A 57,671-nucleotide genomic window follows, 5' to 3' on the forward strand; every position below is an offset into this window, starting at 1 on the left:
ACCTTTTTGGGTAATGCTGTACCACAGGATCAGAATGAAAACACAAGATGCCATACCCAGCGTGATGTTAGGATCAGTTGAGGGAACGACTTTAAAGAACACCGCGTGAGGATCAGCGCCAAGTGAAACACCAACTAATTTAGCAATTTCTGGCAGAAGATCGATGGCAATCAAATCCATCGCATTCATGAAAAATACCCATACAAAAATCGTTAGTGCCATAGGCCCAATCATTTTGTTTTTGTAAGGGAACATACTCTTTACATTGCTATCAACAAACTCGATAGCGAATTCAACTGCGTTTTGTGCACCGGTGGGTACATCGGAGGTTACTTTCTTAGCAACGCTGCGGAAAATAAAGAAAAACAGCGCACCTAAAAATAACGACCAACCCATGGTATCTACGTTAACAGCCCAAAAGCCCATTTGTGCAGCTTCGTCGCTATTATGCGCAAATCCCCAAGTACCATCAGGCAACTTGCCATAGGTGAGGTTGGTAAGGTGGTGTTTGATATATTCTGAAGATGTTAGAACTTCTGCGTGTTCAGCGGATGACATCGTTAAATCCCAAATGACCAAAGTTGAAATCGGTTCACACTAGCGGCGCCCACCGGGGCTGCGGACTAGCGGATATAGCCAGGCAATTACCTGGACCATCACATAAGCCAAAATCATGGTTGCGGCGTAAGCGGTTTCTTTTAAAAACCCAATCTGCTTAAAGGCCAGCAAAAACATCAAGGCTGTGATTACAAATTTTCCAAGCTCACCCGTGTAAAAAGCGGCGAGTATCTTTTGGGGTGGCGCGCCCAATCGGGGACGAAACGCCACTAGTGCCAGCCACAAGTTGGCCGTCACACAAATAATTCCACCGACAAACAATGAAATTGCGATCTGCTTATTGACCGCAAGACCCAAGGCACTTAACGCCAAGGTTACCAATAGCTGGACCGCCACTGTCTGAAGAGCAAAGTCACGCCCTTTGAGATAACGCGACATTCTGGATTCCGCCCTCATTTTTTGCGGCGGCATTCTGTCACAAAGAGCTGCTTATTACCATTAGTAACATGCTTATGTTCCAGACGCCCAAACGTGGCGCATTATAGAGATTAAGCCCCCCAGCAGCAACCGTCCCGCTAACACCAAACATAAAAACTGCCTAGTAAATTTGCTGTAAATTTAGCAACCAATTTATCGATTACTGCAATTTGTGTTTAGAGTCGGGATCGGTAACTAGATGTAGGGAAATGGCACCCTTTGCACAGGTGCCAGCAAAGCGGGAAAAGGAATAAATTTATTTGATATGGCCAAGGATACCATCCAGTTCATCGAGCGAATTATAGCTAATCACCAATTTTCCCTTACCCTTGGAACCATGCTGGATTTCAACTCCTGCACCCAACGTATCGGAAAGCTGATCTTGTAAACGGCGAATATCGGCAGAGACGGTAACTTCGGGTTTTACTTTGTCGGTATGTTGTCCTTCCTGGTGCAAACGCACCAAGGCTTCCGTCTGGCGTACCGACAGCCCCTTGGCGACGATTTGCCGTGCAATCGCGCGCTGGGTTTCATCGTCGAGGGTCAACAACGCCCGCGCATGACCCATTTCCAAATCGCCGTGTTCGAGCAGGGTTTTGACTTCGTCGCTCAAGGCAATCAGACGCAGCAAGTTGGTGATAGTTGTACGCGATTTACCGACTGCTTGCGCCACTTCCGCGTGGGTCAATTCAAATTCGTCTTGCAAGCGTTTGAGCGCAACTGCTTCTTCAATCGGATTTAAATTTTCACGCTGGATATTTTCGATCAGCGCCATCGCAATTGCGGCTTCATCGGGGACATCGCGAATCACTGCAGGGATTTTATCCAAGCCGGCAATTTGGGTAGCGCGCCAGCGGCGTTCACCGGCGATAATTTCGTAGCGGCCTTCACCAATCGGGCGCACCACAATCGGCTGCATCACGCCTTGGGCTTTGATCGATTCCGCCAACTCTTCCAGAGCTTCAGTGTGCATATCGCGGCGCGGCTGGTATTTGCCGCGCTGGATTAATTCCACCGGTAAATGTGCGAGCTTGCCATCGCGATAATCGAGTTTGCTATCTACTTCCGCAGGATTGATCGGCATTTCGGGCGCAGGTGCAGTTACACCCAAACCAGCACTCAAAAGTGCATCCAAGCCTTTTCCTAATCCTTTGCGTTTTGTCGACATCTCAACCAGCCTTATTTCAATTTTTTGTTAGAGGGTTTCTGCCGCAGCGGCGGATTGTTTTGGCGTTTCGTTGCGGCGCAAAATTTCACCGGCCAGCGCGAGGTAGGCAATTGCGCCTTTGGATTGGCGATCAAACGCCAACACCGGCATGCCGAAACTTGGCGCTTCCGCAAGACGCACATTGCGCGGGATGCAAGTGCGGTATAAGCGATCGCCAAAATGCTGCTGCAATTGCGCCGATACATCGTTGGTCAAACTATTGCGCGGATCATACATAGTGCGCAGTAAGCCTTCGATTTTTAAATTGGGATTCAATACTTTCTGAATTTGATTAATAGTACCAACCAATGCCGATAAACCTTCCAATGCATAATACTCACACTGCATCGCAATAATGACGCCGTCACAGGCGGCAAGTGCATTCAAGGTGAGCATGTTAAGCGAAGGTGGGCAGTCGATAAGAATATAATCGTATTGGTCGCGCACCTGATTGAGTGCATTTTGTAGACGGCGCTCTTTGTTATCCAGCGCGAGCATTTCAACTTCGGCCGCGGTTAAATCGCCATTGGCGGGCAGCACATGGTATTTGCCGCTTTCCGAAACCACTATGCAATCTTTGATCGCAGCGCGCTCGGTCAACACATCGTAAATATTTTCTTCAATTTCATTTTTGTTGACACCACTGCCCATAGTGGCGTTGCCCTGTGGGTCGAGGTCCACCAGCAAGACACGCTTTTTTGTCGCTACCAGTGATGCAGCTAAATTCACGCAGGTGGTTGTTTTACCGACTCCACCTTTTTGATTGGCAATGGCGTATATCTTGGTCAAGTGAAAATCCTATAACCACCCAGTGGTTGAAAAATTTTTATTGTTTCGGCTGCAAGACTAACAGGTGGCGCTCGCCATCTGTTTCGGCAACCAACAGCTTTACACTTTCTAGTAATTCAATTTTGCCAGCGATAGGTGCAAGTTCATCTTGCGGAAATATCCCTTTCATCGCCAGAAAAATTCCGCCCGGCACCAACATATGTGCACAACCGTCGGTCATATCTTGCAAACTGGCGAAGGCACGGCTTATCACTGCATCAAATTTTTGCTCGGGTTGAAATTCTTCGACCCGCCGATTCTCAACCGTTACATTGGTTAACCCCAGCAGGGTTTTAACATGAAATAAAAAGCGGGTTTTTTTACCGTTGCTATCGAGAAGGGTAAATTGTTTTTCCGGGAACATAATAGCCAATGGAATTCCCGGCAGGCCACCGCCGGTGCCGACATCAATTATCCGCGTAGCGGAAAAATTTTTATTGGCAGTAAACCAAGGCACCACACTTAAGCTATCCAGCAGATGACGCGCTACCATTTGGCGAATATCGCGCACCGCCGATAGATTATAGGCTTTGTTCCATTTTTCGAACTCGCGCACATAGGCCAACAACTTTTCAATTTGGCCTTCACTCAGCGCAACCGACATCTCAATGGCGCCGCGCAACAATTGCGCGCGTAATTCAGTGTTTAAATCCGTCACTCGTCTCTCTTTAATAAATTCGCTATAGGCTTTTTGTAGGATGGGTGGAGCCTAAGCGATACCCATCGATTTTTCACAATTACGATGCTTGTTGTTCCGGAGCATCTTCCTGCAAGCGTTTTAACACACCGCGTTTTTTCAGATAAATCAACACCAGCGAAATCGCCGCTGGCGTAATGCCGGAAATTCGCGCTGCACGCGCTAGCGTTTGTGGCCGCGCAGCGGTCAATTTTTGTTTGACCTCATTGGACAGTCCATCAACCACCGAATAATCAAAGTCATCCGGAATAATCGTATTTTCATATGCACGCAAACGATCCACATCTTCCTGTTGACGTTCGATATAGCCAGAATATTTTGCTTCAATTTCTACTTGTTCAGCCGCTGCTTCATTGGCGATAGCTTTACCTTTAAGCGAGGCGATATCGGTGTAGCTCAATTCCGGGCGGCGCAACAAATCCATCAAACTGTATTCGCGCGTTAATTTAGTTTGGATTTTTTGCTCAACCAATTCTGCTTCCGATGAACCAGCTTGAATCCAGGTAGAGCGAAGACGCTCTTGCTCAAGCGCAATCTGCTCGCGCTTGTCGCAGAAAATTTTCCACTGCGCATCACCAATCAAACCAAACTCGCGCGCTTTTTCAGTTAAGCGCAAATCTGCGTTGTCTTCGCGCAACAACAACCGGTATTCGGCGCGGCTGGTAAACATGCGGTAAGGTTCCTTGGTGCCGAGGGTAATCAAGTCGTCCACCAATACCCCGACGTAAGCTTGGTCGCGTGTTGGGCACCAGGCCGCTTTTTCTTGCGCGCGCAGCGCCGCGTTTATTCCCGCAAGCAAACCTTGTGCACCGGCTTCTTCGTAACCGGTGGTGCCGTTGATCTGGCCGGCAAAAAATAAACCGCCGATCACTTTGGTTTCCAGGCTGTGTTGCAAATCTTGCGGATTGAAATAATCGTATTCAATGGCGTAACCAGGGCGCAGGATGTGAGCGTTTTCAAACCCTTTCATCGAGCGCACGATTTCCAGCTGCACATCAAACGGCAAGCTAGTGGAAATTCCGTTCGGGTAAAGTTCGTGGGTAGTCAAACCTTCCGGCTCGATAAATACCTGGTGAGAATCCTTATCCGCGAAGCGGTGGATTTTATCTTCAATCGACGGGCAGTAGCGCGGGCCGATTCCTTCAATCACGCCCGAGTACATGGGCGAGCGATCGAGGTTGCGACGAATTACATCGTGGGTTTTTTCATTGGTGTGGGTAATGTAACAACAAATTTGTTGCGGTTGCATGGCGCGGTTGCCCATCACCGACATCACCGGGCGCGGCTCATCGCCGTATTGTTTTTCCAGTACAGCCAAGTTGACCGTGCGTGCATCCACGCGCGGCGGCGTACCGGTTTTTAGACGGTCAACGCGCAGCGGTAATTCACGCAGGCGTTTTGACAGTGCAATCGACGGCGGATCACCCGCGCGACCACCGGAATAATTTTGCATGCCGATGTGGATCAAACCACCAAGGAAAGTACCGGCAGTCAAGACGACTTGATTGGCCATAAATTTCAGGCCCATCTGTGTAACCACACCGCGTACTTGATCGTTTTCCACAATCAGATCGTCAGCGGCTTGTTGGAAAATCCATAGGTTTTCCTGGTTTTCCAAGGTTTCGCGGATCGCCGCTTTGTAGAGGATGCGGTCAGCTTGCGCACGGGTCGCCCGCACTGCAGGACCTTTGCGCGCATTGAGGACGCGAAACTGGATGCCGCCTTTGTCGGTAGCCAGTGCCATAGCACCGCCCATGGCATCGATTTCTTTTACCAGATGGCTTTTGCCAATCCCGCCAATGGCCGGGTTACAAGACATTTGGCCGAGGGTTTCGATGTTGTGCGACAGCAGCAAAGTCTTACAGCCCATACGCGCGGAAGCTAAGCATGCCTCAGTACCAGCATGGCCGCCGCCGATCACAATCACATCAAAACGATCCGGGAAAATCATCGCTTACTACCTTGCAGCCGGGCTGCGTACAAATACCTTGGACAGGCGAGGGACAAAAGGGGCGACATTATAGGGCTTGTCAGCGGTTTGCACAAAACTTGTACAGGGATTAATCAATATAAATTTTAACCCTCCATATGGGCTCAACTGAGAACTCCCGCCGCTAAGCGTTTCAACTCAAATACCTAAGTCCTGTTTGTAGATCGCATGCGTTTTTAGTTATTCAAAAAAACAGCTCGCTGTTACAACAAAGGAAAATATTTTATGAAATGAATATATGTATTGTTATTTAGGTATTTAAAAGATGTTGTTATATATATAGCGCGATATTTCTGTGGATAAACCAAGAAAGTAATTATTTTTCAATAGGTTAATTGCAGGATAAGGAACTGGAAAAGCATCGCGCAAGCTGGTCTTAAGCTGCTCGGAAGCTGGTTGTAAAAGCCTTTGTTATACAGAAGTGGAGAAAAAAGCGACTTATCCCCAAAAGTCTGCCCAGCTTTTGTCATCCACACCCACAGGTTTGTACACATGAGTGTTGGATCACAATCAAAATAGTATTAAAAACAACTATTTACACCATAAAACTCGATTTAACTGTGGATAACCTGTGTAACTGTGTGGAAAAACATGGTTATAAGCCGGTATTAAGGTGTCTTTTACTGGAAGGTTTGGGGATTAATTTGTGCGATAGAAAGAAATGAATACCAGGGATATTTTGGTAGTCAGGATGCATTTACCACATCGGTATCTGGGTCATCGGAGAGTGATTCATCCAACCATTGGATAGGTGAAGCCTGGGCATCAAGCCAACATAAAAGTAATTCCCAATCGTTGCGATCGCGCGCATGGCTCTGCTGTGGGTAATCGGCAATACCGCGCCCTTCACTATAGGCGCGTACATAATGCTGGGTGTCCCTCAGGGTCGCGGGATAGGGAATATTCAAACTTAGCAGGAATTTTTGTAATCGCTCCCAGGCATTTGCCTGTTGTTTAACGCGGTTTGCAATTACTGCGATAGGGCGACGCTGGCGGCGCATGCTGCGGGTTAACAGGAGTTCGCCAATAAAACGGGCGCTGGCGCGGATATCAATATCCGAGGGTAGCACCGGCACTATAATGAGATCGTGGTTCTGGATGATATCGTCCAGTGCCATATCAGTAAGGCCGGGTGCGGCATCGGTTATCAACCAGCGTGTCGATTTGGGCGCTCGCCATTGGAAGCTGCGCGTGATGCGGCTATTGAGTTCTATTTTTACGCCGAAAATTTTTGGGAGTTCGGGTCCGCGTGAACTTAGCCAATGGCTGGCTGAACCCTGGGGATCTGCATCGACCAGTACGGTGGTATCCCCACGTTTTGCTAACCAGGAGGCAAGGTTGGTACTGACGGTGGTTTTACCCGATCCGCCTTTGCCATTAATTACCAAAATCCGGCAAGCAGAAAGTAACTGGATGGCAACCAGAGGTTCTGCATGGGTTTTGGCAATGCTGGTTTGCGGTGGGGTATTCATCGCGTAGGTCTATATTGTTTAATTAATAAACAGTATAGACATAGCGCTAAGGCATTGTTGGCAGGGGTTCACACAAGGCGGATTTGAGTGGAAACAGGCGACTGGATAATAGGTTATTTGCCGATACAAAAACTGCTGAAGATGCGCCCAAGTAAATCATCCGGGGTAAATTCGCCGGTTATCTCACTGAGCGAGTTTTGCGCCTGGCGTAAATCTTCAGCCAGCAATTCGCCGGCGGCATAACCTTGCAGCTGGGTTTTGCCAGAAGCGAGGAACAATTGTGCGCGTTCAAGTGCATCGAGGTGGCGGCGGCGGGCGGTAAATCCTCCTTCACCACCGCCGCTAAAACCCATAATGGTTTTCAGATGGTTTTTTAGATCATCAATCCCGGCGCCGGTTGCAGCACTAATACCTATATATAGGTCGTTCGATGTTGAGTGAAACAATCCAGCTGCTTCAGCGCTAAGATCAATTTTGTTGCGAACCAGAGTGATTTTGCTGGGATCTTGCAGTTTTTCGACAAACTCAGGCCATATTTCGTTAGGCTTAGCCAGCTGACTTTGGCGGCTATCGACTAATAACAGCACCCGGTCGGCTTGTTGGATCTCCTGCCAGGCTCGTTGGATGCCGATCTGTTCGACTTCATCCGGGCTGTCGCGTAAGCCGGCGGTATCAATAATATGCAATGGCATGCCATCAATATGGATATGTTCGCGCAGTACATCGCGGGTAGTGCCTTCAATACTGGTCACAATGGCAGACTCGCGTCCACTCAGCGCGTTGAGCAAACTGGATTTTCCGGCATTGGGACGACCGGCAATCACCACGCGCATACCGTCGCGCACTAACACACCTTGACGTGCTTCTTTAAATACCTGCTCCAGTTTTCCGATGATGTTATCCAGATCGCGCGCAACTTTGCCGTCACTTAAAAAGTCGATCTCTTCTTCGGGGAAGTCAATTGATGCTTCAACGTAAATTCGCAAGTGAATCAAGGCTTCAACCAGTTCATGGATACGTTTGGAAAACGCACCTTGCAGTGAGTGCAAAGCATTGCGTGCCGCTTGTTCGCTGGTGGCATCGATCAGGTCAGCAATAGCTTCGGCCTGGGCGAGGTCGAGTTTGTCATTTAAAAATGCGCGCTCGGAAAACTCACCCGGACGGGCGAGGCGGATACCGAGCTGGGTGATTTCGCGCAGGAGTAAGTCAAGAATAACTGGCCCGCCGTGGCCCTGGAGTTCAAGGACATCCTCACCGGTAAAAGAGTTGGGGCCTGGGAAAAATAGGGCTATGCCTTGGTCGAGCACATCGCCAGCGCGGTTTTTGAAATCGCAATAATGGGCGTGGCGCGGTTGGAGTTGGATGTTAAGCAGTTGTTCGGCAACCAGACGGGCTTTGGCGCCGGAGATGCGGACTATACCGACACCACCGCGGCCAGTGGCGGTGGCGATGGCGGCGATGGTGTCGGTAATGATCATAGCGATGACTTATTTAGCAGCAGGTTCAGCGTCGATTTGTTTGGTAATGATGTACTGCTGGATAATCGACAAGGTGTTGTTAGTCACCCAGTAAAGTACCAGACCAGCCGGGAACCAGAGGAACATAAAGGTAAAGATCAACGGCAGCATTTGCATGATGCGCGCTTGCATAGGATCAGTCGGCTGTGGGTTGAGCTTCTGCATAAAATACATGGTGATACCGTAAATAACTGGCAGCACAAAGTAGGGGTCTTTTACCGAGAGATCGAAGATCCAGCCGAAGAACGGCGAGTGGCGCAGTTCTACCGATTCCATCAACACGTAATAAAGAGCGAGGAATACCGGCATCTGGATCAGCAGCGGCAAGCAACCACCAAAAGGGTTTACCTTTTCGGTTTTATACATTTTCATCATTTCTTGCGAGAACTTCTGGCGGTCATCGCCAAGACGTTCTTTCAATTCAGCCATTTTCGGCGCTAACTTGCGCATTTTCGCCATGGATTTATAGCTGGTTGCCGAAAGTTTGAAGAACAAGGCTTTTACAATCAAGGTTAAACCAATAATGGCCAAGCCCCAGTTGCCTACTAAACCGTGAATCCACTTAAGAACAAAGAACAATGGTTTGGCTACCCACCAGAGCCAGCCGTAGTCTACTGTCAGGTCGAGGTAGGGAGAGATTTGTTCCAAACGCTCGGTATCTTTGGGGCCAGCGTAAAAACCGGCTGAGATACTAGCTTGGGTTCCGGGAGCAACTTCATTAACCTTGCCGGTAAAACCCATCAAATAAAGGTCATTGTCGCCCAACTTGCGCAAATGATAGGTGTTTTGACTATCGGCATCGGGAATCCAGGCGCTGATAAAGTAGTGCTGTACCATCGCCACCCAACCACCTTGAACGCCCACTTTTTCTTCTTTTTCAGCCATATCGGCAAAGGTGATTTTTTTGTACTTTTCTTCCGCGGTGGTAATTGCGGCACCCAGGAAAGGGTTCATTTCCAAAGCGCTGACTTTTACAAAGTTTTGGCTATCGCGTTTGATTTGGCCGTAAAGCTGTGCTGACCAGGTATTGGCGCTTTTATTATCGATCAGGTATTCAACGTTGATCAGGTAATCGCCGCGGGTAAAGGTGTAGCGCTTGGTGATATTGACTTCGCCCTGTTGCAATACCAGGTCAACGACCAACTGCTTTTCACCATCGGCCAGGGTGTATTCATTTTTCTCACTGCTAAACAGTGGGCGACCTTGAGCAGTATCGGTGCCGTTAGTGCCAATCAAGCCACTTTGTGCCAGATAAGTGTGGTTGTCGCGGTTATCGAGCAACACAAAAGGTTGGTCGGGAGTGTCCAGTTTGAGAAAGTGACGTGGAAGTGCAAGCTGCACAATGTCGCCACCCAGAGGATTGATGACGAGATCAAAACTGTCTGTTTTCACTTTAATCAGTTGGTTGGCAGCCAAAGTAGTTTTTTCTGCTTCAGACAGACTATTGGCAGCAACTGGAATATCACTGTTGATTGCCGCCGCTGCGGGGATTGAACCCGTGTTAGTGGTGGTTTGGGTGGCTACCGGTGTTTGTGTGGGTAGCTGTTCCTGATATTCATGCCAGCGAATAACCAACATCAATAAGGTAGCGAGAATTGCTGCAATTAATAGGTTTTTTTGCCAATCCATCTTAATGACTGCCATCAATAGTGTGTGAGTGAATAGAAGAACAACAGGTCTTGTTCAATTCCGGTACCGGATCGAGGCCGCCTTCATGCCAGGGATGGCATTTTAGTAGGCGTCGCAGGGTTAGATAAGACCCTGTAAAAAATCCATGCCGCACAATTGCTTCTTCCGAGTAATGTGAGCAGCTGGGATAAAAGCGGCATTGGTTGCCAATCCAGGGGCTTAAAAAATAGCGATAGCCGTGCAGCAGTTTGACTGCCAGCCAGATCAGGCCGGAATGGCCGTTATTGATCAGTCGCTTTAGCATCTGCATTGACCTTTTGCTCTGCCCCTTGATTTTGCGCCTGCGATGTTAACCGATGATGGCGCACTTTTTTGAAAATTCGCTGCCATTGTTGATTTAATTGCTGGCTAAATTCGCTATTGGACAGGCTATCCATCCCCTTGCGTGACAGCACCACAATATCCAACCCGGCTAACTCCTGCTGCTGCAGGCGAAAACTTTCGCGGATCAAGCGTTTCATGCGGTTGCGTTCCACTGCCAACTTCATGTGTTTTTTGGCCATCACCAAACCCAAACGCGGCTGGGTCTGTTGGTTGAGGCGGGCGAGGATCAAAAAATACTGATGTGAAGCGCGAAAAGGAGCGTCATCAAACACGGGTTTGAAATCAGCGGCGCAGAGTAAACGCAGGGATTTGGTAAAACAAAAAGAAGCGGAGTTGGAACCTGGACCAAAGCGGACATCGCTTTGGGGTTGATTCGAACTAGCAGACTGTTGAAATTCTATTTTGGCTGGCATAAGTGCGCTAAAAATAGTCTGGGAATGACCGTTATCGACTACTTTGTCTCACGTTTGCCAATAACAAATTTCAACAAACTGCTAGTGAACCAAGAAGCGCGAACGATTAAACGCGAGTCAGCTCGGCACGGCCTTTGGCGCGACGACGAGCCAATACCAAACGGCCACCTTTGGTAGCCATACGAGCACGAAAACCGTGGTTACGAACGCGTTTCAGATTGCTGGGTTGGAATGTTCTTTTCATGATAAACCTGTTAAAAATCCTGAGTTAATTCACACGGCGTGCGAAAAGAGGCGGGATTCTAATGAATGCCACTGTCTAAAGCAAATTATTTTGAGCAAATAATCTACAAAAAGTGGCAAATTGAGCTGTGCACATTTTCTACCACTTTCCCCCCAGTCAATTCATATGTTATTCACAGGTTTATCCACAGGTTTGTCGTTTTATTCATTCTTTTTGCCGCCTCGCGGTGCTCTGTTATAAGCTGGTCGTTATGGTGTAACTAATTGAATTTTAATGGCTAAATTTTAGCCCGTTCAAATTAATTTTAACTTTTGTTGTGGATAACTCTGGGGGGCGGGAGTAGACTTAGATCCCCCGTATAAATCTGGGTTTAATCCTATCCAGAATTCATCAAATAGTAGCGGGTCTCAGTCTTTATCTCTGTTTATCAACACATCAATGAACAATAACCGCAATTGGCGTTTCGGGAGTTTTGGTTTTGCTGCAATCGATTTGGAAATTATGTGCCGCCAGCCTACAGGATGAATTGCCTTCACAGCAGTTCAATACCTGGATTCGGCCATTGCAAATTGATGAATCAGCCTCTCCCCAAGAATTGCGCTTGCTAGCACCCAATCGCTTTATTTGCGACTGGGTCACAGAAAAATTTCTTAATCGTATCCGCGAACTGGCCAGTCACTACCATCAGGACAATAACCTGCTGGTGGCGGTGGGTGTTGCGCCGCGACCGGCAGCAGGTTTTCAAGCGAACCCGGTAAACCAGCGCTCAGTGCCCAGCTATGAATCCGCTACTTTAGCTCCAGTTTCAGCTGATATGCGGGAGGACAATCTCGCGTTTGGTAGCCAAAGTGTGGTGCAGGAAGTTAACAGTGATAGTTATTCAAACTCGTCGAATAGGGCAAAATCTCCTGCTAAAATCATTGAATATGACACAAAGTCACGCGATATTCTTCTAGAAACCGGTTTTGATAGCACTCGTGTAACGCCCGAGTTGGAAGTTGAAGGCGGCCTTAAGCACAGCAACTATTTAAATGTGTCATCTACCTTCGCTACCTTTGTCGAAGGCAAGTCCAACCAGCTAGGTTTGGCCGCAGCGCGCCAAGTGGCGGAAAATCCGGGCGGTGCCTACAACCCTCTCTTTATATATGGTGGAGTTGGCTTGGGGAAAACCCATTTGATGCAAGCTGTCGGTAATGCCATGGTGGCGCGCAACCCTAATGCAAAAGTGGTTTACTTGCATTCCGAGCGGTTTGTTGCCGATATGGTAAAGGCGCTGCAGTTGAATGCAATAAATGATTTCAAACGATACTACCGTTCGATGGATGCGCTGCTGATCGACGATATCCAATTTTTTGCTGGTAAGGAGCGTTCGCAGGAAGAGTTTTTCCACACCTTCAACTCCCTGTTGGAAGGGGGCCGCCAGATCATTCTGACATGTGATCGTTTCCCGAAAGAAATCAATGGGTTGGAAGAGCGATTAAAATCCCGCTTTGGCTGGGGTCTGACCGTGGCGGTAGAACCGCCAGAGTTGGAAACGCGGGTGGCAATTTTGATGAAAAAGGCCGAGCAGGTGAATATTGATTTACCGCACGAAGCTGCCTTTTTTATTGCTCAGCGGATTCGCGCCAATGTGCGCGACCTGGAAGGTGCGTTAAAACGCGTTATCGCCAGTGCCAACTTTACCGGTCGGCCGATTGATGTTGAGCTCGTGCGAGAAGCCTTGAAAGATTTATTGGCGCTACAGGATAAACAAGTCGGTATCGACAATATCCAGCGCGTGGTATGTGAATACTACAAAATCAAAATGAACGATATGATTTCCAAACGTCGCAGCCGTTCAGTGGCGCGCCCGCGCCAAGTGGCGATGGCCTTGGCGAAAGAATTGACCAATCACAGCTTGCCGGAAATTGGCGAAGCTTTCGGCGGCCGCGATCATACCACGGTATTGCACGCCTGCCGCAAGATTAAGGAATTACAAGAAGAGACCGCAGATATCCGCGAAGATATGAAAAACTTGCTGCGTTCCCTGACAACTTGATTTATAAACGTTGTTGTTTTATGCATCATCCCGTAGCGATAAAAACACCATAAGTCCCGGAAGATTACTTAAGAGACCATCACATGAAATTTGCCGTATCCCGCGAAGCCCTGCTCAAACCCTTACAACTGGTAGCTGGTGTGGTGGAGCGTCGTCAAACGCTGCCGGTGTTGTCCAATGTGTTGATCCAGCTCAACGGCGATCAACTCTCGCTCACTGGTACTGATCTGGAAGTTGAGATTGTCGGGCGTATTACGCTGGAGCAAGCGGGTGTGTCGGGTGATATCACAGTTCCTGCACGTAAGCTGCTAGATATCTGCAAATCCCTACCTGATGGCAGCAATATTGAATTTTTTCTGGAAGAAAGCCGAATTATGGTCAAGTCTGGCCGCAGCCGGTTTACCCTCTCTACTTTACCGGCGGCAGATTTCCCCAATGTGGAAGACACACCCGGCAACTTGCGTTTCAGCTGTGCCCAACAAGAAGTTAAGCGTCTTATTGAGCGCACTGCCTTTGCTATGGCACAGCAGGATGTTCGCTATTACCTGAACGGTATGTTGTGGGAAGTTCGCCAGGATCAATTGCGTGTAGTGGCTACCGACGGCCATCGTATGGCGATGTGTACCCGCGCAGTAGCGGTTAATACCAGCGATGTTATCCAGGCGATCTTGCCGCGCAAAGGCGTGTTGGAATTATCGCGCTTGCTGGATGATTCTACTGCGCAAGTGGAAGTGGTACTCAGCTCCAATCATATCCGCGTCACGTCTATGGATTACACCTTCACCTCAAAATTGGTCGATGGCAAGTTCCCAGAGTACGAGCGAGTATTACCGCGCGGGGGCAACAAGGTAGTTATAGGATCACGTCTGGAATTGAAACAAGCATTTGGCCGCACAGCGATTTTGTCGAATGAAAAATATCGGGGTGTGCGCCTGCTATTGTCGGAAGGCACCCTGACTATAGTGGCCAACAACCCTGAGCAGGAAGAAGCAGAAGAGCAGGTCACAGTCGATTACACGGGTGAATCGCTTGAAGTAGGCTTTAATGTGAGTTACCTGCAGGATGTTACCAACGTCATCAGCAATGAAAATGTGAAGATCACCCTCTCGGATGCCAACTCCAGCGCCCTGTTGGAAGAACCCGAAAATAGCGATTCCCTCTATGTAGTTATGCCGATGCGCCTGTAATGGCGCATTGGCAGTTCCTGTCTTGCTGGTCGTATGACCTTAAAACGCCTGCTTATCCAAAATCTGCGCAATCTGGAAGGAGTTGATATAGCTCCTTCGCTGCAGGTTAATCTTATCTATGGTGAAAATGGCTCTGGTAAAACCAGTATTCTAGAAGCCATAAATCTGCTCGCTCTCGGTCGGTCCTTCCGTAGCCATAAACACAAACCCCTGATCAATCACCAGCATCAGTCATTTACCGTGTTTGGCCGCGTCCATGCAGACGATGGTTCTGAAGTTCCAATTGGAATAAGCCGAGGTCTGGATGGTGACGCTAGCTTTAAGGCCAACGGTGTACTTGTACCATCGGCCGCAGATCTTGCGGCTTACTTACCAGTGCAAGTGATTAACTCCGATACTTTTTTATTATTGGAAGGCAGCCCAAAAGTCAGGCGACAATTTATTGATTGGTTAGTGTTTCACGTGGAACCTAATTTTTTCCCGGCGTGGAAAGCTATCCAGCGCTGCCTGAAACACCGCAATAGCCTCTTGCGCCGTGATAGAATAGATCCCTTTGAATTGGCCACTTGGGACAAAGAATTAGTCGGTTTAACCGATATAATCCATGAGTTTCGCACCCAATGTATGGCGCAGTTTCAGGAAACCTTTGCCGAATTGTTAAAGGAATTTATCAATATTGATGGTATTGCCCTTGGCTACTATCGCGGTTGGGATAAAGATAAAACCTATGCCGATGTGCTCAATGCGAGTTTTGAACGGGATAAGCGCCAGGGTTTTACCCACTTGGGTAGCCATAGGGCTGATTTAAAAATAACGGTGAATGGTTTGGATGCCGCAGAAGTCCTCTCGCGTGGCCAACAAAAGCTGCTAGTCTGTGCGCTCAAAATTGCCCAGGGCTATGTATTTACGCGGATAACAGGGCGTAAATCGATTTATTTAGTGGATGATTTACCTGCAGAGTTAGATGAAAAACACCGTGCTCTATTGGTTCGTTGGCTGGATACCATGGGCACCCAGGTATTTATTACCGGGGTAGAGCCAGAAACCCTGGCATCCAGCTGGCGCGACAAGACGAAAATAACCCCAAAAATGTTCCACGTGGAACAGGGTAGGGTGACCGAGGTGAGTTAATTACCTGGTTATTATCGAAAGAGATATTACCTAAAGAGATTATGCACAGCTTGTTTATCCAAGCTGCTACTGAACAAAAAAGCGGAGAAATGCTATGTCAGAAGAGAATGTTTACGACTCGTCCAGTATTAAAGTCCTTAAGGGCTTGGATGCGGTGCGTAAGCGCCCAGGGATGTACATTGGTGACACAGATGATGGCTCAGGCTTGCATCATATGGTGTTTGAAGTGGTCGATAACTCTATCGATGAAGCGCTCGCCGGTCACTGTGATGAGGTGCGCGTGGTTATCCACCCCGATGAAACAGTCTCTGTCTCTGACAACGGCCGCGGTATTCCTACCGAGATGCACGAAGAAGGAGTATCAGCCGCTGAAGTAATCATGACCGTACTCCATGCGGGCGGTAAGTTTGATGACAATACCTACAAGGTATCCGGCGGCCTGCACGGCGTGGGTGTATCGGTAGTAAATGCCCTGTCTGAATACCTGAAGCTGACGATCCGTCGCGGTGGAAAGATTCACGAGCAGATCTACCGTCACGGTGTACCCGATGAACCACTCAAAGTTGTGGGTGATTCCACTACTACGGGTACCGAAGTTCACTTCAAACCCTCTGCTGAAACCTTCACCAATATCGAATTCCACTTCGAATTACTGGCCAAACGCCTGCGCGAGCTCTCGTTCCTGAACTCAGGTGTACGTATTGTCTTGAAAGACGAGCGCAGTGGTAAGGAAGAGGTTTACCAATACGAAGGTGGTTTGCGCGCTTTCGTAGACCATTTGAACAAGAACAAAACCACCATTAATAAGATGGTGCACTTCGTTTCGCTTAAACGTGACGACGGTATAGGCGTGGAAGTGGCGCTCCAGTGGAATGATTCCTTCCAGGAAAACCTGTTCTGCTATACCAACAATATCCCGCAGCGCGATGGTGGTACCCATTTGGCCGGTTTCCGCGCCGCGCTAACCCGTGGTTTGAATACCTATATCGAGAAAGAAGGTATCGCCAAGAACGCTAAAGTGGCCACTACCGGTGACGATGCCCGTGAAGGCCTGACTGCAATTATTTCAGTAAAGGTGCCTGACCCTAAATTCTCCAGCCAGACTAAAGACAAACTCGTCTCCTCCGAGGTGAAAACCGCCGTAGAGCAGGAGATGAACGAGCACTTCGGCGCTTACCTGCTGGAAAATCCCCAAGAAGCTAAAGCGATTGTGGGCAAGATGATTGATGCCGCCCGCGCCCGCGAAGCCGCGCGTAAAGCGCGTGAGATGACTCGCCGCAAAGGTGCGCTGGATATCGCCGGTCTGCCCGGCAAGCTGGCCGATTGTCAGGAAAAAGATCCCGCGCTTTCCGAACTCTACCTGGTAGAGGGTGACTCTGCAGGCGGTTCAGCTAAACAAGGCCGCGCGCGTAAGACTCAAGCGATCCTGCCGCTCAAGGGTAAGATCCTCAACGTGGAAAAAGCCCGTTTCGATAAGATGTTATCCAGTGCGGAAGTGGGCACCCTAATTACCGCACTCGGTTGCGGTATCGGTAAAGAGGATTACAACCCGGAAAAACTGCGCTACCACAGCATCATTATCATGACCGACGCCGACGTGGACGGTTCACACATCCGCACCCTGTTGCTGACCTTCTTCTTCCGTCAAATGCGCGAGCTGATTGAGCGCGGCCACATATACATTGCCCAACCACCACTGTACAAAATTGCCAAAGGCAAGCAAGAACAGTATCTGAAAGACGAAGCAGCGATGACCGAGTTCCTGACTCAGGCAGCGCTTGAAGATGCGAGTCTCTACGTCAATCCAAGTGCGCCACCTATCGCCGGTGAAGCCTTGGAAAAGCTGGTGTATGAATACCGCAAAGTGATGGCCACTATCGATCGCTTGTCGCGTCTCTACCCGGCTGATGTATTGGAAAAGATGATCTACTTACCGGCAGTCCGCCCTGAGCATTTGGCTGACCAAGGCCATATGCAGCAGTGGTGCGACCAGATGGCCGCGCATTTCAGTATCGATGCGCGCGCCGGCAGCCAGCGCTACATCATTACTGTGCGTGAGGATACCGAGCGCCACTTGTTTATGCCGCAGGTTGAAATCACTGCCCACGGTATAGCTACTCCTTATCCGTTTAACCACGACTTCTTTGCCTCGGGTGAATACGCGTCCATTGTTTCACTGGGTGAGAAGCTGGAGAGTCTGATCGAAGAGGGTGCCTATATCCAGCGCGGCGAGCGGAAACAACCGCTGTTCAAGTTTGCTGAAGGCCTGGAATGGCTGATGAAAGAGTCGCGCAAAGGCTACAACATCCAGCGCTATAAAGGTCTTGGCGAGATGAACCCGGAGCAATTGTGGGATACCACTATGAATCCGGAAACCCGCCGTATGCTGCGAGTGACTATTCAGGACGCGATTGCCGCCGACCAGATCTTCACCTGTCTGATGGGTGATAACGTGGAACCACGCCGTGAATTTATCGAGACCAATGCACTCGCGGTGGCAAACCTTGATATTTAAAAACTATTAAAATTTATTAATTAATAGTTAATAAAATATATGAAAAAGAAGGCCGAATTTTTGCGAATTCGGCTTTTTATATTCAGAAATGAAATAAAAATTGTCGTCAAATTCACAAATTTTCGATTTTTGCTGGTCTATACTCAGGCCGTAGTGAGTGGTTTTGATGAGATTAACTGCGTAGCGAGATGACTTTGATGACGACCGATAAAAAAACTCCCAAGGTATTATTAACCCAGATTGAAGATGCACTTGAAGAGCGTCAGCGCCAAGACCGGCGCCAATACCGTGAAGGTATTCCACAGGATGTACCTCACGAACGTCGTCGGGGCGACCGCCGTGAACGTAAAGCGGCAAAATAATCGATCAACAATAAAGGGGCTAACAAGCCCCTTTATTTTGCCTGCGAGAAACTACTATTTAGCGCAAGAGGTGTTTATCTCAAGAAAGTCCCGTTAGTACCTATCTTACCGATACCATTCAACACATAAATCCCCGCCGAATAGCTGGCCACACTAAAGCTGATAGTGCCGTTGGTGACGTTGATGCTAGTACCGGTCACCGCATCGCGATAGGTGCCATTCTTAACACCATTGACAGTAATTGACTGGCTACTGCTGGATGCCAACCCCACCACCGCATAACTTCCCTCCGACGATAAATCGCGTACAAAACTCATGCCGGCGCCCCATTCACTCACCTGCGTACTCGGCGCTTTTTGTAGCGCGGGAATGGCGCTGCGGATCTGGTTAAGGCGTTTTATGTGCTGATAGAGCGGATGGCTTTGGGTGGTTGTTAGATTGTCCAGATGGGGACCGAAATAAGCGCGGCCAGTCTGGTCGATAGTATCGCTGTTGCCGGCGATATCCTGTGGCAGGCCGCCCTGGAACATAATCTCTTCGCCGTAATAAAGAGTGGGGATGCCGCGGTTGGTCCAAAGCAGGTTGTAGACCATAGCCGCGTTGCCCATCTCGCCGCCGTAGCGATATTTAAAATCGTTGTCCGGGCCGACATCGTGGTTCTGGAAGAAGGTCACTAACTGGGTGGCGTCGCCGTAGACCCAGTCCATCGCTATCACCCCACCAATACCGCCGAAGTGGCCGCGGGTAACGTTATCGCGGAAGGTGGAGAAGACCGAGAAATCCAGTACCGAGAAACCTGAATCGCCGCCCGCGCGTGGGTCGGCCGGGTTACTGGTGGTGCGCGTATACCACCAGGGGCGGATCACTGCGCTGGCGTTATCGTTGGCGATTTCCGAGCCAAAGCCGGTACCTTTCACCAGATTCTCACCGAATACAAACAGACCGGGTTTATGCGCTTTCCAGGTATTGACGTAACTGAGCAACTCATTGCGCTCGATGTGTTTCACGGTGTCCAGGCGAATAGCATCCACGCCCATATCCAAATACATTTTCATAGCGCCGTTGAGGTAGTCTTTTACATTTTGGCGCCCGGTGGCCAGGTCGATAGTGTCGCCCGCCATATGTTTGCGCTGCAGCGCGAGTGGGCTCTCCCAATCGCCGCCCGACATAAATCCATCCAGGTGATACCAGTTGGGGTCGAGGCTAGCGGCATCTATACCGAAGAAGCGATTGGCGTCATAACCCGCTTTAGGCACAGTCACACCGGTTTTGGGGTCAACTAGTGGGGTTATCCCCGCTGAATCGCTAGTGTGGCGCTCCTTGAACCACTGGGGAGCGACCGGATTATCGTTATCGTCGCGGAAAGTGCTTTTATAATCGCCTAAATTGCCGAGATAAGGTCCGTTAACGATGTTCCCTTGCACCCCGCCAGCTGGTACGTAGTATTTGATTGGCAGATGATCGATCCAGACCGCATTGCGCAAACCATATTGGCTCGAGTGGTTGATCACCACATCCTGGATCACTTTCAAACCTTTGGAATGGGCTGCATCGATAAAATTTTTGTAGCTGGCGTTGGGAGATTCCAAACGCGGGTCAACTTTGTAAAAGTCGTAGGCGTGATAGCCGTGATAATCCAGGCCAGAGCGGTTCTCTACCGGCGGCGTAACCCAGATGGCGGTAAAGCCTAGATCCTTGATGTAATCCAACTTTTGAATCAGGCCTTTAAAGTCGCCGCGCCAATGTGGATCGCCCGCTTTGTAACGGTCGCGGTTGTAATAATTGTTGCTCGCATCGCCATCGTAAAAACGCGCAGTGAGTAAAAAGTAAATTGTCTCCTTGCGGAAATCGCCATTCACAATCCCGGCGATAGAACTCGTTGCGCTGCTACTAGCGCCGCTGGAATTTATTGAAGAAACCGAAGATGAAGTTGACGATAAAACCAAAGACGAACTTACAGAAGATTTTATGCTGCTTGTACTGCTGGAAACATTACTGGAAGAGACAGAGGTAGTGACGGGTGTCAGCGTATACGCAAGCGTTACGTCATTCACCTGTACGCGATAAGTACCCACCAAATTAGTGAAAATATCGCTGCCGTTTTGATTTAAAATCCCATCATTATTGCTGTCGCCGTAATTCACTGCCCAGTTAGTGGTGGTATCAAATTTAAAGCGCTGGCTGGCTTGTCCGTCCAATACAATTTGCGTTGACCAGATGTTATTGGCCACCAAATTCATGGGTGTTGTTGACCATCCATTCGCCGTCCCGCGAAAATTCAGTGCAGAAAAATTCTTGGTAAACCCAATCGAATCGCAACTGCTTACGGCTTGGAGTGCTATATTTTTGCTGCTCGAATTAAACGTAATTTTGTAAGACTGATTAGCAGCAACTGTGTAATCGTTAACGGGATAACTTTCACTCCAGTTGCCAGTGCGATCAATTTTAAAACGCGGATTGGTGCTTGCAGCACCAAAGCTTTGGCAAGTTGAAAATTCCGTTGTGCTAACCGCCGTCAGTGCGGTGATTGCCCAATTATTGGGTGTGCCGCGAAAATACCAATCGGCATGGCAAAGATTGCTGGCCAGCAGTGCACCTGCTGCAACCAGCTTGAGCGGGATATTCATAAAAACCTCGGGTGTTTGAGTCTAAAAATTATTGTTATGGTTAATGGCTCAACGCATAAAAACCACATCCCTGAGCCACACCGTCAGGAATTAACTGCATAGAAAAATAAAAATAAAAACAGGGAAACTAAAAATTCGGGCGCCTAGATAGGAAAGAATCTATAAAGCATTATTGTTGTTATGGCCTGCGGTAATGACAGGAGTATGTGCAAGGAAAAACACCAAGCAAGACTAGTCGGTGGGATTGTGACAAGACAATAAACTGCATACGTATGCAGTTGATGAATACGTATGCAAATAGAAAATAATAAAAATGAAAAAACTAATAGAAGTAAAAACTACCCCACTGGCAATGAGGTTTTATCAATCGGCGATTTCAACACGAACGATGAATGCACCCCGCTAACACCTTCAATCCGCGTTAGCTTCTGCAGCAAAAATTGTTGGTAGGCATCCATATCTTTCACGATGACTTTTAATAGATAGTCTGCAGACTGCCCGGTAATCAAATGGCATTCCAATACTTCGGGATAAGCACCCACTGTTTTTTCAAACAAATCAAACCGGTCGGGGGTGTGTTTATCCATGCTGATCTGGATAAACGACACCAGCGTCAGTCCCAACTTACGTGCATTGAGGAGTGCGACATAGCCGTCAATCAGGCCCGATTCTTCCAGCGCACGCACGCGGCGCAAACACGGGGAGGGTGAAAGGCTGATGCTGTCGGCCAATTCCTGGTTGGAGATGCGACCATTCTGTTGCAGCGCCTCCAGTATCAAACGGTCATAGCGGTCGAGTTCCATAGCGGTAAATCTCAATTGATCGATATTAAATTTCAACAAATAGTGTTTTTTAGAAATAATATTGCTCTATTGTCGATATTAACACAAGCTCCGCAATCATCTGCCAATCTCTTCTGCCTATACTGAGCACATGTTGATATAAGCCGTGCGCTATCCGCGCCGGTGCGGGGTTCCTGTCAGTGCAACCGCACATCAGGGAACCGGTAGCCGATAACCCTCAGCTGCCAATCCAGTCCAGGCTTAATCAACCATAACCACAAGAACTACTACAGCTCATGGGAACCTCTGGATAATTGCTTACCCGGTGGATTATTCAGAGGTTCTCCATACATCTCTTTATACAGTTCTTAATTTTTAGCCCAAGCACAAAATTCCGGAGTCGATCATGCTTGCCAACCCATCCAGCAAATACCAGCGTTTTGTCGGCGTCTCCTTGCCCGACCGCCAATGGCCGAATAAGCACATTGAAAAACCGCCGATCTGGATGAGCACCGACCTGCGCGATGGCAATCAGGCGCTGATCGACCCTATGTCCGTTGCCACCAAATTGCGTATGTTTAAAGAATTGGTGGCGATTGGCTTTAAGGAAATCGAAATTGGGTTTCCCTCCGCCAGTGAAATCGATTACAACTTCACTCGCCAATTGATCGAAGAAAATTTAATTCCCGACGATGTCACCATCGAAGTATTGGTGCAGGCGCGTTACGACTTGATTGAAAAAACTGTTGAAAGTTTGCGCGGCGCCAAGCGTGCGATTTTGCATATGTACAATCCACTCGCACCCGCGTTCCGCAAAATTGTGTACAACACGGATGAAGCAGGCGTAAAAAATATCGCGATACAAGGCACCAAATGGTGCAAAGAATTAACTGCAAAAGCACCGGAAGTGGATTGGACTTTCCAATACTCGCCGGAAGTTTTTTCATCGACTGAAATCGAGTTGGTAAAAGACGTATGCGATGCAGTAGTGGAAATCTGGAATCCATCGCCGCAAAAGAAATTGATTATGAATTTGCCTGCAACGGTAGAGATGAATACGCCGAATACTTACGCCGATCAAATCGAATGGATTCATCGCAATATCAATCGCCGCGATTCTATTGTTATCAGCGTGCATCCGCACAATGACCGCGGTACTGCAGTGGCAGCTGCAGAGTTAGCAGTGATGGCCGGTGCCGATCGGATTGAAGGTTGTTTGTTCGGCAATGGCGAGCGCACAGGCAATGTGTGTTTGGTAACCTTGGCGATGAATTTGTACTCGCAAGGCGTTAACCCCGGTTTGGATTTTTCTGATATCGACCGCATTCGTAAATTGCATGAAGAGTGCACGCAATTGCCGGTGCATCCACGTCATCCTTATGCGGGTGAATTAGTATTTACAGCTTTCTCTGGTTCGCATCAAGACGCGATCAAAAAAGGTTTCGCGGTACAGAAAAAAGATGCTTTATGGGAAGTCCCTTATTTGCCAATTGATCCGGCCGATTTGAATCGCAGTTACGATGCGGTTGTGCGTGTCAATGCGCAATCGGGCAAAGGTGGTGTGAGTTTCTTGTTGCAACAAGAAGCCGGGTTGCAATTGCCACGGCGCTTGCAAATTGAATTCAGCGGCGCCGTGCAAAAGGTGAGTGATAGCACTGGCAAAGAAGTGAAAGCTTCAGACATTGTGAAAATTTTTAACGATGAATATTTATCCGTAACTACACCCATAACTTATCAATCGAGCAAATTCAGCGAGCAGGACGATACGCATCAGGTTGATATTGTTATTCACGCGCAACACCAGGATAAAACCGTGCAAATCAGCGGCAGCGGTAACGGCCCCATCGATGCAGCCGCTCACGCAATCAGCCAATTTATCGACGGCGAAGTGAGCGTGATTGACTACCACGAACACTCAGTGGGCGAAGGCTCGGATGTTGCTGCGGTCACTTATGTAGAAATCAAAGTGAAAAATGGCAAACCGGTTTACGGTGTAGGGCAGGATCGCAACATTATTACTTCAGCAGTAAAAGCGCTGATTAATGGTGTGAATCGCAGTGGGGCGGTTAGTTAATAATCTCTGCCATAAAATTCGAAAAGCGCTGCCGGTGAAAATTGGCTGCGTTTTTTTTGAATCCAAAAACAACAATGCTGCATCCAATCAATCGAGAAAATCATATTCCCATACCCCCCCAACCTGGGAATCTGGTTTTCTTCTTAACCCCGGTAGCGGTAGCTGCCGGGGGTTTTTACCTTTGGTAAGCCATAGCCTCCGTTGATAATCGTCTGGCACCGCTGATAGTCAAAAATACCCAGATAGCGAACTCTGTGTTAATTTGCCGTTCTTACTCGCGCGGCATATAAGTCTGCCGCAAATAATATTTGGGGAAGTGAATCCAACAGGATGAAGGGCGCGTCAAACCTGACAAGCTCCTGCGCACTCACCGCCACTCGATTGGGAAATCATATGGATAGCCTGCAAGAAATCCTTTACACGTTGCGCCAGAACAAACTGCGCACCGGGCTGACGGCCTTTGGTGTCTTCTGGGGCATCCTTATGTTGATCCTGCTGCTCGGTGCCGGGCGGGGGATGGAAAAAGCCTTTGCCGATGGTTGGAGTAACGATGTTGCCGATTCCATCTGGATATTTCCCAGTACCACCTCTGTTCCTTACCTGGGGTTGCCGGTTGGCCGCCAGATCGAACTCAACGAACGCGATATGGCTGCGATCCGTCAGCAAATTCCCGGGGTCCGTTTTCTCTCCAGCGAAAATCCGCTCGGCTCCTTTATCAACTCCGATGTCTCGGTCACCTATGGCCCCAAGTCCGGCAGCTTTGGTGTGTTGGGTGTGGCCGACCAGTATTTCAATATCAAAGAAAAAGTGCGCTTTGATGATGGCCGCCGGTTAAATCGTCTGGATGAAGATAACAACCGCAAAGTGGTGGTGATAGGCACACGGGTGAGCGAACGGTTATTTACGACCCATGCAGAGGCCATCGGCAAAGAAATTCAAATCAATGGTATTTCATTCAAAGTGACGGGATTGTTTTTTGATAAGGGCAACCAAGGGCGGATGTCCGAACGTGTTTATATTCCCGTGACCGCATTTAAAAAAGCGTTTGGCGGTGGGCAGCGGGTAGATTTGATCACCGTGCGACCAAAGCCCGGGGTCGATGCGATAAAACTCGAAGAAGAAATCATGGTCCTGCTGAAACAGCGCCACAAAATTGCGCCAGATGATGTGCGCGCGATTGAAGTCAGCAACAAAGCGCGCGATGCCGCTGAACTCAATGCCATGTTCGCTGGCTTGAATATGTTTATCTGGTTAGTGGGCATTGGCACTTTGCTCGCGGGGATTGTCGGCGTCAGCAACATCATGATTATCACCGTCAAAGAGCGCACCCGTGAAATTGGTATTCGCAAAGCGCTGGGTGCAAATCCCGCATCGATTGTCGGCAGTTTATTATTTGAATCTGTTCTGGTGACCGGTATTGCTGGTTACAGTGGCTTGGTACTGGGCGTGGCCATTCTTGAAGGTGTTTCGGCGTTGCTGACCAAAATGAATGTTGAGTTACCCTTTTTTCGCCAGCCAGAAATTGATATGGGTGTTGCAGTCAGTTCACTGCTGCTGTTGATCAGTGCCGGTGTTATTGCCGGGTTAATGCCCGCCTTGCGTGCAGCGCGCATCACACCCACTGAAGCCATGAAGGCCGAATAAAGGAATTCGTTATGTTTGATTGGGATAAGTGGCAAGAAATTATTATCAGCTTACGTAAACAGAAATTACGCACCGGCTTAACTGCCTTTGGTGTTTTCTGGGGCATTTTTATGCTTGTCATTCTCTTAGGGTTTGGCACTGGTTTTGGAACCAAAATTGAAAATATTTTTGGCGATGCAAAAAGTGTTGTTATTTTTTGGCCATCCAATACGACCCAACTGGCATTTGAAGGTTTGGGCAAAGGCCGCGCGATCAAGTTTACTCCGGAAGATGTAGAGGCGATTCGCCAATCTATTCCGGCAGTTAATCTGGTCGATGGTAAAAACAATCTCGGCAATTTTGGCGCAGCGCAATATATTGTCTATGGCAAAGAGAGCGGTTCATTTTCGGTGGCGGGAACCCATGCCGGTTGGGAGCCATTTGAATTTATTAAATTGCTTGAAGGCCGGTATATCAATCCATTGGATGAAAAAGAAAAACGAAAAATCGCGGTGATAGGAACACGGGTAAAAGAAGTGTTATTTAAAAGCGGCATTAATCCGATTGGCGAGTCGATTGATATCGGCGGTGTTAAATTCAAAGTAGTTGGGATTTACAAATCCAACGAACCTGATGGCTCCCAACAGGCTAATAGCCGCATCTTTCTGCCTAATGAAACCCTGCGTCAAGCATTTAACCAAACGGATGCTTTCCAGGTGTTGTTCTTTTCGCCCAAGCCGGGATTTAGCGCGTTTGATCTGGAGCGCGACGTTAAAAAATTATTGTATGAACGCAAAAAAATTCACCCGGATGATAGCGGTGTAATTGGTGGTTTTAATATGGAACAGAACTATCAACAAAACCGCGGCTTGGTAATGGGAATTTTGGGCTTTAGCTGGATGGTGGCCATAGGCACAATCATCGCGGGTGTTATCGGTGTGGGCAATATCATGTTGGTGGTAGTGAAAGAGCGCACCCGCGAAATCGGCCTGCGCAAAGCCATGGGTGCGACACCGACAAATATCAGTTTAATGATTATTCACGAGTCACTCATTATTACCATGATCGCGGGTTACGCTGGTTTGGCCGCAGGTGTGTTCCTGTTGGAAGGCATTCGCGCTTTACTGGCAAAAATGGGGCAGGCAGATGGCATGTTTTCAGCGCCCTATATCGATATAAAAATTGCGCTGATGGCACTGGCGGTGCTGGTGGTTACCGGTGTATTGGCAGCGCTCCTACCTGCAATCAAGGCTGCGTCGGTTAATCCCATCACTGCACTGCAAGACGAATAAATATTTTTAACCGGTTGAATCCAAGCCGCAAATTAGTGCATCAAAGTTAGCAAGAGTTATCGATAGTCACCAACGGTGACAGTTACGGATAGTGAATACTGACACTTGTCATCAGAGTGTTAAGCCCGGGTAAAAAAGCCGGTAAGCGCTTGAAAAATCATTAAGCTGGCCTGTGCAATCACCGCGCACAGCAAAGGAAACGAGCATGATCAAATTAACGAATATCCATAAATACTATCATTCTGGCGAACAGCCACTGCATGTATTAAAAGGCATCGACCTGCATATCCGCGAAGGCGAGTTGGTATCGATTATGGGTTCCTCGGGTTCGGGTAAATCAACCCTGCTCAATATACTCGGTATTCTGGATACGCACGATAACGGAGATTATTTTCTCGCCGGGCGCGAAGTCAAAAACCTCAAAGAAAAAACTGCTGCAAAAATGCGCAATGAATTATTGGGTTTTGTTTTCCAGTCGTTCAATTTATTGCCGTTTAAAAACGCTACGGAAAATGTGGCGCTGCCACTTTATTACCAGGGCGTTGGTCGCAAAGAGCGCAATTACCGCGCCGATCAATATCTGGAAATGGTTGGCTTGAGTAGCCGCGCTAAACATATGCCGAATGAATTATCCGGTGGACAAAAACAGCGTGTGGCGATTGCACGTGCATTGGTTACCAAACCGAAAGTCATTCTCGCCGACGAACCTACCGGTGCGTTAGACAGCCAAACTACACAGGAAGTGATGGCGTTGATGAAAGAAGTCCATCAGCTGGGTAATACGATTGTGATAGTCACGCACGAACAGGATATTGCTGACCAAACCCAGCGGCAAATTATTTTAAAAGACGGCCTCATTATTTCCGGCAAGCATCACCATTCACATATTGCCGACGAAATTGCCGATCAGGATGAAGAAGAGATTCTTGGCTAAGAAAATAAGATTGGGTAAACAACATGCTCGATGGTTTGCAAGAAATTCTTTATACCCTGCGCATGAACAAATTGCGCACTGCACTGACGGCCTTCGGCGTCTTCTGGGGTATTTTTATGCTGATTCTGCTGCTCGGTGCCGGGCGCGGAATGCAAAATGGTGTCTATGAGGATTTTGGTTCTGATGTGCTCGATTTTATCGTCGCCTATACCGGCACTACATCTGTTGCCTACAAAGGCATGGGCTTGGGTCGGCAAATACAATTGACGCTTGAGGATGTGGAAGCCATCAAACAACAAATTCCCGGCGTGCGTTTTATTGCCGCCGAAAGCCAGCGCGAAGGTGTGTCTATTGTTTATGGGCGTAAAAATGCGAGCTTTGCGGTGTTGGGTGTGCCCGATGAATATTTCGATGTAAAAGAAAGCATTCCATTTAATCTGGGGCGCAAAATAAATCCGCTCGATGAACAGGAGCTGCGCAAAATTACGGTAATTGGCAGTGTGGTTGCCGAGCGGCTATTTGGCAAGGACGTTGATCCGGTAAATAAAGATGTGCGCGTCAACGGCGTGATGATGAAAGTGGTTGGCGTTTTTTATGATAAAGGCAATCGCGGCCGTGATTCAGAGCGCATTTATATTCCGCAGCCCACTTTCCAGAAAATATTTGGTGAGAGCAATCGTATCGGTTCGATTTGGTTGCGGCCAGAAATAGGTTTGGATGGTTTTGCGTTGGAGAAAAGTGTTATTGAATTATTGCAGCGCCGTCATTCGGTATCACCGGAAGATAAACGCGCAGTTCGCTCATTCAATATGGCGGAACCGGCAAAAATGGTGAACGGATTATTTTTCGGTATCAATGCGCTGATTTGGTTTGTCGGCTTGGGTACCTTGATGGCAGGTATTGTCGGTGTGAGCAATATCATGATTATTACCGTCAAAGAGCGCACCCGTGAAATTGGTATCCGCAAGGCGCTGGGTGCTACACCTTTTAGTATTGTTGGCACCCTGTTGTTTGAATCGATTTTAGTCACTGGTATTGCAGGTTATGCCGGGTTGGTATTGGGTGTGGGCTTAATTGAATTGATTTCGTTTGGATTAAATTCTGCGGGCGCACAACTGCCGTTCTTTAAAGATCCGGAAATTAATTTTCAGGTAGCGATTACGGCTATTGTATTGCTGGTGGTTGTGGGTGCTTTAGCGGGCTTAATGCCCGCACTGCGCGCGGCGAAAATTATGCCCATTGAAGCCATGCGTGCGGATTAACAGGAGCCACTGATGATTATCGATACGGAAAAGTGGCAAGAGATTTTTAAAACCCTCGGCCAACATAAATTACGCACCGCCTTGACCGCGTTTGGTGTGTTCTGGGGCATTTTTATGCTCACCTTATTGCTCGGTGCTGGCAAAGGTTTGGAAAACGGTGTGAATGAAGGTTTTCCGCGTGTGCCCAATATTGTCTGGGTGTGGGTACAGGGCAATACGCAATTGCCTTATCAAGGCATGCCGATTGGAAGACAAATTGCGTTCAAACCCGAAGATGTGGCCGCGATTGAAAAAAATGTGCCCAGTGTTGGTTTTATCCGCGGGCAAAATTCAGTCGGCATCTGGAGTGGTACACCACCCTATGCAGTGCACAAAGATAAAAACGGGACTTTCTTCGTAGAAGGTATACATGCAAAGATGGAAAACATCAACTCGCTGGCGATGATTGAAGGCCGTAGCATAAATGAGTTTGATGATCGCGAAAAACGGAAGACCGTCATTATCGGAACACGCGTGCGCACGCAATTATTTGCTGAAGGTGAAAATCCGATTGGCGCAGACATCACCATTAACGGCATCAGTTTTAAAGTGGTGGGTGTTTTTAAATCCCTCGCCAATGGCAACCAACAGCAAGAAGAGGAAAAAATTTATATTCCCAACGATACCTTGCGCTACGCCTTTAATCAGGTGGGCTGGATTGGCAGTTTTGTTATCCAACCCAAGCCCGGTTTGCATGCACGCGTCGCTGAGGAAGATGTTAAAAAATATCTGGCCGAACTTAAAAAAGTTGACCCTAAAGATGTAGGCGTATTTGGCAGTTTTAATTTACAAAATGAATTCGACAAAATTGAAGGCCTGTTTACCGGCATTCAGGTATTTAGTTGGGTGGTGGCAATAGGCACCATCATGGCGGGTGCAATTGGTGTGGGCAATATCATGCTGATTGTAGTGAAAGAGCGTACCCGCGAAATTGGTTTGCGCAAAGCGCTGGGTGCAACTCCTGCATCTATAACTGGAATGATCGTACAAGAGGCCGTGTTTATCACCACAGTCGCTGGTTATTTCGGTTTAGTGATCGGGGTGTTGATTCTGGAAGGCATCGCAAAATTATTAGAGGCCGGTGGCGGTAAAGCCGGATTCTTTGGTAAACCAGAAGTGGATTTTGCTACGGCATTTACCGCGTTGGTGGTGTTGGTGATATCGGGTTTACTCGCTTCTTTGATGCCTGCGGCCAAAGCGGCCGGGGTAAATCCCATAATCGCTTTGCAAGACGAATAACCATTTTTTAAAACACACAATTTTTTATCAGCAATCGTAAGAAGGACACCATGAAAAAGTTTATCTGGTATGCAGTGTTGGGTTTGATCGCCGTAGTGTTTATTGGTACCGCCGTGTTTTTGTATAACAAATCCCAGGAGAAGCCGGTTACTTACACCTCGGATGCCGTGTTTAAAACCACTATTGTGAAAAAGACGGTAGCAGTGGGTAAAGTTATTCCACGCCGCGAAGTGGAAATTAAATCGCAAGTATCCGGTGTGGTTGAAAAGCTCTATGTGGTTGCCGGCCAGAATGTGAATAAAGGCGATATCATTGCCAAAATTACCTTAGCGCCCAATATGGTGATGTTGAACCAGGCTGAATCGCAATTGGAAACTGCCAAAATTAATTTGCAAAACGCGACCGATGAATTTGAGCGCCAGAAAAAACTGTTCGCCGACAAATTAATTTCTACTTCGGAGTACAACAAGTTTTTGCTCAATTATGATTTACAACGCGAAGCCGTGACTTCAGCGGAAAATAATCTGCTGTTGATGAAATCGGGCGCCACCAAAAAATCCGATAAAGTCTCCAACATGATTCCGGCTACCGTTACCGGTATGATTTTGGATCTACCCTTTAAAGAAGGTGCGTTTATTGTAGAGACAAGTTCGTTCGGTGCAGGTACTACTATTGCTACACTCGCCGATATGAACGATATGATTTTTGAAGGTATGGTGGATGAATCCGAAGTAGGCAAAATCCGCGAAGGTATGGAGTTGGTATTGGATGTAGGCGCATTGGAAGGGGAACCCTTTACCGCGATTCTTGAATATATTTCTCCTAAAGGTGTAACGGATCAAGGGACCATTAAATTCCAGATTCGCGCCGCCGTGAAACTGAGCGAAAAATTATTCCTGCGCTCCAACTACAGCGCCAATGCCGATATCGTATTGGATAAGAAGGAAAACGTTGTAGCGATCAACGAAGGTAACTTAATTGTGGAAGAAAAAGCCCAGTTTGTTGAGATCGAAACCGGCCCACAAAAATTTGAAAAGCGTGAAGTGAAAACCGGTATTTCCGATGGTATCAATATTGAAATTCTGGAAGGCTTGAAAGAGGGCGATAAGATCAAGCATCGCTAATAAGCAATTGCTCCTAAAGCCATGGTTAACATGGCTTTAGCATTTTCCTAATACTTACCTCTTCATCGCCTCAAACATTTTCAACTCCCAAGGGCGCATCGCTAGCAGTAAACCCAAATGTTGGCGTTTATCCAGCGGCAATTTTGCATCTGCCTGATTCAAGGCTGCTGCCTCCTGGGTCAACTGGTTCAGACGATTTTTAATAATAGCTGCCGATGCTGCCGAATAACTGCCGCGCATATAAAAACGAAAAGCCTGTTCCTGGCTGAAATCTCCCTCCATAAATTCCACAATTACATCGCTGCTCATAAACTGTTCCAACGGTCCGCCGGGAATCCAGCGAAAATCTTGCGCAATCAGCAATTTGTATTTATTGCCGGGCAAAAGCTGCAACATTTTTAATTTGTCGAGCCGCGCCAGTAGTCGGATACATTCGTGTTCTGTGATTTGGTAGTGGTTTATTATGTCGTTGAATGACCAGCCATCGCGGGCGCACACCGCCACCAACAATAATTTTTTATCGGCAATTAATTCTTCTTCCTGTTCTTGCGTCAATTGCGTAAGGCGGTGTTCTTTTTGGGTATTTAATAAAAATAAATCCGAAAGGCTCAATTCCAATAAACCGCAAATTTGTTCGAGCCGCTCCAGCGTAAAACTCTGGCTGGAAAAAATGCGTTTGATATTGGCTTCACTTAACTCCAGCGCCTGGGCTAAATCTTTGTAAGTGAGATTGCGGGCCTTGAGCAGTTGTTTGAGGGTATCGCACAGGGTGGTAATTTGGCTCACAGTAGCGGATTCCTATACTTTTGGTTTCGCAGCAGTCTAACTTATCCAGAAAAATTTACACCAGAGTCTGCGTCGATCACCAAGGAATACAGGCTAACAATTAAAGTCTATCGTCATTAATCGCAGAATAAACTGCTTACCTGAAATAAAAGAGCCGCAAACGCGGCTCTTTTATTTCCAGTGGGTGCTTGAAACCAGAATTTATTTTTTAGTGGCTGCTACTTCCAGCTCCATAAAATAAATCGTTGTAGTACCTTCAAAACCAGAATCTGTACCCATCAGCACCCAAAGACTGCCTTTGTCATCAGTCACAGTTGAATAGGCGCCTTTTTCGGTAATCAGGGTTTTCTTCAAATAGGTGGTTACCACATCGGTTGCGCTGCATTCCTGGCTGTTGGCAAAATCCCCGGCGATAATTGCATCGCTACCACCGGCTGCCTGGTTGCCTTTATCCCAATTCAGCAATAAAAACCCGGTGCCGTCGTTGACTGCTTTAGGTTCATTTTTTGTCGCGCCGACTTTAATCCACACACTATTGCCTGGTGAGCCACCAATGCCGACGCAATTATTTTGCGCGTTAGTGCCAAAGGTTACTTTAAAACGCAGATCGTAGCGGGCGTTGGGTTCAAGCCCATCTACTTGCTTGGTGATAAACATAAACAAATCGTCGCTATGGTTATTGCCAGTGACTTTAAAACCCTTACGGGTAGTTGTTAATGCAGCTGGCAAATTAGCGTGCCCGGAACCCAACTCATAAAATTCTTCTTCACCTGCCGGGTAATCCGCAAATCCTGCCTTCCAACCGGTAATGCCCTCATTGAAATCGATATGTAACATTTTGGTGTTTGGATCTGCTTTGGGAAGATCGTCACTGCCGCAACCGGCAATAAAAAGCACCCCTGCTAAAATTGCGACCAACGGTAATGATTTCTTCCAGTTTCTACTAGCCATAGTGATTTCCTCAAGGGTTATTAGGCTATCTATCCTGAGGGGGCAAGGGGTAGCAAGTCTGTTGGTAAAGTGTTGCCGGTCGTTAAAATTTGTAACTGCCGTTAGATTCACAGCAGGTGCACAGGGCTTAATTTGGGTTCATCTGGGGACATATGCTAATCTAAGCGCCTTTTTCATGAGACTATTTTCCCCACTCTCAAAGTTTTTACTAATAAAATCTTTCTCCGTTTTCGGAAAGGAATACAGGTATGTTGAAGCAATCCCTCCGTTTATTCGTTGTCCTGAGTTTTGCACTTTTTGCCAATCTTCTATGGGCGGCTAAAGCTGTCGATTACACCCCACCCGATTTTATTCCTGACCAAGTGGTTAGCGACGAAAAGATTATCTACCTGCTCAGTAAAAGCAATAAAGCGGTTTATCGCTGGTCTATTGCCACCTCGGCGTATCTCAGTCCGCTTACGGTTGGGTTGGTAAAAGATGATGTTGAATATTTACCGACAACTATTGAGGTTGCACCAGGCCATAGCCGGTTATATATCGGTTATGAGACGGGCGATATTCGCTACCTGGCACTCAGTGGAACAGCAACAGAAAGAAGCTTTGCAACAACTGCTATGCCTATCAAGGAATTGGCTGCGGCGGGAAAATATTTGATTGTTGTAGATGGTACTTCGAACTACGTCGGCAATCGTTATTCATTCAATAATCGCGGTACTATTATTGAGCAAAGCTCGTCTTATTTGGATTTGGTTGATCACCATATTTGGAGCCCGGCAGATTCCAAAGTTTATCGTGTAGATTCGAGTCAGGTCGACGCCACGTCAATCGATCAAAAGACTGGCAGATTTGGCATACGTTCATTTCTATTTTCCACCCATAGCCTTGGCACAAACGGTCCAATACTAAGTATCTCAGCGGATGGGCGTTATTTACTGACACACACCGGGACAATAGCCGCCCCTTTGAGCCGCAATATATTTCTTGGGAATATCGGTGATTGGATAAAAGCAGGAAAATTTTTACCCGATGGCAGTATAGTTTCACTGAGAGGTGTTTTTTATTCCTGGCCCTCGAAAGCCATGTTAAAAATGCACGATGCCAATTTACGCGTAGTAGAGCAGCGCGAATATGCGGGTGAAGTGCTAAATATTTATGGTACTGCGAGCAAATATGCGGTGCTAATGGTGAATAACGAAAAACTGGAAATACATACTTACGTTCCCAACCCTGACAGCGATGGCGACGGAGTTGCTAATGCCACAGACGCATTTCCATTAGATGCAGCAGCCTCGCGCGATGCTGACAAAGACGGTTATCCCGATGCGTGGAATAAAAATCAAAATGCTTCGTCTAGTCCAACGGGGTTAGTGTTGGATGCTTATCCAAAAGACGCCGAGTGCAATTCATTGGCGCAGGGGGATGGCAAATTGTGTAACTATACGGCCACTACACCTGTCTTTACCCCGGATGCAGTGACATCCGATGCTAAAACCGTTTACTTGTTAAGTATTTATAATAAGAAAATATATCGTTGGTCGGTAGAGAAAGGCACTTATATCAGCCCATTAAAGCCGGGCATTACCAGCGGTTATCAACAACTTTTCCCCACGACTATGGCGTTCGCTGAAGACCAGAATCGTTTATATCTGGGTTATTCCAGTGGCGCTGTTAATTATGTCCAACCTTCCGGGTCTTCTACCGTAACTGAGAAGCCCTTTGCCACTGTTGATTCGGCAGTCTCGAAGCTGGTTCCCGCAGGAAAGATGCTGGTGATTCAAGATCAAATTAGCCGTTATAGCTTTGACTCAAAAGCTGTACAGAAAGATAAAAAACAACAATATCCGGACTCGGCAAAATATACATGGGATAAAGTTAACAGTCGTTTGTATTTTCTGAGCTCCAGTTACACTAATTATCAATTTTATTATTTTTTGGTAAATCAAACTTCCGGAAAACTGTCTGAATATAAATCGTCAGCTTTTAACATAAATAATAGTTTGGGAAATTTACTGACCCTGTCACCTGATGCGCGCCAAATCCTGTTGGGTAATGGTGACATCTTCAAAGCGGAGAATCTCAGTCTTTCCCGCTCTCTGGGGCGTCGATCCGATGCGGCAAAATGGTTGGCGGATGGGTCAATTGTGCAGGCGTATTCGCTGGGGCAAAAAATTGTATTGTCGCGCATTGATCAAAGTAATCAGCTGCTTGAAACAACCTCGTTTGATGGCGATTCGCTGGTGGGTATCTTCGGTACCGATAAAGCTTTGGTTGTACTTGCCTTTAGATTTGGCAAGTTGGTCAGCTACGCTTACACACCAAAAGACGATATCGATGGTGACAAGGTTCCTAATGCGCAAGATGCATTTCCCAATGATCCAGCGGCCTCAGTAGACAGTGATAATGACGGTTATCCGGATAGTTGGAATCGTGGATACAATCAATCCAAAAGCACGACCGGATTAGTGCTGGATGCTTATCCAAAAGATTCCGCATGTGCGTTAATAAGCGATGGTAACGGAACGATTTGTGATTACGCTGCAAGAGTGCCTGCGTTTATACCAGATCAAATCATCAATGAAGGCGATATTGTTTATTTGTTGAGTAAAGCCAACAATCGCATTTATCGTTGGTCGATCACTGCGGGTAATTATATTAATCCGCTGGTAGTTGGAACAAAGGAGGGAACTAATACACTGGCGCCAACCTCGTTTGCCATAGTTGCTGATCATCAGCGCGTATATTTGGGTTATTCAAATGGACAAATAAATTATATTAATTTGGATGGTGCCAAAGAAAATTCTTTTGCTATTAAAACCGCCGGGCATCAACAATTAGTTGCAGCAGGAAAATATCTACTCATTAATTCAGCCTATCAATATTCCTCTTCGGGTGAGCTCGGAATTTATGACAAGAGCGGCGCTGCAATGTTCAACGGAGGCAGCTTTTACACCTCCTATACATTCGGTTGGGATGCTGTTAACTCAACAGTTTATTCATTTCGCGATAATACGTCTCCGAATGATTTATTGTTTCGTGTAATTGATCAGGCCACTGGCAATGTCACCGCGAGCGGTGAATCTCCGTACCACGGTGATTACCTTATTAAATCCCCTATTAGGCCATCAACCGATGGCAGTCTAGTCTTACTGGGTAGTGGTGATTTGTACGAACAGAGTCAATTGAAGTGGGTTGGTTCCTTGGGAACGCAAATCGATGACGCGAGATGGTTGGCTGACAACTCGTTAGTGACGATTAAAAACCACGATAGCCTAATCAATCTTCAGCGGCGAGACACCACACTAAAACTGGTAGAAGAAATCAGCTTTGCAGGAATTGGTTTGGGCATTTTTGGTAGTGATAGCAAAATGGTGGTGTTAGCGCTTGATGATGAAGGGAAGTTACAAGCGCATGTTTACTCACCATCTAACGACACTGACGCCGATGGAGTGAGTAATACTGCTGATGCATTTCCAATGGATCCTGCAGCATCGGTTGATACCGATAACGATGGTTACCCGGATTCCTGGAATTCAGGTAAAGACGCTGTTGATAGCACCAGTGGTTTAACGTTAGATGCTTATCCTGTGGATTCTGCTTGTTATCTGTCGGAGCACGGCGACGGCAGCAATTGCGATTACGCAGCGACTATGCCTGAATTTATTCCTGATCAGATTGTCAGTGATGGCGATATAATTTATTACCTCAGCAAAAGCAATGGCAGAATTTATCGGTGGTCTATCGCTGATGAGAAATTTATTAATCCCTGGATTGTTGGTATTACTCAAGGCTTTACTCGTGTTTCACCACGCAAAATGGCCTTGTCACAGGTTCACGGGCGCATGTATTTGGGCTATGAAACGGGGCAAGTTCGGTATATCAATTTAAGTGGTGTTAAAGAGAATGATTTCACTGCAGTAGCTATGTCCGTTAACGGTCTTGCAGCGGTGGGTGATCACTTATTGGTTCAAGACAGCAGCGGTGCTTGGGCAACTCACTATATCTATGATGCAGCGGGTGCACTCACCGATAGCAAAGACTGGAATTATTATTCACGCGAATACGCGTGGGATTCAGTAAATTCTAAAGTCTATTTTTTCCGGGATGATACCAGCCCTAACGATCTCCATTTTGAAGTTATTGATCCAGCCACTGGTATGATCACTCAAGAAGGTGAGACGCCATACCATGGTGCTTACAACACCTCGGGGGTGATTCGTGTTTCGGGTGATGGAACGCGAGTGTTGCTCGGCAGCGGCGATATCTATAACGGTGCAGATCTGACCTGGGCCACGTCTGTGGGTGCCATGGTTGATGCGCGCTGGCTTGCGGATAGCTCTCTGGTCACAGTAAAAAATAGTGGTAATCAATTTGTCGTTGAGCGGCGCGATGCAAGTTTGAGATTGGTTGAACAACGAATTTTTGCTGGCGAAGTATTGGGTATTTTCGGTTCGGATACTGAGATGACTCTGTCCGCTTTTATTGATGGCAAGCTTGGCGCCTATGCTTATGTGCCTAGTGATGACAGCGATAATGACGGCGTAGAAAATACGCTAGATGCGTTTCCGCTTGACCCTGCTGCTTCTGTTGATACCGACAATGACGGCTATCCCGATGCTTGGAATGTTGGTTATACCCAAGCGGATAGCACCTCCAATTTGAATCTTGATGCCTACCCTCAGGACTCTGCCTGTTATCTGCCAGCTCATGGTAATGGTACCGATTGCGACTATGGTGCGACCATTCCAAATTATGTGCCTGATCAGATTGCCAGTGATGCGGAATACATTTACCTGCTAAGTAGCACCAATCAACGAATTTATCGCTGGTCATTGGTGGATAAAAAATATGTAAATCCTTTTGTGATTGGCTACAAACAAGGTTTAGCTACTTCCTTGCCGAAAAAAATGGCACTGTCTGAGGCACATCAACGGATTTACTTGGGTTATGAGTCAGGCGCGATTCGCTATGTGGATCTGGCAACAGGGCAGGAACTGCCATTCGCAAACACCGCAATGGCGGTGAATGGTTTGGCTAGTGTGGGCAACTATCTATTGGCGCAGGATTATAGTGGTGCTTGGGCTGCTCACTATATTTTCGATCAAACTGGCACCATGACAGACTACAAGGATTGGAACTACGCATCAACGGAGTACACGTGGAGCCCGTTAGATTCCAGAGTCTATTACAGTGGTTATTGGGAGGCGGTTGATCAAGAAACCGGAAAGATCACCAGTCAAGGTTCATTGCCTTATGCCTATGGTTACGACCAGCTGGGTACTCGCGTATCGCCAGATGGGTCAATGGTGCTGTTAGGAAATGGCGCTATTTATTCATCCATTGATTTGAGCCTCCAAAAAAATCTTTCTACTTCGCTGCGTGACGCTCTTTGGACAGGCTTCGCTCTCACTACCTTGGAGTATAACCAGCTGAAGGTGCGCAGCCCGATAGACTTCTCTGAGTTGCAAAGTCATCCAGTGACAGGAACCGCATTGCGTATTGTCGCTGATGGTCAATATGCCGTTGTTGTTCATGTCGTAAATGGTGCTGTCCAGTTCAGCCAATTCGCGATTGGCGATAGCGATGGCGACGGCCTGCCAAAATGGTGGGAAGAGTCTAATGGATTAGATGATGACTATGCCGGCGATGCAGCGTTGGATTCTGACGGCGACACTTTAACCAATCTGGAAGAGTATCAAGCCAAAACTAACGCCAGTCTCGTCGATACTGATGGTGATGGGATCAGCGATGGTGACGAAGTGAAAACCTATTTCACCAACCCGATTAAGACTGATTCAGATGCCGATGGATTAACCGATTATGTGGAATTGTTTGATCACCAAACTGATCCACTTAATCCGGATACAGATAACGACACTTACAGCGATTATGCAGAGGTAAGCGTTTATGCCACCGACCCTAAAGATGCGACCTCTGTTCCACCCGCGATAACGACAATGCAGGAATCTTTTGAAGCGGACACCTTGTCGCCCCTTTGGGTGGCTGGCACCAACAACAATGCAAACTGGACCGTCGATATTTCCAGCGCCTTTGCGGGGGCAAATAGCATCCGCTCAGGCGCGGTTGATCATAATCAGCGCAGCTCGATAGTATTTAAAGGATTATTTGCCGCAGGCACTTTAAGTTTTCATGCGCGAGTTGACGCGGAGGGTTGCTGCGATAAGCTGCAGCTTTTTGTGGATGGCGAATGGCGTCTTGAAGTTAGCGCCTATTCTTCACCGTGGGCGCAATACTCAGTTCAACTGACAAGTGGTAACCATGAAATTGAATGGCGCTATAGTAAAGATAGCAGTGTCGTCACCGGTGCTGATGCGGCTTGGATCGATAAAGTAGAATTTACAGCGAACTAAAAAGAGTTAGGTGGATGTAGTGTGGGGCCCCCAGGGTATGAAAATAAAAGTGATTTTCTTACTGGCAGGTTCAATAGCTGTGCTCTTGGCAGCCTTCTATTACCTGCGGCCCGTGCCTGTGGTTCAAGATAATGGTGCTATTGAGGTAAAGGCTCTCCCCCTCGCGGCGGTTTCTAGCTCGACCTCATCTGCTTCTATCGCAATAAAAAATAACGCCGCTTTTGTATCCGAGCCCCCAATAGCAGGAGCCCCGAGCGGCGGATTTGATGCTGAAGCATTAGTCGCAAAGTTGGCATTGAGCAAGGATAACGGGAAGATTGAGTTTGTTAAGAACACCCAGGGGGTGATAATTAAGGAGTTAGATCAGGATCCGGCTAGTATTTCATTCCAAAAACCGCTCCGAGAGTATGGATATCTGAATGGAAAAGTTAATTCGATGACTCGGTATGAGTACAGTTCAGGGAAAGTTACCGCTTATAAACTACAGGTTGCATATGACTCAGCCGGTGAAGTGTCGGATTATCGGGAGTCGTCAACTACTCATGATTTCCAGTGAACCTGAAACAAATAGCGAATCCTAGCTACAAATCATTACAGTCTCTTTTGCTGATCAAGACTATAAATAGACTATCCCCTTTTTTCTCCGTACATTCTCTATATGAGCCTTACTCACCGATTGATTACCTGTGTCTTTCCCATGGTCTTCGCGCCATTGTTGGCGATTGGTGCGTTCGCCTGCGAGCCGGAAATAGAAGACTGCGTTGAAATCGGTAAGTGGGAATTGAGCCTGGGCGTGGGTGCGGGTATACGCACTAATCCGCTGGAGGCGACACCCGATATCCCGCTATTTTTAATTCCGGAAGTAAACTACAACGGCGAGCGCTTTTTTATCCAGAACCTCGATTTTGGATTTATTCTCTGGGAGAGCGAAACCCAGCAGCTCAATTTGTTGGCCACCCCAAGCTATGACCAAGTGTATTTCCATCGCTGGAGTCCTAGCAATTTTTTTATTGATTCCAATGGCTTTGCCACTACTGGTAAAGGCAGCACTGATGATGAAGATCTGCCAGTGATTGATACCGGTGGTGATAAAGAACTGATTGCGCCCGGTTTTAAAGATGTGCAAACGCGCCAATTACGCAATCGTCGAATGGCCGGTTTGGGCGGAATTGAATACAGTGTTACTACTGCACTGGTTGATTTGCAGTTGCAGTATGTTACTGACTTTACCGGTGTTCACGACGGCGATGAAGTACGTGTAGCCCTCGCGAAATATTGGTCAACTGGCCGCCACCAGATTTCAGCTTCGGTTGGCGCAATCTGGCAAAGCAGTGAAGTCATCAATTATTACTACGGAGTTACCGAACCGGAAGCTGACCTCCGCGGTACCTACAGCACTGATGCCGTCCTGACGCCAGTGGCGCGAGTGGAGTGGAATTATCAACTGACCGAACGCTGGGATTTGCGTTTCTTGGCCAATTATCGCCAGTTACCCGATGAGATCTCAGCCAGTCCACTAATAAATGACAATAAAGTGATCACTGTTTTCATTGGGGGGGTGTACCATTTCTGATGGGGACCTGCTGAGCGCACGCGCCATAACACCTCTGACGGTATCCCTTTTCCTGGCAGTCTTACTGCAGGGAAGCTATGCGCTCGCCGATAATTTATCGCAATCGAGTTCATCATCATTACCGCTAATCCAGTTTTCAATCAAACCGCGCTTGTGTGTATTAAATGCGGGCGAAGAGATGTGCCGCGATGAACTGGAAGTAAAATGGATATCGGCGCAAGCGCGTTCGCTGTGTTTATACCAGACCGATAAAACCGAACCCTTGCGCTGTTGGCAAGATGCCACCAAAGGCGAATACCAATTTGAATTGACGGCGAGTGTCAGCACCGATTTTCAATTACGCGAATTGGACAGCAGTACCTCGTTGAGTGACCAGCGCTTTCAAGTTGTATATAACGAAAAAAAATACCGCAAAGCCAGGCGTAATCCCTGGAGTTTTTTTTAGCAATCACGCCTGATAACCCACGGACTTTTTAATAGGGTGTTAACCATGCTGCAAACGCTTATCAAAAAAATACTGTTCTGCTTTCTCTGTATATCCACTCCGGCTTTTGCCCAAACTGCGCTGTTTCATATGCAAGGAGAATCGGGCGATAGGGAAATGTATTTTGCCGATTTCCGGGTAGTTTCAGATCGTACGCCGATGAATATGATCTTTGGACCGATCAGTGTAAAAGAGTTGGATGTAACGGCCGTATATGAAAGTGAAGCCAAACCTGAATATGTTCTAATGCGCTTGCAGTTTGAGTGTATGGTTAAGCATACCTTTGACGGGAAAAATATCCCCAAACAGCCTGGTTTTAATGATCCCGTGACTATGCGCATGGCAGAAAACAGCTACATGTTGCGCCGATCAGATTTAAAAAGCCAAGCGGTTCCCAGTAGTGAATGGAAGAAAGCAAATTCACCCATGCTGTTGAAAGCTGCAAAAATCGCCTGCAATGATGATGTTATGCACAGCGCAGTTAAGGCGGCGTTAAATAAAAGGACGGAACAATTTGAAATGGAAAAATTCAACAAAAAAATAAATAAAATTGGGTTGCCATCGGATTTTTATATGGTCAGCTACTCGACCCCGCCTGAATTTCTGGATTTCGCATGGCAGGTAGCCTGGTGGCCAAAAAAACGCCCTGATCCTACGGGTAGATGGTCGAGTTATCCCACTAAAAAAGAATGGGCTGAGTACCAGAAAAAAATGGCGGAATTGGAAGGAGGTATCCAATCTGCAGCGCAAACGATAAAGGAAGATTTGGAGGCGAATCTTGCCGATATGCAAGCCGAGTTTGATTTTAAAGACGAAGCAGCAAAAGTCCAGGGTAAGCGGAAGTTGAATCGTTATGAAGTGAATTTAATTCAAGTCTGGCTCGGAAAAACGGAAGCGGATGTCGTGAGAAAAATGGGCAACCCTGTCGTCAATGAGGCGGGCAATATGCGCTTTTTGGATTATGCAAATGAATTCAGCAATAAATCAGTAGTGATGGATATGAAGTCCGGCGCTGCTTGGGAGGAAGGTATTTATTCGCGCTGCAATTTCCAATTCATTTTCATTCCGGACAAGAGTTCGGCTTGGCGTGTTGCCGATGTCCGCGTATGGGCTGAGGGCGACGCCAGTTTCACCTGTAGCGGTTTTGCGGAAGTTCCGGATTAATAGGAGATAAAATGAAATACCTAACCAGCATTTTAAGCACAACGTTTTTCGCCGCTCTTATTTCTACACAAGTAAGCGCAGCCAATTGCCCGGGTGGCATGATCGCCCAGGGGAGCACTTGCGTAGCTGATCACAAAGCAAAAACTGCTGCTGCTGACAGCAATTTTGACGTCCTTGGCGGCATTATGGATACCAGCAAAAAGGAAATTAATGTTAAAGAAGCCATTGACAGCAATGTTAAAAATTTCCTTGATGACCCAAAGCACAAAGCTTGGGAGCAGGGCAGTTGGGAATTTTTTCAAGCTAATTCCAATGCAAAAAAAAGTGAATATTGCACAGCATTATTCAACAAACAGGGAAATATAGTTGCATTAATGGGCCCTGGTGGTTCTTATAAGGGTGCGCTTTTGGCCTTCTCAAATATTGCTGAAGTGGCAAACGGCGGAGGTAAATTTCCGATACCGGAGAAGCCCGGGACAATTGAGCTTACCCTTTATCAAAATGATGAGCCACCGGCAAAAGTGAAAGCCTTTCATTGGGATCTTGGTCAGGAAAATTTAGTGGGCGATGAAAAACCCCTGATTGTATTTGCGGTACCTACCATTGAAGCAGCACTGGAGACGATGGAAGAGAAAATTAATTTCCGCCTGGAATATAACGGCGAAATTATTGAGCAGGTGGAGTGGCACTCGGGCCAAATGGCAAAACAAAAATTACAGGCTTGCCTATCAGGCAAATAGTTTTTCTTGCGCACAAGTAACTTTTCTAGCATACAGGTAGCTTGGTTAAAAACAATGTTACTGCTATAAACCCGTTAAATCGTTTTATCTCTTTCAGCAGGACTCAAGTCGATGTCGCAAAACAATTTGATTTTATTGGTTGAGGATGATCGCCGTTTGGCACAGCTGGTAAAAGATTTTCTGGAGAGCAATGATTTTCAAGTTGCGATCGAGGAAAACGGCAATCGTGTTATTCGTCAGACGCAGAATTTAAATCCTGCATTAATTGTGCTCGACTTGATGTTGCCCGGTAAAGATGGTTTGACGTTGTGCAAAGAATTGCGTCCGCAATTCAAAGGCCCGATCCTAATGCTCACCGCGCGCGATTCAGATTTGGACCAAGTGCTTGGCTTGGAATACGGCGCAGATGATTATGTGATTAAACCGGCCGAGCCGCGTGTGCTGCTCGCCCGCATCCGCGCGCTAATGCGCCGCTACTATCAGAATGATCCGCGTGAGCAAGAGGCTTTAATATTTGGTGAATTGTGTATCCAACCCACAGCGCGCAAAGTATTGCTTGGTGGAGAAGAAGTTGTGTTGTCCAGTCACGAATACGATTTGTTGTTAGCGCTTGCGGCACAAGCGGGGCAAATCCTCAGCCGCGAATTTTTGTTTAACCATATCTACAACCGTGAATACGATGGTTTGGATCGCACCATCGATGTTCGTATCTCCCAGCTGCGCAAAAAATTAAACGATAATCCGGATAATCCAACCCGTATTAAAACCATTTGGGGCAAAGGGTATTTGTTTATTGCTGATGCCTGGAAATAATCGTGGACTTTTAATCCAACCATGAATCGCGCCTTTATTTCCCTCTACTTTTTTATCGTCGCCTCAGTGGTTTTAATCGGCTGGGGTCTAAATCAGTTTTGGGAAAGCGTGGCACCCGAGCAGGAACCGACAGCGGAAATTCATGCACTCTTCGCGCTAATTGAAGATAATCTATTAACGCAACAACCACAGTCTGATACAGGCTATACACAAGCTGCGCAGCAATTGAGTAGACAAGTCAATCTTACTCTCGAATTATTAGTACTTGATGATCTGGCACAATCGGCAGCTATGCATGAATTGCATGCAGGAAAAATTCTTGCGGCGAGCAGCAACGGCGACATTATCTGGTACAAACGTCTCGCCCAAACTGATCAAGTCGTTATGCTCAGCATACCAGTGAGCGATGAAAGTGAATCACCGTTTTATCGCCTGCTGTTAATTGTGTTTTACCTTGCAATCGCACTAGTCATTTATTTATGGGTATGGCCACTCTCGCGCGACAGTAAAAAGCTCGAAAGCCAGACCCGAACTCTGGGCAAGGACGGTGTACCGGAAACACTCAAAATTTCCCCGACTTCTACACTCTATCCGCTCGCACAAGCCTTCAACCATATGGCGCAGCGTTTGCGCGAATTAATTGCATCGCACCGCGAAATGACCAACGCTGTCTCCCATGAATTACGCACACCTTTAGCACGGATGAAATTTGCCTTGGCGATGATTGAAGAGGAAAAACTCAACGATAAAGACCGTCGCCAGTTGCGCAGTGTGGAACAAGATATTGCCGAAATGGAATCGCTAATCAGCGCGCTTTTGGCCTATGCCGGGTTTGAGCAAAAAACCCAACAGCTGAAACAAACCAGCGGCCATATGCGCGACCTGCTCGATGAATTGCAACTGCGCTTTGCCCGTCACAATCAACGTCATTTACAGTTGGACATTTGTGACCTCAGCAATAATGAGAAATTTGTTTGCGAGTGGAAACTGATTGAAACTGTATTGCAGAATTTCATCAACAACGCTGCGCGCTACGCCAAATCGCGCATCCGTATTGAACTCATGCAAACGCAAAGTGAATACATTATCGCGGTAGAAGACGACGGCCCCGGCATCCCCGCCGATAAACGCGAGCGAGTGTTTGAATCCTTCGTTCGTCTGTATCACGAAGAGCAAAATGAAAACACAGCCGGCTCCGCCACTGGCGGTTTTGGTTTAGGCCTGGCGATTGTCAAGCGCATCATGCAATGGCATCATGGCACTGCGCAGTTTGTGGAGCCGGAAGTATTGGGTGGTGCGAGGGCGCAGATTCGCTGGCCGAAAAAACTCCTTAATTAATCGATTCATCCAACGCCTTAATCTGCAAAATTATTTCCACCACCTTGTTGCCTTTCTCCGTTAAATAATATTCCGTGCGCGGCGGTAATTCGTTGAAGCTTTTTTTATCGAGCAAACCGTACTCCACTAATTTGCGAAAACGTTCGCTTAATACTTTGGTAGAAATTCCTTCGATGCTGCGTTCCAGTTCGCCGGGGCGGTGAATGCCTTTACCGACATTGGTTAATACCGACACTGACCATTTACAGCCGATCACATCTTCCAGTTTTTGATAGCTAGAGCGGCTGCGGGATGAAATATTTTTTGCGTTGTCCATCAACAATTTACCCCAAAAAGTAACCCGGGCACCAAAAAGTGCCTGCTGTTTTTTGCGCGTGGCAATTCGTAAAGTGAATCCAGTCGTTCATTCAAACGGCGATTTTCTTAACCCTAACAGAGAGAGTAGTTTATGAAAAGCCAAGCGATTTTTTATCATGCCGGTTGCCCGGTTTGTGTTGCCGCAGAACACCAGTTGCTGGACTTGGTTGATGCCAACCGTGTTCAAGTTGAGGTAGTGCATTTGGGTGATGCCCAACAGCGTGTGGCAGAGGCAAAAAAATTGGGTGTTAAATCTGTGCCCGCGTTGGTGGTGGATGGCCAGGTGTTACATATCAATTTCGGTGCGGCGATTGAAGCCTTGGAATAAGGTCCAAGCGGGCGAGTGCTTGAAGGCTTGCCCGCCCCCATTTGTCGCTATATTCCATATTCGTTTAATAATTAGTCGCATTCAGGGGTAGCGCTTGCCAAAACCTTGGGTATAGAATGCGATCACCTTCACAGAAAGGTAATAAGAGACGTCATTAACCTGCTTTATCGTCATGCATCAATAAGTTTAATTTCGCATGTTGGCTTGGTTGGCGGACTCGACAATAAGAGGCAAAGCCTCAAATCCCCGGCAAAGTGTATTCCTCAATCCAGTAATCCATCTCGATCAATCCAATAGGGATGGGTTCGGGTATTCGCTATTTTTTGCATAGATTTACAGCCTTGAGCTGTGGCCGTCAGTTGCGCTTTTCCGCGGCGATGGACCTGATAATAAACGTTAAATATCGGCAGTGATTTTCAGTAAACGGTTGGTACCAGAGGCTATCGTCAGCCCTGCTGGTGGTGGTTCTTTGTCTGAATTTGGCGCAGGCCAGATCGAAGAATAACTACAACTGTGAGAGCACCATGAAAATCCATCTGCTAGTCGCTGTTTTACTCTCTGCCTTGCTTAGCGCCTGCGGCGGCGATTCCAAAAAAGGAACGTCGCCGGCCAGTTCATCGCCAGTAGGCATCCAAAAATCGAGTGCGCTGGTACAAACCAGCTCTACCCAAACCGCAAGTAGCCAGGCCACTGCACCGACTCCGGTGGTCGGGGTGTTAGTAGATGCGTTTGTGGCGGGGATTGGCTATCGCACCGCGACCCAGTCCGGCGTTACCAATGCGCAGGGAGAATTCAATTATTTGCCCGGTGAAACGGTGACTTTTTTTATCGGGGCGCTGGAGTTTCCACCCGTGCCAGCCAAGGCGATAGTGACGCCGCTGGATATGGCACGGAGCCTCAACCCCAGCTCGCCAGTGGTGCTCAATATCGCGCGGTTACTGCAATCGCTGGATACCGACGGCAATCCCGCCAATGGCATCAGCATCAGCCCGGCCGCGGCGTTGGTTGCGACCCAGGTGGATTTCAACCTCGGCCTGAGCCAGTTTGCCGCATCCCCGGCAGTGTCCAATCTGATTGCCAATTCCGGCTCGAGTACTACAACTATAGTTCCGGTGGAGCAGGCATTGGCGCACTTGCGCGATACCCTGCAGTTGGCGGGGGTGCCGGTTGATGAGGGCTCCAGTTCCAGCCAGAGCTCAGAGCTTCAGGTGCCGGCGAGTTCGGCAGCGCAGTCTTCTGCAGCCGCCAGTGTGCCGGTGGTGCCATCACCGTCCAGTGCCGCAGGATCGAGCGCTGCCCCGGCGAGTTCACTAGCCGCAAGCGCCGCTGCTTCAAGTGATGCACAGTCGAGCGAGACCTCAAGTGCGGCGCCCGCTAGCTCAGCAGTATCGAGTGCGCTGGTATCGAGCAGCGCACTTTCAAGTTCGATAGTGCAATCCAGTTCAGCGCTCTCCAGCAGAGCAGCATCCAGTTCACTAGCCACCAGCGTCGTGTCCAGCAGTGTTGCATCGATCGGCACATCAGCCAGCGCAAGCAGTCTGGTGATATCCAGTGCACCGTCGAGTGCTTCGGCGTCCAGTCACTCAAGTTCTTCGCTGGCAACGGCAGCACCTGATTTCAACACCGTCTACGGCTATGCCTCGGTTAATGGCGGAACTACCGGCGGTGCCGGTGCCAATGCGGTGGAAGTGGCAGTGTGTAATGGCGCGGATTTAACGGCCGCGCTGACCAACCCTGCCTATGCCGATAAACCTCTGACCATCTATGTGGATGGTGTGATTACCTGGCACAACTCAGGCAACAAAGATATCAAACTCAACCGTCCCAATGTATCGATCATCGGCCGCGGCAATGACGCAGAATTTTGGGGCACGGGTATCCATATCACCGCCAGTAACGTGATAGTGCGCAACTTGAAGATGTACCACGTACCGCAAACCCGCGGGCAGGGCGATATTATTACCATCGATGGCCGCAATGGCCCGGTGCGCAATGTGTGGATTGACCACAACGAGCTGTACAACGATTTGGACGTGGCTGTGCCCGAGGCCATCACCGACCCGGTTGCCCAGGCGGAGTACAAAAAGGATTACTACGATGAGTTGGTGAGTGGTCGCAGCGATGTGGCAGATATCACTATCTCCTACAACTACCTGCATGACAGCTGGAAAACCTCGCTCTGGGGTTCGTCCGACGAAGACAACTTTGACCGCCGTATCACCTGGCACCACAACTATTGGCACCACGTGAATTCGCGCTTGCCGCTGTTCCGTTTCGGCAAGGGTCATATCTACAACAACTACTATCACAACGTGGATACCTCGGCGATCAACTCGCGTATGGGCGCCATTATCCGCGTAGAGCGCAATGTGTTTGAAAACACCAAAAATCCGGTGATGTCGCAGGACAGTAGCGCCATTGGCTATTGGGAGTTGATAGAGAACCAACTGCGCGATGGCATTATCTGGTCTGACAAAGAGGACACGGCGACCACCGTTAATATCATCGCCGATGAATTGCTGGCCGATAACACCTCCACCGGCACCTTGACCCTGCCACAGGATTACGTTTACGCACCCAGCCTGATTCCGGTGGAAGATGTGCCGGCGCATGTGCAGCAGTATGCCGGCGTGGGCAAGATCACCACCGACCCGGCGGAACTCGCCTGTACCCGCCCCGAGTGGGATATAGAGCCGCCACCACCACCGACCAATGAGCCAGTCACGGCTGATCCGGCCTCGGTTAGTTGGAACCTGTTCAACGGCAATGCCAGCCCGTTCGATGCCAATGCCATCATTTTAGCTGATGGTGTTACCAATGCGCCGTTTGTAATCCAGGGCAGCGCAAGTGATTTCACGCCAACCGGCGCAGGTGCTGTGCTGTTTGACTCCACTTCGCTCGGCACCAAAAACAACCGTGCCCGGATAAGCAATGTGGGCCGTAACGATGGGGTTTACCCCAAATATTTCACCCTGATTGCCGGGGTCAAAGGCTTTAACCCGCCCGCCAATGCGCGCGTCCTGGAACTGGAAACCACCTTCGGTGGCACGGCCGATACCGCCGCCAGCCGTTTGAAAGTGGTGCTGCGCGCCGATGGCGCCAGTAACTTCGGCGTACAGTTTGAAGGTTCACCAGCGCCCAATACTGCCTATGGTTTGGCGATGGACCAGTACCGCATCTATCACTTCACCGTAGCGCTTTCCAGCCCTACCACCGGCTGGGCCCGCGCTTATCTGGACGGTTCCAGCACACCAGTCTTGAATCAAGAAGAAGTGCAGTTTGCCACCACCACAGCGACCAACAACTATCTGCAAATTGGCGATGGCGGCAGCAATAGCTACAAAGCGCTGGTGGATTGGATGGTTTGGACCGATGCGGGGGCTTATACCCCGGCGCAGTTGTCCGGTTTGTTGCCTGCCAATATCGGCTGCGTGAAAGGTTATGGCCCGTCGGAAAACCTGCTTGATTGCGATTTTAGCGCAGTGGGTGTTAGCTCATCTGCTGCCAGCAGTTCGGCGGCTAGCTCCTCGGCCGTAAGCACTACTTCGGCTGACGGCTCTTCGGCTGCTGCTTCATCTGTGGGCGTAGTGGTGGGCAGCTCTACCAGTGCGGCCACGTCATCAGCGGCAGCAACGTCGTCCAGTACCGCCAGCTCGGCTACTGCCTTTAATTGCGCGAGCGAGCCGGGGCTGTATTTCTGCGATGATTTCGCCAGTGGTGCAGGCAACTGGGATCTTCTACCAGCGGGTACCACAGCAAATGGCGTGTTTGATGTGCTCAACGACGCTGGCAACAACAATGTATTGCGCTATACCGCTGCCAGCAGCGGTGCGCTTGGCGGCTTGGTGGCGCTGATCAAACCGGAGCAGCTTGCGGCAGTTACCTCGGCCGATTACTACGTTGAAGCGCGCATCCGCCCGCGCCTGAATTCCAGCGGCACGGCGCAGCGCAGTATTTATGTGATGGCGCGCTATCTAGATGTAAATAACTGGTACGGCATGGGCATGATCGCCCATGAAACCAACCAGCCGCGAGTGGAGATTGTGGAACGTAGTGGCACGGGCAATCCTGCCAGCACTGGCGCCATGCGCTACAACACGGCGATTAGCCTCGGCACCGCCGGCGCCACCAATGGCGAATGGTACAAACTGCGTCTGGAGTTGATCGGCACTGAAATGAAGCTGTACCTGAATAATTTACAGGTGGCCAGCTTTAGCGACGTGAGCCTGACCGAACGCGGTTCCATTGGTATTTTCACCAGCAACCGCTCGTTTGAAATCGACGATATTAAAGTCGGCAACGCCAATGACAAACCACCGGTACCAGCCCAGTTAACTATTTCGCCTACCGCTAGCTACAGCGCCGAAGTGGGCGATGCCGCGCGCGTGATTACCGTCACCGCCAAAAACCCACAGAACACCGACGACACCTTTACGGTGGAATCGAGCAATCCGGCGGTGGTGGCGGTGAGTACGAATGGCTATCAAGTCAGCCTCAATCCGGTGGGCGAGGGCACTGCGACTATTACCTTCACCAGCGGTTCCGATGCCAGCCTGACGCGCACTCTCACGGCGACTATCGCCCCCCAGTTTGTAATGCCAACCGCGAGTTACAACCTGACCGGCTTGGTATCGCCCGCCGCGAATGAAGCCAATATCTATGCCGATACCAGCCTGAGCCTGACGTTTGACTCACCGCCTACCATGGGCACGGTGGGTGCGATTCGCATCTTCAAAAGTAGCGATGATTCGGTGGTGGACACCATCAAGCTGGTGGATCACAAAGATACTATCGGTTATGGCACTTACCGTACGCTGAATACCCGGCCGATCAGTATCTCGGGCAATACTGCAACCATCGCCCTGCAAAGCAAAAAGCTGGAGTACAACACCAGTTACTACGTGGCGGTAAGCGCATCGGCTTTTACCGGCGCGACCCTGGCGACCCTGCCATTTGAAGGGATCGGTAAAAACGCCGGTTGGACCTTTACCACCAAACCGGCGCCAGCGGCGGGTTTGACCTCGCTCACGGTGGATGACAACGGCAACACCGCCGACTTCCGCACCCTGCAAGGCGCGCTTAACTATGTGATGCAGAATCTGGCCAAGACCGATGCCGCGACCGTTACCGTTAAAAACGGTACTTATCCGGAGCTGCTGTATCTACGCAACAAAGACAACCTCACCATTACCGGCGAGAGCCGCGATGGCGTGTTAATCCAGTACCAGAACTCGGAGGGTTTGAACCCGGGTTCTGCCGGTCGTCCGGTATTTTTAGTCGAGTTGGCGGACATGTTGACGCTGGAAAATCTCACCCTGAAAAACACCACCATCAAAACTGGATCGGGCGGTCAGGCGGAGACGATTTACTTCAACTCCACGGGTCGCTTGGTGGCCAAAAACGCAAACTTCATCAGCGAGCAGGATACTTTGCAGCTGAAAGGCTACAGCTGGTTCTACCGCACTTTGGTGGCGGGCAATGTGGATTTCATCTGGGGCAATAACAATGTATCGCTGTTCGAGGAGAGTGAGATTCGCTCGCTGGGTGACAGCAGCAATGCGAATAACGGTGGTTACGTGGTGCAGGCACGCACCTTGACGGCGGCCGATAAAGGTTTTGTGTTCCTCAATTCCAATCTGACCCAAGGCGCAGGTCCGGTCGGCCATACCATCCCCGCTGGTGCGACCTATCTTGCGCGTAGCCCCGGCGGCACCACCACCTGGGATAACGTGGTCTTTATCAACAGCCGTATGGATACCCATATCAACGCAGCCGGCTGGGCAGGGGCAGGCGTGAACGGCCAGCCAGCACCTAACCCGGTTACACCAACCGCCACCACCGGCTGGCGCGAATTCGCCACCATGAATGCCAATGGCGACAGCATCAGCCTTGCCAGCCGTGTGGGTGGCTATGAGTTGACGCTAGGTGAGGTGATGAACGATTACTGCAATCGCGCGCAAATTTTTGCCGCTTACAATTCCAGTGCCGGTTGGAACCCGCTGCCGGGCGACACTACCGATTGTGCCAACTTCGGTCAGGCAAGCAGCTCGTCCAGTAGTGCAGCCAGTGTGGCAAGCGAGAGCAGCAGCTCGGTCTCTAGTGCGAGTTCTACGGCATCTAGCGATGTTTCCAGTTCTGCATCGAGCGAGAGCAGTTCGAGTGTAGGTGCTAGTAGTGAAGCCAGCTCATCAGTTAGTTCAGCCTATGTTCCCAACACCGAGATCTGGACACCGACTTTCGCGGCCCTGCAATCGGCAGTGGCAGCAGCACCGGCCGCCAATGCCAATGCAAACTTCAATGTAACGGCGACGCCAATCACCATCGACGGCATTACATTTTATTCAGCAACAGCAGGCAGTTTGCGTTTGCATCTGAATAGTGCGGGCACTGAATATGCGATTAACTACAACGGCACTTCCGTAAAAGATGACACTGCCGGCACACCCGTCACTTTTGTTGAGGGTGGCAATCAAGTGAATCCAACTGCATTGAATATTGGGGGTGGTGTGACTCGTTTTATCTCTGTGCCATTTACACCCAGCGCACTGCCTATAACTTTAACGGTTACCTATTCAAATGGCAGCGCAACCGCTCCCGGTGCTTGTCAAAATGGCCAGGTTGCGATTGTTGACCAAAATGGCAAAACCTGGAAAGTAGGGTCCTCTTGCAGTAACCCGAATAAAACCACTTTAACCGCAACCATTACTGACCCGACGGTTTCAGAGTTATTTATTCTGATGAGCCGCAACGGCGATGGCGGTGGTGGCATCCGCATTTGGCAAGTGGAGGTAACCCAATAAATCTGCGTAAACAAAACGACCGGCCACTATGCCGGTCGTTTTGTTTTGGTTGAAAATTCCAACCGACAAATTGCGTTACCAGAAGGACACCATAAAAAAATTCAATCGGACAATGCTATCCATCAATACCCCACTTTTTTAATTATTTTAATAACAGGGGTACGCTATGAAACTGAATTATTTTAAATCTATAAGTTTGCTGTTTACGTTTTTATTCTGTGTGGCCAATCCGGCCAGAGCCGCGCTGATTACGACAGAGTTTTCTGAATTGGTTGGCAATCAGGGCATAGTGGATATTAATCTCTCGCTCGCTAGCGGTGAAAACTTTAGCGGCTTTTCGCTGTATTTTTCTGAAACTTTGTTTGCCAATCTGGATATTAGATTCAGCCCCGCAGCATGGGACAGCATTGTTGTGCAACCCGATGCACTGCTCGGTGCAGGCCTGTTTGATAGCTACAACCCGGCAGGTTTGAGCTCGGGTGTTGCGCGCGTGTCGTTTACTTATCTCTCCACACTTCCGTTCGATGTGTTGGCCTATGATTTTTATGATGCAGATTTTTCCATCGTTGAATCAGGATCATCCACGAACGTCACCACTCCCGTGCCTGAGTCTTCGTCGATTATTTTGTTGCTGCTCGGCTTGATTGCAGTGGCGTTGCGTCAGTCCACCAAACGTCAGCAGGTGGCCGCATGAAAAATTTATTCTCGCGTTACTCATTGAGACATTTATCGGCGCTCTGTGCGCTCGCATTTTCCGCCGATAGTATGGCGTTGGATCTCAACGTCGTCACACTCAATAAGCTGAGTGAAACCCGTATCGACCGCACCACTTACGATTATGTATTTTCTGTCACCGTACAAAACGGTGCGCAAGCCGTTAACAACGCGGCGCAAACATTAACCGCGAGCGGTGCAGGCACTACCATTCTTGATGGCAGTGTGTTGCTCGGTAATCTCGCTAGCGGTGAACAAGTAACGCCAGCGGACACCATCAAAATTCGCCATAACCGTGCGCAGCCATTTGATCAATCGGCACTGGTGTGGTCTGCCAGCGGAACATTGGTGGCGTCATCGTCCAGCGCGGCAAGCAGTGTTGCAAATCGCGTGTTATTGAACGAGCCATTTAATATTGATAAAGCGACTTTGTTCAGTGCGGCTTATCGCTCCATTTCAACCGATTCATCCGCGCCATTATTGTTTGTGACCGGTGGCAACAGCGGCATTACGATTGCTAATAATCAATTAACGTTGGCAGCGGCACGCTTTACCATTGGCAATAAACCGCCGCGCACTAACACCTCGTCAGGTGATACCAGTGCCAATGGCGATTTTGATTTAAGCAAGCCCTATCGCATTTCATTTCGCGTCGTTACCGCGTCGGGTTCCGGTGCGCTGCAAGTGATGGTGGATAACAATACCACCAGCGGCGGCAATTCATTACACGGCAGTGCATCGCGCATATTTAATGCGAGTGCCAACAGTTTAGTGGCAGGGCAAGTGATTGAATTGTTGCCCACCATCGGCACAGCAAACTCATTTATTTCGCTGCGCACGGAAAGTTCTGCATCGGTAACGATTGATGATTTGGTCATTGAATATCTGGGTGGTGCGGTTACCAGTTCTGCTGGGCCTTCATCGCTAGCGGCATCATCAACACCTTTATCAAGCAAAAGTAGTACGCCGCTGATGTCCAGTTCAAGCGTGGCGACGTCAATCAATACTTCATCCAGTGTCGTTGCATCGGTTGCGCCAAGTAGTGCGGCAACCAGCCAATCTTCCAGCAGCGTTGCTTCCTACGATGGCGCTCTACGCCCAGCAAAAATGGAAGGCTTTGCTGCCCATGCGGGTGTGACCGGTGGGCAAGGTGGTGCAGTGGTAACCGTAACTACCGGCACGCAATTAAATGCAGCACTCTGCGCGCGTGCCACTATGAGTACACCGATTACCATTTTGGTGAACGGCACTATCAGCCACGCCAATACCACAGCGCAAGGTTGTAATACCCAAGCCGATGTCATTGAAATAAAACAAATGAGTAACGTTTCAATTATTGGCGTAGGTAAAAACGCTTTGTTTGAAGAAATTGGCATTCATGTGCGCGATGCGTCCAACATCATTTTGCAAAACCTGCATATCCGCAATGTGAAAAAAAGCGGCTCACTTACCTCTAACGGTGGTGATGCAATCGGTATGGAAACCAATGTGAATCGCGTGTGGATCGACCACAATCACCTTGAAGCATCCGGCGGCGAAAAAGATGGATACGATTCATTGTTGGATATGAAAGCGGGCGTGACTAACGTAACCGTTTCTTACAATTTGTATAACGATTCCAGCCGCGCCGGTTTGATCGGTTCCAGTGATAGCGACGATAAAAATACCAACATCACTTTCCATCATAACTGGTATAAAAACATTGAACAGCGCACGCCGTTAATTCGCCATGCGCTCGTGCATATGTACAACAACTATTGGTCGAACGATCGCATCGATTATATGTTCCATGCGATCAACTCGCGTATGAATGCGAAAGCCTTGATAGAAAGCAATTATTTTTACAATGTGAATAATCCACTGATCGCCTCCGACGATTCGGATGTTGCCGGTTGCTGGCAAACCAATGATGACAATACAGTACTGCCGTCGATTTACTACAGCCGCACAGTAGGCAATGGTGCCTTGGTAATTCCCGAAGTGGTGGATGGACAACTGCAATCAACCTGCAGCGTGACCGTGCCTTACACGGTTGAAATGGATCACTCATCCACAGTGCCGGAAATTGTGATGGCTAACGCAGGTGTGGGGAAAATTACTCCCTTCGTTAATGGCTCCAGCAGCAGTTCAAGCCCTGCCTCATCGAGCGCTGCGTCGCTTTCGTCCATCACCAGCAGCTCTTCAAAAAGCAGTTCGTCTGTGGTTAGTTCTTCAGTTACCAGCTCTGCAATTTCATCGAGTATCAGCAGTTCATCATCAAGCGCACCTTATATTCCCGGCGATGTAAACCTGAGCGCGGATTGTATTAATCTTGCAACTAATCCCCACGTCAACTGGCGCGATACCGCTTTGCAAACCGATCAGGAAATTGTGGAGTGTTTATATAAAACCCTCGGTACTCCAGTGGGCTATGGTGAAAATGCCAAAGGCGGATACGATCCTAACGGTAACAGCAAACTCACTATCATCACCAAAAATTCCAACACTTCGGTTGAGCAGCAAGTGTTGGATGCAATTAGCGGTGAAGCACACAACTGGATTGTGTTCGACAAAATCCAATTCGCTCAACCAACAGAAATTGGCATGTACCGTTTGGGTTGTAGCAATGCGACTGTGCAATCCATTCTCGGTGCAACCGAAGCAGAGTGTGTGAATTATCAACAATGGTGCGCAAAAAACAGTGTGAGTGAATCGGCGTGTGTGAGTACATTCTTTAATACCGCGATGAATAAATCCAATAACCCGATTCGCAATCCGGTGATTGGCTCTAACAAAAGTATCGATGGTCGCGGCAGTGAAGCTCACTTCCTGTTCAGCGGCTTTGCGATTGGCAAAGATTCCACTGGTCAACCGACACAAACCGCAACCAGTGTGATCCTCACGCATTTGAATTTTAAAGGCGCAGGCCACACCGAAGACCACTATGTTGACCCGGATATGGTTCGCTCCACCGGCGCCTCACACGATATCTGGATTCACAAAAATACTTTTGATACCACTGGCGACTCCGCATTTGATGTGAAAGTCGGTGCCTACGGCATCACCATGTCTTTCAATGAAATTCTCGATGTAAAACGCGCAACGCTGCACAGCTCCAGCGATAACCACACGATCGATGCGCAAATCCGAACCACTATGCACCACAATTTATTTGTGACACGCGATGCGAGCTACATGGCACTGGGTAATACATTGCGCCGCGTACCTCTGATCCGCCGTGGTACATCGCATATGGTGAATAACGTGTTTGTGAATTATCGCAAAGATCTGCTCAGCATTCGTGTGGGCGCGAGCGTGTTGCAGCAAGACAATATGTTTGTGGTCAACCGCATCCACCAGGAAAAAGCGGATCTCGCTTCATCACTTGCTGAGCTACAGACGAATCTGATTCGCGATGTGACTGGCGGTAATTATCGCGGCGAAGGCAACTTCGTCTGGTTCGGCGATGCAGCGTGTAATTTGGATGAAACCACCAAAACCGGCTTTACGATCAGCTCGGGTACAGTGGCCAATCTCGCCGCAAATTATTCCATCGCATCACAAGCCACACTCAACCACTGGCGCTTTGCGGCAGGTCAGGATTTGGTGGATTATCTGAGCGCAACCGCCG

The 57,671-nt window shown here is 48.4% G+C and carries 41 protein-coding genes (2 of these 41 running past the window's edge); 24 read left to right on the plus strand and 17 right to left on the minus strand.

The annotated features are described in order from the left end of the window. From atpB to rpmH, 12 genes are all read right to left on the minus strand, one after another. Positions 1–558 carry the 5' portion of a F0F1 ATP synthase subunit A gene (atpB, locus tag B4E62_RS08920; protein WP_331351813.1) on the minus strand. It extends 348 nt beyond the left edge of the window, so 558 of the gene's 906 nt are visible here — the first part of the coding sequence; it begins with the start codon at positions 556–558; its stop codon lies off the left edge, out of view. 39 nt (positions 559–597) lie between these two features. Beyond that, a complete protein-coding gene (locus B4E62_RS08925; protein ID WP_331351814.1) occupies positions 598–996 on the minus strand; it encodes an ATP synthase subunit I in 399 nt (132 codons plus the stop codon). Positions 997–1,291: 295 nt separating this feature from the next. Continuing rightward, the gene (locus B4E62_RS08930) at positions 1,292–2,203 is read right to left on the minus strand and encodes a ParB/RepB/Spo0J family partition protein (RefSeq protein WP_331351815.1); all 912 of its coding nucleotides are present in this window, start codon (positions 2,201–2,203) and stop codon (positions 1,292–1,294) included. 27 nt (positions 2,204–2,230) lie between these two features. Beyond that, the gene (locus B4E62_RS08935) at positions 2,231–3,031 is read right to left on the minus strand and encodes a ParA family protein (RefSeq protein WP_310069161.1); all 801 of its coding nucleotides are present in this window, start codon (positions 3,029–3,031) and stop codon (positions 2,231–2,233) included. A gap of 37 nt (positions 3,032–3,068) precedes the next feature. Then, positions 3,069–3,674 (minus strand): 16S rRNA (guanine(527)-N(7))-methyltransferase RsmG, encoded by a 606-nt coding sequence (gene rsmG, locus B4E62_RS08940; protein WP_374725251.1) that lies wholly within the window; start codon positions 3,672–3,674, stop codon positions 3,069–3,071. 133 nt (positions 3,675–3,807) lie between these two features. Continuing rightward, positions 3,808–5,718 carry a tRNA uridine-5-carboxymethylaminomethyl(34) synthesis enzyme MnmG gene (gene mnmG / locus B4E62_RS08945; protein WP_331351816.1) on the minus strand — a complete coding sequence of 637 codons (1,911 nt, stop codon included), beginning with the start codon at positions 5,716–5,718 and terminating at the stop codon, positions 3,808–3,810. 725 nt (positions 5,719–6,443) lie between these two features. After that, positions 6,444–7,229, minus strand: coding sequence for an AAA family ATPase (locus tag B4E62_RS08950; RefSeq protein ID WP_331351817.1), 786 nt, complete (start codon positions 7,227–7,229; stop codon positions 6,444–6,446). 113 nt (positions 7,230–7,342) lie between these two features. Continuing rightward, positions 7,343–8,707 (minus strand): tRNA uridine-5-carboxymethylaminomethyl(34) synthesis GTPase MnmE, encoded by a 1,365-nt coding sequence (gene mnmE, locus B4E62_RS08955; protein ID WP_331351818.1) that lies wholly within the window; start codon positions 8,705–8,707, stop codon positions 7,343–7,345. Between the two features lie 9 nt (positions 8,708–8,716). After that, positions 8,717–10,375 (minus strand): membrane protein insertase YidC, encoded by a 1,659-nt coding sequence (gene yidC / locus B4E62_RS08960; RefSeq protein WP_331351819.1) that lies wholly within the window; start codon positions 10,373–10,375, stop codon positions 8,717–8,719. 1 nt (position 10,376) lies between these two features. Next, entirely contained in the window at positions 10,377–10,679 is a 303-nt protein-coding gene (yidD, locus tag B4E62_RS08965) for a membrane protein insertion efficiency factor YidD (RefSeq protein ID WP_414633256.1), read from the minus strand. Further along, positions 10,657–11,172: a ribonuclease P protein component gene (rnpA, locus tag B4E62_RS08970; protein WP_331351820.1), complete on the minus strand. Its 516-nt coding sequence runs from the start codon at positions 11,170–11,172 to the stop codon at positions 10,657–10,659. The genes yidD and rnpA overlap by 23 nt, the downstream gene beginning before the upstream one ends. 106 nt (positions 11,173–11,278) lie before the next feature. Then, the gene (gene rpmH, locus B4E62_RS08975; protein WP_084617888.1) at positions 11,279–11,416 is read right to left on the minus strand and encodes a 50S ribosomal protein L34; all 138 of its coding nucleotides are present in this window, start codon (positions 11,414–11,416) and stop codon (positions 11,279–11,281) included. A 478-nt stretch (positions 11,417–11,894) separates the two neighbouring features. On the opposite strand from rpmH, the gene dnaA reads away from it, so the two are divergent. The 5 genes from dnaA (at position 11,895) to B4E62_RS09000 (ending at position 18,649) form a co-directional block, all read left to right on the plus strand. After that, positions 11,895–13,454 carry a chromosomal replication initiator protein DnaA gene (gene dnaA, locus B4E62_RS08980; RefSeq protein WP_331351821.1) on the plus strand — a complete coding sequence of 520 codons (1,560 nt, stop codon included), beginning with the start codon at positions 11,895–11,897 and terminating at the stop codon, positions 13,452–13,454. A gap of 83 nt (positions 13,455–13,537) precedes the next feature. Then, the gene (gene dnaN / locus B4E62_RS08985; protein ID WP_331351822.1) at positions 13,538–14,641 is read left to right on the plus strand and encodes a DNA polymerase III subunit beta; all 1,104 of its coding nucleotides are present in this window, start codon (positions 13,538–13,540) and stop codon (positions 14,639–14,641) included. Between the two features lie 33 nt (positions 14,642–14,674). Further along, a complete protein-coding gene (gene recF, locus B4E62_RS08990; protein ID WP_331351823.1) occupies positions 14,675–15,772 on the plus strand; it encodes a DNA replication/repair protein RecF in 1,098 nt (365 codons plus the stop codon). Positions 15,773–15,866: 94 nt separating this feature from the next. Continuing rightward, complete coding sequence (gene gyrB / locus B4E62_RS08995; RefSeq protein ID WP_331351824.1) at positions 15,867–18,287, plus strand: DNA topoisomerase (ATP-hydrolyzing) subunit B; 2,421 nt, start codon at positions 15,867–15,869, stop codon at positions 18,285–18,287. Positions 18,288–18,484: 197 nt separating this feature from the next. Continuing rightward, positions 18,485–18,649: a hypothetical protein gene (locus tag B4E62_RS09000; RefSeq protein WP_310069131.1), complete on the plus strand. Its 165-nt coding sequence runs from the start codon at positions 18,485–18,487 to the stop codon at positions 18,647–18,649. Positions 18,650–18,723: 74 nt separating this feature from the next. Here the strand turns inward: B4E62_RS09000 and B4E62_RS09005 are convergent, their stop codons facing one another. Then, a complete protein-coding gene (locus B4E62_RS09005; RefSeq protein WP_331351825.1) occupies positions 18,724–21,276 on the minus strand; it encodes an alpha-amylase family glycosyl hydrolase in 2,553 nt (850 codons plus the stop codon). 338 nt (positions 21,277–21,614) lie between these two features. Beyond that, a complete protein-coding gene (locus B4E62_RS09010; protein WP_331351826.1) occupies positions 21,615–22,079 on the minus strand; it encodes an Lrp/AsnC family transcriptional regulator in 465 nt (154 codons plus the stop codon). Positions 22,080–22,464: 385 nt separating this feature from the next. On the opposite strand from B4E62_RS09010, the gene leuA reads away from it, so the two are divergent. From leuA to B4E62_RS09045, 7 genes are all read left to right on the plus strand, one after another. Further along, positions 22,465–24,132, plus strand: a complete 1,668-nt coding sequence (gene leuA, locus B4E62_RS09015) for a 2-isopropylmalate synthase (RefSeq protein WP_331351827.1) — start codon at positions 22,465–22,467, stop codon at positions 24,130–24,132. A gap of 393 nt (positions 24,133–24,525) precedes the next feature. Further along, complete coding sequence (locus B4E62_RS09020) at positions 24,526–25,776, plus strand: ABC transporter permease (protein WP_310069121.1); 1,251 nt, start codon at positions 24,526–24,528, stop codon at positions 25,774–25,776. 11 nt (positions 25,777–25,787) lie between these two features. Then, on the plus strand, positions 25,788–27,047 hold the full coding sequence (locus tag B4E62_RS09025) for an ABC transporter permease (protein WP_310069118.1): 1,260 nt from the start codon (positions 25,788–25,790) through the stop codon (positions 27,045–27,047). Between the two features lie 205 nt (positions 27,048–27,252). Then, entirely contained in the window at positions 27,253–27,981 is a 729-nt protein-coding gene (locus B4E62_RS09030) for an ABC transporter ATP-binding protein (protein ID WP_310069114.1), read from the plus strand. A 23-nt stretch (positions 27,982–28,004) separates the two neighbouring features. After that, positions 28,005–29,243: an ABC transporter permease gene (locus tag B4E62_RS09035; RefSeq protein ID WP_310069113.1), complete on the plus strand. Its 1,239-nt coding sequence runs from the start codon at positions 28,005–28,007 to the stop codon at positions 29,241–29,243. Between the two features lie 12 nt (positions 29,244–29,255). After that, positions 29,256–30,521 carry an ABC transporter permease gene (locus B4E62_RS09040; protein ID WP_310069111.1) on the plus strand — a complete coding sequence of 422 codons (1,266 nt, stop codon included), beginning with the start codon at positions 29,256–29,258 and terminating at the stop codon, positions 30,519–30,521. A gap of 50 nt (positions 30,522–30,571) precedes the next feature. Then, positions 30,572–31,645 (plus strand): efflux RND transporter periplasmic adaptor subunit, encoded by a 1,074-nt coding sequence (locus tag B4E62_RS09045; RefSeq protein ID WP_310069110.1) that lies wholly within the window; start codon positions 30,572–30,574, stop codon positions 31,643–31,645. 54 nt (positions 31,646–31,699) lie between these two features. Here B4E62_RS09045 and B4E62_RS09050 read toward each other — a convergent pair whose 3' ends face one another. Both B4E62_RS09050 and B4E62_RS09055 read right to left on the minus strand, forming a co-directional pair. Continuing rightward, on the minus strand, positions 31,700–32,431 hold the full coding sequence (locus B4E62_RS09050) for a helix-turn-helix transcriptional regulator (protein ID WP_310069106.1): 732 nt from the start codon (positions 32,429–32,431) through the stop codon (positions 31,700–31,702). Positions 32,432–32,632: 201 nt separating this feature from the next. Beyond that, on the minus strand, positions 32,633–33,382 hold the full coding sequence (locus tag B4E62_RS09055) for a hypothetical protein (RefSeq protein ID WP_310069103.1): 750 nt from the start codon (positions 33,380–33,382) through the stop codon (positions 32,633–32,635). 248 nt (positions 33,383–33,630) lie between these two features. Between B4E62_RS09055 and B4E62_RS09060 the strand changes: the two genes are divergently transcribed. From B4E62_RS09060 to B4E62_RS09095, 8 genes are all read left to right on the plus strand, one after another. Then, positions 33,631–39,750, plus strand: a complete 6,120-nt coding sequence (locus B4E62_RS09060) for a hypothetical protein (protein ID WP_331351828.1) — start codon at positions 33,631–33,633, stop codon at positions 39,748–39,750. A 37-nt stretch (positions 39,751–39,787) separates the two neighbouring features. Beyond that, positions 39,788–40,306, plus strand: coding sequence for a hypothetical protein (locus B4E62_RS09065; RefSeq protein ID WP_331351829.1), 519 nt, complete (start codon positions 39,788–39,790; stop codon positions 40,304–40,306). A gap of 141 nt (positions 40,307–40,447) precedes the next feature. After that, entirely contained in the window at positions 40,448–41,323 is an 876-nt protein-coding gene (locus tag B4E62_RS09070; protein ID WP_331351830.1) for a MipA/OmpV family protein, read from the plus strand. Positions 41,324–41,462: 139 nt separating this feature from the next. After that, positions 41,463–41,768 carry a DUF3019 domain-containing protein gene (locus tag B4E62_RS09075; RefSeq protein ID WP_331352038.1) on the plus strand — a complete coding sequence of 102 codons (306 nt, stop codon included), beginning with the start codon at positions 41,463–41,465 and terminating at the stop codon, positions 41,766–41,768. A 45-nt stretch (positions 41,769–41,813) separates the two neighbouring features. Further along, positions 41,814–42,971, plus strand: coding sequence for a hypothetical protein (locus B4E62_RS09080; protein WP_331351831.1), 1,158 nt, complete (start codon positions 41,814–41,816; stop codon positions 42,969–42,971). A gap of 185 nt (positions 42,972–43,156) precedes the next feature. After that, entirely contained in the window at positions 43,157–43,711 is a 555-nt protein-coding gene (locus B4E62_RS09085; RefSeq protein WP_331351832.1) for a hypothetical protein, read from the plus strand. A gap of 111 nt (positions 43,712–43,822) precedes the next feature. After that, positions 43,823–44,524, plus strand: coding sequence for a winged helix-turn-helix domain-containing protein (locus B4E62_RS09090; RefSeq protein WP_310069085.1), 702 nt, complete (start codon positions 43,823–43,825; stop codon positions 44,522–44,524). Positions 44,525–44,545: 21 nt separating this feature from the next. Then, a complete protein-coding gene (locus B4E62_RS09095; RefSeq protein ID WP_331351833.1) occupies positions 44,546–45,862 on the plus strand; it encodes an ATP-binding protein in 1,317 nt (438 codons plus the stop codon). On the opposite strand, the gene B4E62_RS09100 is transcribed toward B4E62_RS09095, so the two are convergent. Then, positions 45,855–46,178, minus strand: coding sequence for a helix-turn-helix domain-containing protein (locus B4E62_RS09100; protein ID WP_310069081.1), 324 nt, complete (start codon positions 46,176–46,178; stop codon positions 45,855–45,857). The two genes, B4E62_RS09095 and B4E62_RS09100, sit on opposite strands and share 8 nt — an antisense overlap. A 132-nt stretch (positions 46,179–46,310) precedes the next feature. Here B4E62_RS09100 and B4E62_RS09105 point away from each other — a divergent pair, with 132 nt between their 5' ends. The 4 genes from B4E62_RS09105 to B4E62_RS09120 all read left to right on the plus strand — a co-directional run. Next, on the plus strand, positions 46,311–46,547 hold the full coding sequence (locus tag B4E62_RS09105; RefSeq protein WP_151055184.1) for a thioredoxin family protein: 237 nt from the start codon (positions 46,311–46,313) through the stop codon (positions 46,545–46,547). A gap of 524 nt (positions 46,548–47,071) precedes the next feature. Next, positions 47,072–53,347, plus strand: coding sequence for a pectinesterase family protein (locus B4E62_RS09110; protein WP_331351834.1), 6,276 nt, complete (start codon positions 47,072–47,074; stop codon positions 53,345–53,347). Positions 53,348–53,513: 166 nt separating this feature from the next. Further along, positions 53,514–54,041: a PEP-CTERM sorting domain-containing protein gene (locus B4E62_RS09115; protein WP_310069076.1), complete on the plus strand. Its 528-nt coding sequence runs from the start codon at positions 53,514–53,516 to the stop codon at positions 54,039–54,041. Continuing rightward, a protein-coding gene (locus B4E62_RS09120; protein WP_331351835.1) for a hypothetical protein crosses the window boundary here: on the plus strand, positions 54,038–57,671 show its 5' portion. Its footprint extends 86 nt past the window's final position; only the first 3,634 of its 3,720 coding nucleotides appear in the window; the start codon lies at positions 54,038–54,040; its stop codon lies beyond the right edge, outside the window. The genes B4E62_RS09115 and B4E62_RS09120 overlap by 4 nt, the downstream gene beginning before the upstream one ends.

The sequence above is a fragment of the Cellvibrio sp. UBA7671 genome (assembly GCA_002483145.1).
GTDB lineage: Bacteria > Pseudomonadota > Gammaproteobacteria > Pseudomonadales > Cellvibrionaceae > Cellvibrio > Cellvibrio fibrivorans.

Excerpts from the sequence above, each read along its gene's own strand:
- B4E62_RS09080 (WP_331351831.1), top strand. The coding sequence starts at position 41,814 with ATGCTGCAAACGCTTATCAAAAAAATACTGTTCTGCTTTCTCTGTATA.
- yidC (WP_331351819.1), bottom strand. The coding sequence starts at position 10,375 with ATGGATTGGCAAAAAAACCTATTAATTGCAGCAATTCTCGCTACCTTA.
- B4E62_RS08950 (WP_331351817.1), bottom strand. The coding sequence starts at position 7,229 with ATGAATACCCCACCGCAAACCAGCATTGCCAAAACCCATGCAGAACCT.
- B4E62_RS09060 (WP_331351828.1), top strand. The coding sequence starts at position 33,631 with ATGTTGAAGCAATCCCTCCGTTTATTCGTTGTCCTGAGTTTTGCACTT.
- B4E62_RS09000 (WP_310069131.1), top strand. The coding sequence starts at position 18,485 with ATGACGACCGATAAAAAAACTCCCAAGGTATTATTAACCCAGATTGAA.
- B4E62_RS09045 (WP_310069110.1), top strand. The coding sequence starts at position 30,572 with ATGAAAAAGTTTATCTGGTATGCAGTGTTGGGTTTGATCGCCGTAGTG.
- leuA (WP_331351827.1), top strand. The coding sequence starts at position 22,465 with ATGCTTGCCAACCCATCCAGCAAATACCAGCGTTTTGTCGGCGTCTCC.
- dnaN (WP_331351822.1), top strand. The coding sequence starts at position 13,538 with ATGAAATTTGCCGTATCCCGCGAAGCCCTGCTCAAACCCTTACAACTG.
- B4E62_RS09105 (WP_151055184.1), top strand. The coding sequence starts at position 46,311 with ATGAAAAGCCAAGCGATTTTTTATCATGCCGGTTGCCCGGTTTGTGTT.
- B4E62_RS08930 (WP_331351815.1), bottom strand. The coding sequence starts at position 2,203 with ATGTCGACAAAACGCAAAGGATTAGGAAAAGGCTTGGATGCACTTTTG.
- rpmH (WP_084617888.1), bottom strand. The coding sequence starts at position 11,416 with ATGAAAAGAACATTCCAACCCAGCAATCTGAAACGCGTTCGTAACCAC.
- B4E62_RS09090 (WP_310069085.1), top strand. The coding sequence starts at position 43,823 with ATGTCGCAAAACAATTTGATTTTATTGGTTGAGGATGATCGCCGTTTG.
- yidD (WP_414633256.1), bottom strand. The coding sequence starts at position 10,679 with ATGCTAAAGCGACTGATCAATAACGGCCATTCCGGCCTGATCTGGCTG.
- mnmG (WP_331351816.1), bottom strand. The coding sequence starts at position 5,718 with ATGATTTTCCCGGATCGTTTTGATGTGATTGTGATCGGCGGCGGCCAT.
- mnmE (WP_331351818.1), bottom strand. The coding sequence starts at position 8,707 with ATGATCATTACCGACACCATCGCCGCCATCGCCACCGCCACTGGCCGC.
- B4E62_RS09070 (WP_331351830.1), top strand. The coding sequence starts at position 40,448 with ATGGTCTTCGCGCCATTGTTGGCGATTGGTGCGTTCGCCTGCGAGCCG.
- B4E62_RS09010 (WP_331351826.1), bottom strand. The coding sequence starts at position 22,079 with ATGGAACTCGACCGCTATGACCGTTTGATACTGGAGGCGCTGCAACAG.
- B4E62_RS09095 (WP_331351833.1), top strand. The coding sequence starts at position 44,546 with ATGAATCGCGCCTTTATTTCCCTCTACTTTTTTATCGTCGCCTCAGTG.
- recF (WP_331351823.1), top strand. The coding sequence starts at position 14,675 with ATGACCTTAAAACGCCTGCTTATCCAAAATCTGCGCAATCTGGAAGGA.
- B4E62_RS09085 (WP_331351832.1), top strand. The coding sequence starts at position 43,157 with ATGGATACCAGCAAAAAGGAAATTAATGTTAAAGAAGCCATTGACAGC.
- B4E62_RS09030 (WP_310069114.1), top strand. The coding sequence starts at position 27,253 with ATGATCAAATTAACGAATATCCATAAATACTATCATTCTGGCGAACAG.
- B4E62_RS09040 (WP_310069111.1), top strand. The coding sequence starts at position 29,256 with ATGATTATCGATACGGAAAAGTGGCAAGAGATTTTTAAAACCCTCGGC.
- B4E62_RS08925 (WP_331351814.1), bottom strand. The coding sequence starts at position 996 with ATGTCGCGTTATCTCAAAGGGCGTGACTTTGCTCTTCAGACAGTGGCG.
- B4E62_RS09055 (WP_310069103.1), bottom strand. The coding sequence starts at position 33,382 with ATGGCTAGTAGAAACTGGAAGAAATCATTACCGTTGGTCGCAATTTTA.
- B4E62_RS09110 (WP_331351834.1), top strand. The coding sequence starts at position 47,072 with ATGAAAATCCATCTGCTAGTCGCTGTTTTACTCTCTGCCTTGCTTAGC.
- B4E62_RS09005 (WP_331351825.1), bottom strand. The coding sequence starts at position 21,276 with ATGAATATCCCGCTCAAGCTGGTTGCAGCAGGTGCACTGCTGGCCAGC.
- rnpA (WP_331351820.1), bottom strand. The coding sequence starts at position 11,172 with ATGCCAGCCAAAATAGAATTTCAACAGTCTGCTAGTTCGAATCAACCC.
- B4E62_RS09100 (WP_310069081.1), bottom strand. The coding sequence starts at position 46,178 with ATGGACAACGCAAAAAATATTTCATCCCGCAGCCGCTCTAGCTATCAA.
- gyrB (WP_331351824.1), top strand. The coding sequence starts at position 15,867 with ATGTCAGAAGAGAATGTTTACGACTCGTCCAGTATTAAAGTCCTTAAG.
- B4E62_RS09020 (WP_310069121.1), top strand. The coding sequence starts at position 24,526 with ATGGATAGCCTGCAAGAAATCCTTTACACGTTGCGCCAGAACAAACTG.
- B4E62_RS09065 (WP_331351829.1), top strand. The coding sequence starts at position 39,788 with ATGAAAATAAAAGTGATTTTCTTACTGGCAGGTTCAATAGCTGTGCTC.
- B4E62_RS09035 (WP_310069113.1), top strand. The coding sequence starts at position 28,005 with ATGCTCGATGGTTTGCAAGAAATTCTTTATACCCTGCGCATGAACAAA.
- B4E62_RS09025 (WP_310069118.1), top strand. The coding sequence starts at position 25,788 with ATGTTTGATTGGGATAAGTGGCAAGAAATTATTATCAGCTTACGTAAA.
- rsmG (WP_374725251.1), bottom strand. The coding sequence starts at position 3,674 with ATGTCGGTTGCGCTGAGTGAAGGCCAAATTGAAAAGTTGTTGGCCTAT.
- B4E62_RS09115 (WP_310069076.1), top strand. The coding sequence starts at position 53,514 with ATGAAACTGAATTATTTTAAATCTATAAGTTTGCTGTTTACGTTTTTA.